Origin of the sequence: Streptomyces sp. ID05-39B, assembly GCF_033794725.1 — a bacterium.
Taxonomy (GTDB): domain Bacteria; phylum Actinomycetota; class Actinomycetes; order Streptomycetales; family Streptomycetaceae; genus Streptomyces; species Streptomyces bobili.
Genome location: NZ_JARGEF010000013.1, coordinates 1 through 54,844, shown reverse-complemented (window position 1 = coordinate 54,844; position 54,844 = coordinate 1). Strand labels below are relative to the sequence as shown.

58 protein-coding genes and 2 pseudogenes (1 of these 60 cut by a window edge) are annotated in these 54,844 nt (G+C 70.0%); 32 read left to right on the top strand and 28 right to left on the bottom strand.

Features of this window, described 5'->3' with window-relative positions; all coding sequences use genetic code 11:
• Both P1P75_RS05695 and P1P75_RS05690 read left to right on the top strand, forming a co-directional pair.
• Window positions 1-209 carry the final stretch of a ThiF family adenylyltransferase gene (locus P1P75_RS05695; RefSeq protein WP_319252300.1) on the top strand. 973 nt of this gene lie to the left of the window's left edge, so 209 of the gene's 1,182 nt are visible here — the last part of the coding sequence; its start codon lies beyond the left edge, outside the window; it ends in the stop codon at window positions 207-209.
• Window positions 206-607 (top strand): DUF6527 family protein, encoded by a 402-nt coding sequence (locus P1P75_RS05690; protein WP_319252299.1) that lies wholly within the window; start codon window positions 206-208, stop codon window positions 605-607. Before P1P75_RS05695 ends, P1P75_RS05690 begins: the two co-directional genes overlap by 4 nt.
• A gap of 45 nt (window positions 608-652) precedes the next feature.
• On the opposite strand, the gene P1P75_RS05685 is transcribed toward P1P75_RS05690, so the two are convergent.
• The 3 genes from P1P75_RS05685 to P1P75_RS05675 all read right to left on the bottom strand — a co-directional run bounded on the left by P1P75_RS05685 (window position 653) and on the right by P1P75_RS05675 (window position 3,584).
• Complete coding sequence (locus tag P1P75_RS05685; RefSeq protein ID WP_285511749.1) at window positions 653-934, bottom strand: metal-sensitive transcriptional regulator; 282 nt, start codon at window positions 932-934, stop codon at window positions 653-655.
• 30 nt (window positions 935-964) lie between these two features.
• Window positions 965-3,229 (bottom strand): heavy metal translocating P-type ATPase, encoded by a 2,265-nt coding sequence (locus tag P1P75_RS05680; RefSeq protein ID WP_319252298.1) that lies wholly within the window; start codon window positions 3,227-3,229, stop codon window positions 965-967.
• 82 nt (window positions 3,230-3,311) lie between these two features.
• Complete coding sequence (locus P1P75_RS05675; RefSeq protein ID WP_285511751.1) at window positions 3,312-3,584, bottom strand: heavy-metal-associated domain-containing protein; 273 nt, start codon at window positions 3,582-3,584, stop codon at window positions 3,312-3,314.
• A gap of 180 nt (window positions 3,585-3,764) precedes the next feature.
• Here P1P75_RS05675 and P1P75_RS05670 point away from each other — a divergent pair.
• The 4 genes and pseudogenes from P1P75_RS05670 (at window position 3,765) to P1P75_RS05655 (ending at window position 8,530) form a co-directional block, all read left to right on the top strand.
• Window positions 3,765-4,720: pseudogene (locus tag P1P75_RS05670) on the top strand (hypothetical protein).
• A 1,052-nt stretch (window positions 4,721-5,772) separates the two neighbouring features.
• Complete coding sequence (locus P1P75_RS05665; protein ID WP_285511753.1) at window positions 5,773-5,955, top strand: hypothetical protein; 183 nt, start codon at window positions 5,773-5,775, stop codon at window positions 5,953-5,955.
• A gap of 140 nt (window positions 5,956-6,095) precedes the next feature.
• Window positions 6,096-7,232: a PLP-dependent cysteine synthase family protein gene (locus P1P75_RS05660; RefSeq protein WP_319252297.1), complete on the top strand. Its 1,137-nt coding sequence runs from the start codon at window positions 6,096-6,098 to the stop codon at window positions 7,230-7,232.
• Window positions 7,229-8,530 carry an MFS transporter gene (locus tag P1P75_RS05655; protein ID WP_319252296.1) on the top strand — a complete coding sequence of 434 codons (1,302 nt, stop codon included), beginning with the start codon at window positions 7,229-7,231 and terminating at the stop codon, window positions 8,528-8,530. The genes P1P75_RS05660 and P1P75_RS05655 overlap by 4 nt, the downstream gene beginning before the upstream one ends.
• A gap of 87 nt (window positions 8,531-8,617) precedes the next feature.
• Here the strand turns inward: P1P75_RS05655 and P1P75_RS05650 are convergent, their stop codons facing one another.
• Together P1P75_RS05650 and P1P75_RS05645 are read right to left on the bottom strand one after the other, a co-directional pair.
• Window positions 8,618-9,268 (bottom strand): methyltransferase domain-containing protein, encoded by a 651-nt coding sequence (locus tag P1P75_RS05650; RefSeq protein ID WP_285511756.1) that lies wholly within the window; start codon window positions 9,266-9,268, stop codon window positions 8,618-8,620.
• A 111-nt stretch (window positions 9,269-9,379) separates the two neighbouring features.
• Window positions 9,380-10,027 carry a TetR/AcrR family transcriptional regulator gene (locus tag P1P75_RS05645; protein WP_285511757.1) on the bottom strand — a complete coding sequence of 216 codons (648 nt, stop codon included), beginning with the start codon at window positions 10,025-10,027 and terminating at the stop codon, window positions 9,380-9,382.
• A gap of 189 nt (window positions 10,028-10,216) precedes the next feature.
• Between P1P75_RS05645 and P1P75_RS05640 the strand changes: the two genes are divergently transcribed.
• The gene (locus tag P1P75_RS05640) at window positions 10,217-11,710 is read left to right on the top strand and encodes a DHA2 family efflux MFS transporter permease subunit (protein WP_319252295.1); all 1,494 of its coding nucleotides are present in this window, start codon (window positions 10,217-10,219) and stop codon (window positions 11,708-11,710) included.
• Window positions 11,707-13,143, top strand: coding sequence for an MFS transporter (locus P1P75_RS05635; protein WP_319252294.1), 1,437 nt, complete (start codon window positions 11,707-11,709; stop codon window positions 13,141-13,143). The genes P1P75_RS05640 and P1P75_RS05635 overlap by 4 nt, the downstream gene beginning before the upstream one ends.
• 101 nt (window positions 13,144-13,244) lie before the next feature.
• Here the strand turns inward: P1P75_RS05635 and P1P75_RS05630 are convergent, their stop codons facing one another.
• Window positions 13,245-14,195, bottom strand: coding sequence for a hypothetical protein (locus P1P75_RS05630; protein ID WP_319252293.1), 951 nt, complete (start codon window positions 14,193-14,195; stop codon window positions 13,245-13,247).
• Window positions 14,196-14,624: 429 nt separating this feature from the next.
• Between P1P75_RS05630 and P1P75_RS05625 the strand changes: the two genes are divergently transcribed.
• Window positions 14,625-14,879 (top strand): hypothetical protein, encoded by a 255-nt coding sequence (locus tag P1P75_RS05625; RefSeq protein ID WP_319252292.1) that lies wholly within the window; start codon window positions 14,625-14,627, stop codon window positions 14,877-14,879.
• 267 nt (window positions 14,880-15,146) lie between these two features.
• Here the strand turns inward: P1P75_RS05625 and P1P75_RS05620 are convergent, their stop codons facing one another.
• Window positions 15,147-15,365, bottom strand: a complete 219-nt coding sequence (locus P1P75_RS05620; RefSeq protein ID WP_285511762.1) for a heavy-metal-associated domain-containing protein — start codon at window positions 15,363-15,365, stop codon at window positions 15,147-15,149.
• Window positions 15,366-15,593: 228 nt separating this feature from the next.
• On the opposite strand from P1P75_RS05620, the gene P1P75_RS05615 reads away from it, so the two are divergent.
• The 13 genes from P1P75_RS05615 to P1P75_RS05555 all read left to right on the top strand — a co-directional run bounded on the left by P1P75_RS05615 (window position 15,594) and on the right by P1P75_RS05555 (window position 27,865).
• Entirely contained in the window at window positions 15,594-15,944 is a 351-nt protein-coding gene (locus P1P75_RS05615; protein ID WP_319252291.1) for an NADH-quinone oxidoreductase subunit A, read from the top strand.
• On the top strand, window positions 15,935-17,350 hold the full coding sequence (locus P1P75_RS05610; protein ID WP_319252290.1) for a hypothetical protein: 1,416 nt from the start codon (window positions 15,935-15,937) through the stop codon (window positions 17,348-17,350). The genes P1P75_RS05615 and P1P75_RS05610 overlap by 10 nt, the downstream gene beginning before the upstream one ends.
• Window positions 17,343-18,287 (top strand): NADH-quinone oxidoreductase subunit H, encoded by a 945-nt coding sequence (locus tag P1P75_RS05605; protein ID WP_319252289.1) that lies wholly within the window; start codon window positions 17,343-17,345, stop codon window positions 18,285-18,287. The genes P1P75_RS05610 and P1P75_RS05605 overlap by 8 nt, the downstream gene beginning before the upstream one ends.
• A gap of 13 nt (window positions 18,288-18,300) precedes the next feature.
• Window positions 18,301-18,864: an NADH-quinone oxidoreductase subunit J gene (locus P1P75_RS05600; RefSeq protein ID WP_319252288.1), complete on the top strand. Its 564-nt coding sequence runs from the start codon at window positions 18,301-18,303 to the stop codon at window positions 18,862-18,864.
• Complete coding sequence (nuoK, locus tag P1P75_RS05595) at window positions 18,861-19,166, top strand: NADH-quinone oxidoreductase subunit NuoK (RefSeq protein WP_319252287.1); 306 nt, start codon at window positions 18,861-18,863, stop codon at window positions 19,164-19,166. The genes P1P75_RS05600 and nuoK overlap by 4 nt, the downstream gene beginning before the upstream one ends.
• Window positions 19,163-21,013, top strand: a complete 1,851-nt coding sequence (locus P1P75_RS05590; protein ID WP_319252286.1) for a proton-conducting transporter membrane subunit — start codon at window positions 19,163-19,165, stop codon at window positions 21,011-21,013. Before nuoK ends, P1P75_RS05590 begins: the two co-directional genes overlap by 4 nt.
• A gap of 5 nt (window positions 21,014-21,018) precedes the next feature.
• Window positions 21,019-22,527: an NADH-quinone oxidoreductase subunit M gene (locus P1P75_RS05585; protein ID WP_319252285.1), complete on the top strand. Its 1,509-nt coding sequence runs from the start codon at window positions 21,019-21,021 to the stop codon at window positions 22,525-22,527.
• A 5-nt stretch (window positions 22,528-22,532) separates the two neighbouring features.
• Complete coding sequence (locus P1P75_RS05580; RefSeq protein ID WP_319252312.1) at window positions 22,533-23,954, top strand: NADH-quinone oxidoreductase subunit N; 1,422 nt, start codon at window positions 22,533-22,535, stop codon at window positions 23,952-23,954.
• Between the two features lie 70 nt (window positions 23,955-24,024).
• Window positions 24,025-24,288 (top strand): hypothetical protein, encoded by a 264-nt coding sequence (locus P1P75_RS05575; RefSeq protein ID WP_319252284.1) that lies wholly within the window; start codon window positions 24,025-24,027, stop codon window positions 24,286-24,288.
• A gap of 105 nt (window positions 24,289-24,393) precedes the next feature.
• A complete protein-coding gene (locus tag P1P75_RS05570; RefSeq protein ID WP_319252283.1) occupies window positions 24,394-24,858 on the top strand; it encodes a hypothetical protein in 465 nt (154 codons plus the stop codon).
• Between the two features lie 91 nt (window positions 24,859-24,949).
• On the top strand, window positions 24,950-25,627 hold the full coding sequence (locus tag P1P75_RS05565; protein ID WP_319252282.1) for a DUF305 domain-containing protein: 678 nt from the start codon (window positions 24,950-24,952) through the stop codon (window positions 25,625-25,627).
• 127 nt (window positions 25,628-25,754) lie between these two features.
• Window positions 25,755-26,621, top strand: a complete 867-nt coding sequence (locus P1P75_RS05560) for a F510_1955 family glycosylhydrolase (protein WP_319252281.1) — start codon at window positions 25,755-25,757, stop codon at window positions 26,619-26,621.
• A 116-nt stretch (window positions 26,622-26,737) separates the two neighbouring features.
• Entirely contained in the window at window positions 26,738-27,865 is a 1,128-nt protein-coding gene (locus P1P75_RS05555) for a HoxN/HupN/NixA family nickel/cobalt transporter (protein WP_319252280.1), read from the top strand.
• A gap of 51 nt (window positions 27,866-27,916) precedes the next feature.
• On the opposite strand, the gene P1P75_RS05550 is transcribed toward P1P75_RS05555, so the two are convergent.
• The 3 genes from P1P75_RS05550 to P1P75_RS05540 form a co-directional block, all read right to left on the bottom strand.
• Window positions 27,917-28,225, bottom strand: coding sequence for a thioredoxin family protein (locus P1P75_RS05550; RefSeq protein WP_319252279.1), 309 nt, complete (start codon window positions 28,223-28,225; stop codon window positions 27,917-27,919).
• 38 nt (window positions 28,226-28,263) lie between these two features.
• A complete protein-coding gene (locus tag P1P75_RS05545; protein WP_319252311.1) occupies window positions 28,264-29,115 on the bottom strand; it encodes a DUF5134 domain-containing protein in 852 nt (283 codons plus the stop codon).
• A gap of 206 nt (window positions 29,116-29,321) precedes the next feature.
• The gene (locus P1P75_RS05540; protein WP_285511777.1) at window positions 29,322-29,900 is read right to left on the bottom strand and encodes a TetR/AcrR family transcriptional regulator; all 579 of its coding nucleotides are present in this window, start codon (window positions 29,898-29,900) and stop codon (window positions 29,322-29,324) included.
• 114 nt (window positions 29,901-30,014) lie between these two features.
• On the opposite strand from P1P75_RS05540, the gene P1P75_RS05535 reads away from it, so the two are divergent.
• From P1P75_RS05535 to P1P75_RS05515, 5 genes are all read left to right on the top strand, one after another.
• Window positions 30,015-30,182 carry a hypothetical protein gene (locus tag P1P75_RS05535; RefSeq protein ID WP_319252278.1) on the top strand — a complete coding sequence of 56 codons (168 nt, stop codon included), beginning with the start codon at window positions 30,015-30,017 and terminating at the stop codon, window positions 30,180-30,182.
• Complete coding sequence (locus tag P1P75_RS05530; RefSeq protein ID WP_319252277.1) at window positions 30,182-30,730, top strand: hypothetical protein; 549 nt, start codon at window positions 30,182-30,184, stop codon at window positions 30,728-30,730. Before P1P75_RS05535 ends, P1P75_RS05530 begins: the two co-directional genes overlap by 1 nt.
• Window positions 30,731-31,129: 399 nt before the next feature.
• The gene (locus P1P75_RS05525; RefSeq protein WP_319252276.1) at window positions 31,130-31,303 is read left to right on the top strand and encodes a hypothetical protein; all 174 of its coding nucleotides are present in this window, start codon (window positions 31,130-31,132) and stop codon (window positions 31,301-31,303) included.
• 95 nt (window positions 31,304-31,398) lie between these two features.
• The gene (locus P1P75_RS05520) at window positions 31,399-33,009 is read left to right on the top strand and encodes a multicopper oxidase family protein (RefSeq protein ID WP_319252275.1); all 1,611 of its coding nucleotides are present in this window, start codon (window positions 31,399-31,401) and stop codon (window positions 33,007-33,009) included.
• 200 nt (window positions 33,010-33,209) lie between these two features.
• Window positions 33,210-34,151: a hypothetical protein gene (locus P1P75_RS05515; RefSeq protein ID WP_319252274.1), complete on the top strand. Its 942-nt coding sequence runs from the start codon at window positions 33,210-33,212 to the stop codon at window positions 34,149-34,151.
• A 147-nt stretch (window positions 34,152-34,298) separates the two neighbouring features.
• On the opposite strand, the gene P1P75_RS05510 is transcribed toward P1P75_RS05515, so the two are convergent.
• On the bottom strand, window positions 34,299-34,727 hold the full coding sequence (locus P1P75_RS05510) for a heavy metal-responsive transcriptional regulator (RefSeq protein ID WP_319252273.1): 429 nt from the start codon (window positions 34,725-34,727) through the stop codon (window positions 34,299-34,301).
• Window positions 34,728-34,796: 69 nt separating this feature from the next.
• On the opposite strand from P1P75_RS05510, the gene P1P75_RS05505 reads away from it, so the two are divergent.
• Window positions 34,797-35,489: a tRNA-dependent cyclodipeptide synthase gene (locus tag P1P75_RS05505; protein ID WP_285511784.1), complete on the top strand. Its 693-nt coding sequence runs from the start codon at window positions 34,797-34,799 to the stop codon at window positions 35,487-35,489.
• A gap of 19 nt (window positions 35,490-35,508) precedes the next feature.
• Here the strand turns inward: P1P75_RS05505 and P1P75_RS05500 are convergent, their stop codons facing one another.
• Both P1P75_RS05500 and P1P75_RS05495 read right to left on the bottom strand, forming a co-directional pair.
• The gene (locus P1P75_RS05500) at window positions 35,509-36,372 is read right to left on the bottom strand and encodes a F510_1955 family glycosylhydrolase (protein ID WP_319252272.1); all 864 of its coding nucleotides are present in this window, start codon (window positions 36,370-36,372) and stop codon (window positions 35,509-35,511) included.
• Window positions 36,373-36,404: 32 nt separating this feature from the next.
• Entirely contained in the window at window positions 36,405-37,169 is a 765-nt protein-coding gene (locus tag P1P75_RS05495; RefSeq protein ID WP_319252271.1) for a cytochrome c biogenesis CcdA family protein, read from the bottom strand.
• Window positions 37,170-37,355: 186 nt separating this feature from the next.
• On the opposite strand from P1P75_RS05495, the gene P1P75_RS05490 reads away from it, so the two are divergent.
• The 3 genes from P1P75_RS05490 (at window position 37,356) to P1P75_RS05480 (ending at window position 38,612) form a co-directional block, all read left to right on the top strand.
• Window positions 37,356-37,598 carry a hypothetical protein gene (locus P1P75_RS05490; RefSeq protein WP_319252270.1) on the top strand — a complete coding sequence of 81 codons (243 nt, stop codon included), beginning with the start codon at window positions 37,356-37,358 and terminating at the stop codon, window positions 37,596-37,598.
• Window positions 37,595-37,822, top strand: coding sequence for a hypothetical protein (locus tag P1P75_RS05485; RefSeq protein ID WP_285511788.1), 228 nt, complete (start codon window positions 37,595-37,597; stop codon window positions 37,820-37,822). Before P1P75_RS05490 ends, P1P75_RS05485 begins: the two co-directional genes overlap by 4 nt.
• Before the next feature lie 145 nt (window positions 37,823-37,967).
• Complete coding sequence (locus tag P1P75_RS05480) at window positions 37,968-38,612, top strand: class I SAM-dependent methyltransferase (RefSeq protein WP_319252269.1); 645 nt, start codon at window positions 37,968-37,970, stop codon at window positions 38,610-38,612.
• 7 nt (window positions 38,613-38,619) lie between these two features.
• On the opposite strand, the gene P1P75_RS05475 is transcribed toward P1P75_RS05480, so the two are convergent.
• The 5 genes from P1P75_RS05475 to P1P75_RS05455 form a co-directional block, all read right to left on the bottom strand.
• Window positions 38,620-39,291 carry a DUF3105 domain-containing protein gene (locus P1P75_RS05475; RefSeq protein ID WP_319252268.1) on the bottom strand — a complete coding sequence of 224 codons (672 nt, stop codon included), beginning with the start codon at window positions 39,289-39,291 and terminating at the stop codon, window positions 38,620-38,622.
• Window positions 39,292-39,355: 64 nt separating this feature from the next.
• On the bottom strand, window positions 39,356-39,628 hold the full coding sequence (locus P1P75_RS05470; protein ID WP_285511791.1) for a hypothetical protein: 273 nt from the start codon (window positions 39,626-39,628) through the stop codon (window positions 39,356-39,358).
• A 95-nt stretch (window positions 39,629-39,723) separates the two neighbouring features.
• Window positions 39,724-41,694, bottom strand: coding sequence for a copper resistance protein CopC (locus P1P75_RS05465; RefSeq protein ID WP_319252267.1), 1,971 nt, complete (start codon window positions 41,692-41,694; stop codon window positions 39,724-39,726).
• A 42-nt stretch (window positions 41,695-41,736) separates the two neighbouring features.
• A complete protein-coding gene (locus P1P75_RS05460; RefSeq protein ID WP_319252266.1) occupies window positions 41,737-42,714 on the bottom strand; it encodes a M56 family metallopeptidase in 978 nt (325 codons plus the stop codon).
• Window positions 42,711-43,085 carry a BlaI/MecI/CopY family transcriptional regulator gene (locus P1P75_RS05455; RefSeq protein WP_319252265.1) on the bottom strand — a complete coding sequence of 125 codons (375 nt, stop codon included), beginning with the start codon at window positions 43,083-43,085 and terminating at the stop codon, window positions 42,711-42,713. Before P1P75_RS05455 ends, P1P75_RS05460 begins: the two co-directional genes overlap by 4 nt.
• A gap of 328 nt (window positions 43,086-43,413) precedes the next feature.
• On the opposite strand from P1P75_RS05455, the gene P1P75_RS05450 reads away from it, so the two are divergent.
• The gene (locus P1P75_RS05450; RefSeq protein WP_319252264.1) at window positions 43,414-44,304 is read left to right on the top strand and encodes a DUF5655 domain-containing protein; all 891 of its coding nucleotides are present in this window, start codon (window positions 43,414-43,416) and stop codon (window positions 44,302-44,304) included.
• 179 nt (window positions 44,305-44,483) lie between these two features.
• Here the strand turns inward: P1P75_RS05450 and P1P75_RS05445 are convergent, their stop codons facing one another.
• The 10 genes and pseudogenes from P1P75_RS05445 to P1P75_RS05400 form a co-directional block, all read right to left on the bottom strand.
• Window positions 44,484-45,665 (bottom strand): DnaB-like helicase N-terminal domain-containing protein, encoded by a 1,182-nt coding sequence (locus tag P1P75_RS05445; RefSeq protein WP_319252263.1) that lies wholly within the window; start codon window positions 45,663-45,665, stop codon window positions 44,484-44,486.
• Window positions 45,665-46,907 (bottom strand): annotated as a pseudogene (locus P1P75_RS05440) (DNA cytosine methyltransferase). Before P1P75_RS05440 ends, P1P75_RS05445 begins: the two are co-directional and overlap by 1 nt.
• Before the next feature lie 5 nt (window positions 46,908-46,912).
• Window positions 46,913-47,785, bottom strand: coding sequence for a hypothetical protein (locus P1P75_RS05435; protein ID WP_319252262.1), 873 nt, complete (start codon window positions 47,783-47,785; stop codon window positions 46,913-46,915).
• A gap of 118 nt (window positions 47,786-47,903) precedes the next feature.
• Window positions 47,904-48,743 carry a hypothetical protein gene (locus P1P75_RS05430; RefSeq protein ID WP_319252261.1) on the bottom strand — a complete coding sequence of 280 codons (840 nt, stop codon included), beginning with the start codon at window positions 48,741-48,743 and terminating at the stop codon, window positions 47,904-47,906.
• A 170-nt stretch (window positions 48,744-48,913) separates the two neighbouring features.
• The gene (locus P1P75_RS05425; RefSeq protein WP_319252260.1) at window positions 48,914-50,704 is read right to left on the bottom strand and encodes a TraM recognition domain-containing protein; all 1,791 of its coding nucleotides are present in this window, start codon (window positions 50,702-50,704) and stop codon (window positions 48,914-48,916) included.
• Between the two features lie 33 nt (window positions 50,705-50,737).
• Window positions 50,738-51,436, bottom strand: a complete 699-nt coding sequence (locus P1P75_RS05420; RefSeq protein WP_319252259.1) for a DUF317 domain-containing protein — start codon at window positions 51,434-51,436, stop codon at window positions 50,738-50,740.
• Between the two features lie 676 nt (window positions 51,437-52,112).
• Entirely contained in the window at window positions 52,113-52,922 is an 810-nt protein-coding gene (locus P1P75_RS05415; protein ID WP_319252258.1) for a DUF317 domain-containing protein, read from the bottom strand.
• Entirely contained in the window at window positions 52,913-53,275 is a 363-nt protein-coding gene (locus tag P1P75_RS05410) for a hypothetical protein (RefSeq protein WP_319252257.1), read from the bottom strand. The genes P1P75_RS05415 and P1P75_RS05410 overlap by 10 nt, the downstream gene beginning before the upstream one ends.
• 21 nt (window positions 53,276-53,296) lie before the next feature.
• Window positions 53,297-54,100 (bottom strand): DUF317 domain-containing protein, encoded by an 804-nt coding sequence (locus tag P1P75_RS05405; RefSeq protein ID WP_319252256.1) that lies wholly within the window; start codon window positions 54,098-54,100, stop codon window positions 53,297-53,299.
• Entirely contained in the window at window positions 54,097-54,480 is a 384-nt protein-coding gene (locus tag P1P75_RS05400) for a hypothetical protein (RefSeq protein WP_319252255.1), read from the bottom strand. The genes P1P75_RS05405 and P1P75_RS05400 overlap by 4 nt, the downstream gene beginning before the upstream one ends.
• Between the last annotated feature and the right edge of the window lie 364 nt (window positions 54,481-54,844).

The window sequence follows — 54,844 nt, the reverse complement described above, 5'->3', positions numbered from 1 at the left end:
ACGACCACCAGCGCATCCCCGTGGCAGACGGTGCCGGCCCCAACGACTACCAGCGGAACATCCAGATCGCCGATCTCAACGCGCTCAACGCAACGCTGGCCGTCATCAGGTGGAAGAAGCTGTGCGGGTTCTACCTGGACCTCGAGCAGGAGTTCCACAGTGTGTACCAGATCGATGGCAACGTCCTGACCAACGAGGACACTCCGTGAGAGCGGTACGGCTCACCCACGAGTTCGTCCACTACATTCCCGAACAGCTCGAACCCGGCGTCCTCTACGTGTCCCTGCCCTTCACGACGGTGGTCCACCTGTGCTGCTGCGGGTGCGGCAACAAGGTCGTCACGCCGCTCAGCCCGGCAGACTGGAGCCTCACCTTCGACGGTGCATCCATCAGCCTCAGCCCCTCCATCGGAAACTGGAGCTACCCCTGCCAATCCCACTACTGGATCCGCGGTAACACCGCCCAGTGGGCCGAACGGTGGACGCCGAGACAGATCGAAGCTGCACGCACCGGCACCGGCCAGTCCGGCCAAGGACATTCCGAACCAAGGCGCCGGTCCCTCGCCGCTCGCTTCCGGCAGCGCGTGCGGCGGTGGCTACGGCAATAATCCGGGCGCCGGCGGTTGATCCGCCGGCGCCCGGTCCCTCGGTGGTCAGGCCCGTACGAGCCGGGCGATGGCCTGGGACGCCTCGCTGACCTTTGCCTGGGCTTGCTCGCCGCCCTCCACGATCGCCTCTGTGACGCAGCCGTTGAGGTGTTCCTCGAGGAGGGCCAGAGCGCAGGACTGGAGCGCGGCGTTGACGGCGGCGACCTGGGTGAGGACGTTGATGCAGTAGGCGTCCTCCTCGACCATGCGCTGAAGCCCGCGCACCTGGCCCTCGATCCGGCGCAACCGTCGGACGATGTCTTCCTTCTGGCCTGCGTATCCAGCCACGGTGGTCTCCCTCACTCCGTCGGTGGCGGGTCAGCGGTCGGCGGGCTGGAAGCCGCGCAGGCGCAGGCTGTTGCCGACCACGAAGACCGAGGAGAAGGCCATCGCCGCGCCCGCGATCATAGGGTTGAGCAGGCCGGCGGCGGCCAGCGGGAGAGCGGCGACGTTGTAGGCGAAGGCCCAGAACAGGTTGGACCTGATGGTGCCCAGCGTCTTGCGGGACAGCCGGATGGCGTCCGCCGCGACCCGCAGGTCGCCCCGCACCAGCGTGAGGTCACCGGCCTCGATCGCGGCGTCCGTGCCCGTGCCCATCGCCAGCCCCAGGTCGGCCTGGGCCAGGGCGGCGGCGTCGTTGACGCCGTCGCCGACCATGGCGACCGACCGGCCCTCGCTCTGCAGGCGCTTGACGACGTCGACCTTCTCCTGCGGCATGACCTCGGCGATCACGTGCTCGGGAGCGATGCCGACCTCCGCGGCGACGGCTTCGGCGACCGCCTTGTTGTCGCCGGTCAGCAGGATGGGCGTCAGGCCCAGGGCGCGCAGCCGCTTGATCGCCTCCGGGCTGGTCTCCTTGATCGCATCGGCGACCTCAAGGACCGCGCGGGCCTCGCCGTCCCACGCGACCGCGATCGCCGTGCGACCGGCAGCCTCGGCCTCCGCCTTGGCGCGCTCCAACTCCACCGACAGGCTCATCGCCCACTCGGCCAGCAACTTCTCGCGGCCGACGAGGACCGCGTGACCCTCCACGATGCCCTGGACGCCGAGCCCGGCGATGTTCGCGAAGTCCTCCGGGGCGGGCAGCGTGCCGACACGGGCGGCGGCGCCGGAAGCGACGGCCTGGGCGATGGGGTGCTCGGAGGAGTGCTCCAAGGCTCCCGCTAGGCGCAGGACCTGGTCCTCGTCGGTGCCGTCGGCGGTGTGCACGGCGAGCAGGGTCATCTTGCCGGTGGTGACGGTGCCGGTCTTGTCCAGGACGATGGTGTCGACCTTGCGGGTGGTCTCCAGGACCTCGGGGCCCTTGATGAGGATGCCGAGCTGGGCGCCGCGTCCGGTGCCGACCATCAGCGCGGTCGGGGTGGCCAGTCCGAGGGCACAGGGGCAGGCGATGATCAGGACGGCGACGGCGGCGGTGAAGGCGGCGGTCAGGCCCGCGCCGTTGCCGAGCCAGAAACCGAGCGTGCCGAAGGCCAGGGCGATCACGACCGGGACGAAGACGGCGGAGATCTTGTCGGCGAGCCGCTGGGCGGCGGCCTTGCCGTTCTGCGCGTCCTCCACCAGCTTGGCCATCCGGGCGAGCTGGGTGTCGGCGCCAACCCGCGTGGCCTGCACCACCAGGCGCCCGCCGGCGTTCAGCGTGGCACCGGTGACCGCGTCGCCGACGCCGACCTCGACCGGTACGGACTCGCCGGTGAGCATGGAGGCGTCCACAGCGGACGAGCCCTCCACGACCACACCGTCGGTGGCGATCTTCTCGCCGGGCCGCACCAGGAACCGGTCGCCGACCCTCAACTCGCCGACGGGGACAAGTTCCTCCCGGTCGCCGCGCAGGACAGTGACCTCCTTGGCGCCCAGCTCCAGCAATGCCTTGAGCGCCGCCCCCGCCTTCCGCTTGGAGCGGGCCTCGAAGTACCGGCCGGCCAGGATGAACGCCGTCACACCGGCCGCGGCCTCCAGGTAGATGTTCCCGGCGCCGTCAGAGCGGGCGATGGTCAGCTCGAAGGGGTGAGTCATGCCGGGCATGCCGGCAGTGCCGAAGAACAGCGCCCACAGCGACCACAGGAACGCCGCCGAAGTGCCGACGGAGATGAGCGTGTCCATGGTCGCCGCGCCGTGCTTGGCGTTGGTCCAAGCGGCCTTGTGGAAAGGCCAGGCGGCGTACGTCACCACCGGCGCCGCCAGCGTCAGCGAAAGCCACTGCCAGTAATCGAACTGAAGTGCTGGGACCATGGCCATCGCTATCACGGGGACGGCGAGGACCACGGCTGCCGTCAACCGCTGCCGCAGCGGCCGCAGTTCATCGCCCTCGGCCGAGTTGGTGCCGCTGCCGGCCTCTGGTTCGGTGCGCGCGGGCTCGGGCTCTCGGGCCGTGTAGCCGGTGGCCTCCACCGTGGCGATCAGCTCCCCGACGGTGATGTCCTCGCGGAAGGTGACCTTGGCCTTCTCCGTGGCGTAGTTGACGGTGGCCTCGACCCCGTCCATGCGGTTCAGCTTCTTCTCGATCCGGGCAGCGCACGAGGCGCAGGTCATGCCGCCGATGGCGAGTTCGACCTCGGCGGCGCCGGGCGTGGTGGTGGTCATGTCTGCTCCTCGCAGCTCACGGACGCGATCTTGGATAGGGGCGGGGCCGGCCGGGCATGCCGGCCCCGCCGAGGTCGGTGGATCAGGCGGCCACGCGGCCGGCGAAGTCGTATCCGGCCTCGTCGACGGTCTTGGCGATCAGCGCGTCGAGCGACTCGTCAGGCTCGGCGGCGGTCGTCACCGTGACCAGGCCGGTACCGATCTCGACCTCGACCGCGGCGACCTCCTCCAGGGCACCCACCGCCCTGGCGACAACGCCCTGGCAGTGGGCACTGCCGACACCGTCGACCTTGTAAGTGGTCTTGATCTCCGAGCTGGTGTGGCAGCTTCCGTCGGGGGTGCAGCAGTTCGACATGGGATCGTCCTCTTCAGATGGTGGCGGTGATACCCCCCAGGGGTACCGGCGACGGCTCCATGTATACCCCCCACCCGTATCGAGCGCAAGAGTCTATGCCTGCTTGACTTTATACCCCCTGGGGGTATCTTGAGGTGCACGGTCGCACCTATGAGCGGCCAGGGAGATGAGGAGTGGGTCATGAACACCGGACTACGGATCACTGTCTTCGCCGCCGCGCTCGCCGCGACCTTCGGCACCGCCTACGGCGTGGGAGGGTCCGTCGGCGAGCTCTCGCCCGCGCCAAGAAGCGCTGCCCACGACGGCCACGCGGCTGCCGGCCACGAGGAGACGGGCGGTGGGCGCGAAGCGGCGGCGTCGCCAGGAGGGCTGCAGGTCTCACAGGCTGGCTACACGCTCGACCTCAAGACCCGCTCCTGAAGGCCGGCGAGAAATCCGAGTTGCGCTTCGCCGTCGTACACGACGGGACCGGCCACAGCCTCACGGCGTACCAGCGCGAACACGGCAAGGAACTGCATCTGATCCTGGCCTCGCGCGACCTGACCGTTTACCGCCACCTACATCCCACCCGTGCGTCGGACGGCACTTGGTCCACGCCGGTGGAGCTGCCCAAGGCTGGCAGCTACCGCGTCTTCGCCGATTTCAAGCCCGAGGGCGGCGCGGCCGTCACACTCGGTACCGACCTCGCGGCAGCCGGGACGTACAAGCCCGCTGCCCTGCCGGAGCACAACGCGACCGCCGATGTCGACGGCTACGAGGTGAAGCTCAAAGGCGACCTGATTCCCGGCAGGGCCCGCGAGCTGACGCTCACGGTGACGAAGGACGGCAAGCCGGTCCAAGACCTTCAGCCGTACCTGGGCGCCTACGGTCACTTGGTCGCCCTGCGCTCCGGTGACCTCGCCTACCTGCACGTCCACCCCAACGGTGAGCCCGGCGACGGCAAGACCCAGCCCGGCCCCGAGGTCTCCTTCACGGCCACGGCGCCCAGCGCCGGCGCGTACCGCCTCTTCCTGGACTTCCAGCACCAGGGCAAGGTGCGAACGGCAGCCTTCACGGTGCATGCGGGCGGCATGGGCGAGTCCGGCAAGCCTTCGCATGCCCAGTCCGACTCGGCAGAGGCCGGGCACGCGCACTGAGGCGTGCGGTCCTCACCGACCACCGGCTGACGTCGCGCCGCCATCCGCGCCCGGGCGCACACTCGCCGGTGCAAACGAGCCATTCCCCGGCGAGTTAACCCTGAGTTTCAGGAGTGGTGGTGGATCACTGGCGGCAAGCCGCTAGGATCACGGCATGGTTACGGCTTGGTCGCCCCAGCGTATGCTCCGGGCCCGCTCCGATGCGGGTCCGCTGCTGCGCGTGCTGGCCGTGGCAGTACTTCTGTTCGGCGTCCTCCTGACCCATGGCGTGCACGTCGAGACCGTCGCGGGACACCTCTCCACCAGCGCAACGACCTCGCCGGTGCCGCCGGCCGATGACATTCGCCATGTAGCCGCAGAGTCTTCTCCGCTGTTCGCAGGGGTGTCTGGTGATCACCGTGGTGGTCACGAGCCGTCGCATCCCGGGCAGGAGTGTGTGTCAGGGCAGCCGCAGCAGGGTTCTGTCTTGGCCTCGCCGTGCTTTGCAGCGTCGGTTCGCGAATCAACCGGCGCCGAGGACGCCTCGGCCCTTCGCGTGTCTGCCGCTGATCTGCGTGCGGGTGGGATGTCTCCTATGGCTCCAAGAGCCGCCTCCTTGGTTCAGCAGGTCTAGAAGTACAGAGTCCGCCAACCGGCCTGCCGGTCGTCACCGGTTCGGCTGAGAGCGCGCGACGAGCTACGCGCCCTGTGCTCATGATGGGTCGTCACGTTCGTCGATGCCGTCCTGCACCCCCCACCCATGTCTGTGTCTTCCTGCGTACTCGTAGGAGGGGTCGCAGCAGCGCGGAGGACCTGTGCCGACACACTCCCGTACGCCCGGGCGTGCCTTGTGGACCCCAAGCGGCTTGTCGTGGTGGCGCCCACTCGTCTCGGTGATCTTCGGCGTCGTGGTGATGGCACTGATGTTGTGCGCCGTTGTCCATGGAATGCCTGAGGAGACACACCGATCGGTGTCCCTCCCTGCCGCTGCCTCGGTGCTCCCGGCGGACGGAGATCCTCACGGGCCTCACGGCCCTCACGGCCCTCACGGAGGTGAGGACTGTGCGTCGGACATGATCGTCCGCACGACGGCCCAGTCGGCGGAGGAGCTTCCTCTCGTCGCGATGGCCGTCGTCGTCCTCGTCGCCGTGACACTGGTGGTGGGCAGCCCCCTCGCACGGCGTGAAGTCCGCAGACGTCACGGCACCCGAACCGGCCGAATGGCGCTCGTCCATACCTCGCGGTGGCGGATCTAGACCACTCGCTCGCAGCCGACCGACCTCGCCGGCTGCCGCGCGCCCATGGCCTGACCGTGGACCCACGGTCCGCCCTGTCGCCATGGGGCGCGAGATGAATCCGCACCCTGCACTCATCGAGCGAGAGCGACAACACAGACATGCAGTCATTGACCAAGACCGCGGTCGGCCCCGGCCAGTCCGCCCTGTCCGGACTGGTCGGCAACACCCCGCTGCTGCGGGTGTCGGAACCCCTGGCTCCGGCCGGGCGCGGCTTCTGGGCGAAGCTTGAGGGATTCAACCCTGGGGGTATCAAGGACCGGCCGGCGCTGCACATGGTGGAGCGGGCCAGGGCCCGCGGCGACCTCCGGCCCGGTGGACGGATCATCGAGTCCACCAGCGGCACCCTGGGCCTCGGGCTGGCCCTGGCCGGGATGGTCTACGGCCACCCGGTCACCCTGGTCACCGATCCAGGGCTGGAGCTGTCCATGACCCGGCTGCTGACCGCGTACGGCGCCCAGGTCAACGTCGTCTCCGAGCCACACCCCACGGGCGGCTGGCAGCAGGCCCGCCGAGAACGCGTTCAGCGGCTACTGGAGCAGCACCCCGACTCCTGGTGCCCGGACCAGTACAACAACCCGGACAACGTCGCCGCCTACACCCCGCTGGCCCTCGAACTCGCGTCCGAGATCGGCCACATCGACGTGCTGGTGTGCAGCGTCGGCACCGGCGGCCACTCGGCGGGTGTCTCGCGAGTCCTGCGGCAGCTCTACCCGGAGCTGACCGTCGTCGGTGTGGACACCACCGGTTCGACGATCTTCGGACAGCCCGCCCGACCCCGTCTGATGCGCGGACTCGGTTCCAGCATCTACCCCCGCAACGTCGCCTACGAGCAGTTCTCCGAGGTGCACTGGGTCGCCCCGCACGAGGCCGTGTGGACGTGCCGCCAGCTGGCCGCCTCGCACTACGCCACCGGGGGATGGAGCGTGGGCGCGGTCGCGCTGGTGGCCGGCTGGCTGGCCCGGACGATGCCGGCGGACGCACGGATCGTCGCAGTTTTTCCCGACGGCCCGCAGCGTTACCTGGGGACTGTCTACGACGACGACTACTGCGCCGCCCACGGCCTGCTGGACACTCCGCCCGCGCCCGAACCGGAAGTGATCGGCCGCTTGGACGAGAAGGAGGTCACCCGCTGGACCCGGTGCACCAGCGTGGTCGATCCCCTCACCCTGCAAGGCGCACACCACGACGTCACCGAGGTCGTACCGGGTGCCGACTCCGCGGAGGAGGGCCGGTGAAGGGGATGCTCACCCAGGTACGGTCGTACGAGCGCAGTGTCCAGCTGTTGATGGTGAACCAGTTCACCATCAACCTCGGCTTCTACATGCTGATGCCGTATCTGGCCGCCCACCTGTCCGGGACGCTCGGGCTGGCCGGCTGGCTCGTCGGGCTCGTCCTGGGCGTACGGAACTTCAGCCAGCAGGGCATGTTCCTGGTCGGGGGCACGCTCGCCGACCGGATCGGCTACAAGCCGATGATCATCGCCGGGTGCGTGCTGCGCACCCTCGGCTTCGCGACGCTCGGTCTGGTGGACTCGCTGCCCGCGCTGCTCGCCGCCTCGGCAGCCACGGGCCTGGCGGGGGCGTTGTTCAACCCGGCCGTACGGGCGTACCTCGCGGCCGACGCCGGCGAGCGCAGGGTCGAGGCGTTCGCACTGTTCAACGTCTTCTATCAGGCCGGAATCCTGCTGGGCCCCCTGGTCGGCATGGTGCTGACCGGGGTGGACTTCCGCATCACCTGCCTGGTCGCCGCAGGGATCTTCGCCCTGCTGAGCGTCGTACAGATCCGCGCACTGCCCGCCCGGCGAGCCGACGACACCAAGAAACAGGACAGCGACGACGCTCAGGGTGTGCTCGCCCAGTGGCGCGGCATCCTCGCGAACCGGCCCTTTCTGCTCTTCTCCGTCGCCATGATCGGTTCGTACGTCCTGTCCTTCCAGGTCTATCTGGCCCTGCCTCTGGAGGTGCGCCGACTTGGCGGCGACGGGGAGTTCGGCACGGCCGCGGTGGCGGTCCTCTTCGCGGTCTCCGGTCTGAGCACGATCGTCGGGCAGACGCGGGTGACAGCGTGGTGCAAGGCGCGATACGAGCCCGGGCAGGCGCTCGTGCGCGGGCTGGCGGCGATGGGCCTGGCCTTCGTGCCCCTGCTGCTGGCCACCGCCGTGCCCGTGCCGGAGTCCGGGATCCGACTGTGGCTCCTCGCGGCGGTTCCGCCGACGCTCGCCGCACTGCTGCTGGCCATCGGCACGATGATCGCCTACCCGTTCGAGATGGACACCATCGTCCGTCTCTCCGGTGATCGCCTCGTCGCCACCCACTACGGGCTGTACAACACGATCTGCGGTATCGGCATCACTGTCGGGAACCTCGGCACGGGCGCCGCGCTCGACGCCGCCCGCGCGGCCGGGATGCCGGCGCTGCCGTGGGTCACGCTGTTCGCCCTCGGCCTGGCGTGCGCGGTCGCCCTGTACGGCCTGCACCGCTCAGGCCGACTGGCGGCGCCGTCCGCTGCCGAGCCGTTGCCCGCGACCGTCTGACCCACCGGCTCTCCGGCCCAAGGGCGGGGCACCGCCAGGTGTCCCGCCCCCACCGAGCGGCAGCTGAACGAAGCCCGCTGAGCTGGTTCAACAGGCGCGGCGCAGTACGGCCCAGCTGCCCCAGCCGGCTTCGGCCTCGATGGCCTGCCACTGCCCTGGCAGAGCCGCGGCGACTTCATCGGCGGGCAGGTACAGCGGCCCGTCCTCACCGAGCTGGTTGATCCACAGCAGCACACCGTCCGGGGCTAGGACGCGGGCGGTCTCGGCGGGGAAGAGGAGCATGTCGATGGCTGCGATGGCCGCGACCCGGGCATCGGCCACCGGAAGAATGCTGGCGTCGCCACGCACACGCAGCGGTGAGCGCCCCGCGGCCTGGCGCAGCATCTGCTCCGACAGATCCACGCTGATCACCTGCGGAAAGAAACGGCCGAGCAATGGGGTGAATAGGCCGGTGCCGGAACCTACCTCCAGACAGGGGCCGTTGGGGAGCGGCCCGCCACGCTCCAGGGCATCGCGCAGCGGATCGTCACGACCGGTGGCTTGGGAGGTGTCCCACTCGGCTGCCAGTCGGTCGAACAGCTCGGCGATGAAGCGCGCGGTCTCGGCATCCCAATGTCGACGGCCTGCGGCCAGATCACGGGCGAAGGTACGGAAGACCTCGGCCGCCTCGGCGGGCGGAAGTGGTTTGCCGTCAGGGCTGGGCCATACGCGGGGCAGCGCGGTAGTTACAGCGGTCACACCGTCTATCTCACCAAAGTGGTCGCGAGGATGGATCGGCCCTGGGGTGGATACATCTTGCCCACCCCTGGGTGGAGTTCCGGCGCAAGCGCCGACGCCGATGGCGGATCGCTACCGACTGCGTGGGCCGTAGTGATCGAGGAACATGTCGACGCCGCTGGTGACGAGGCGGTCCGTCAGGTCCTCGTCGATGTGCGTGCCGTAGGAGCTGAAGACCATGTGGGGGAAGACCAGAAGCCCGTAGAACTGGATGATCGCCACCTGCAGGTCGGAAATCTCCAGCCGGCCTTGCTCGGCGAGGGCGCGCAGAGCGTTCGCGACGGCGGGGTGGTGGCTCTCCGTGCCGCGGTGTCTCCAGGCTTCGCCCAGCTCGGGGAAGCGGTGTAGTTCGGCGGCGACGAGGTTGCGCAGAGCGGTCACCTCGTGGTTGGTGCGCACGGCGTGGACCCAGGTTCGGGCCGCCTCGACGAGGGCGGCCCGCAGGTCCTCGGCCTCAGTCAGACCCTCAAGCGCGGCCGACGACTCCCCGGCCAGCGGTTCGTCGAGTGCGTCCGTGATGACCGCTGTGAAGAGGGCTTCCTTGCTGCCGAAGTGGTTGTAGACGGTCACCTTCGACACACCTGCCTCGGCGGCGATGGTGTCCATTCCCACCCCGAAGCCGTCGCGCAGGAACAGCTCGCGGGCGGCCCGCACGATGGCCTGCCGCTTCAGCTCCGCGCGGGGTCCGCTCGGAGGCCGCCTGACGCTGTCCACGCTCATGGCACCGACCATAGCACCCACCTGAACTGTACGGTTGAGTACATGTGAACTGAACAGTATGGTTCAGTGGCGTGGTCGAGCGAGACCGTGCAGGAGAGAGGGGACCTCGTGCCTTCCGTGACTCATCCGATAACCGCCGCACGGCCTATCGCGGCCCCGCCGGCCCGGCGGTGGCTCACCCTCGCCGTCGTGAGCGTGAGCCTGCTGGTCGTCGGGCTGGACACCACCGTGCTGAACGTCGCCCTGCCGACTCTCGTCGGTGAACTCGGCGCATCCACACGCCAGTTGCAATGGATTGTCGACAGTTACGCCTTGATGTCGGGCAGCTTGGTGCTGTTCTGCGGCAGTCTCGCGGACCGGCTCGGCCGCAAGTGGGTCTTCATGGCGGGCCTGGCGCTGTTCACGGGTGCCTCGGTGGCTGCCGCGTACGCCGGTTCCGTGACCGCCCTCGTCTTGGCGCGCGGGGTCATGGGCCTGGGTGAGGCGTTGATCATGCCGGCCACGCTCGCGGTCATCGGGAACATCTTCCCGCGCGGTGCCGAACGCACGAGGGCGATCGGCGTCTGGTCGGCGGCCGTCGGCGTCGGGACGGTGATCGGGCCGATGGTCGGCGGCTGGCTGCTCAGCCACTACTGGTGGGGATCGGTGTTCCTGATCAACCTCCCCATAGGTGTCGCGGGGCTCGTCGCCGCCGCCCTGTTCGTGCCCGACTCCCGGGCCCCCGAGACCGGGCGGCCGGACCCGGCCGGAGCCCTGCTCTCCGTCCTGGCCGTGGCGAGCGTGCTGTGGGCGGTCATCGAAGGACCCGACCGCGGTTGGACCAGTGCCGCCGTGCTGGTCGCCTTCGCGGCGGGTGTCCTGCTGCTCGCCGCCTTCGTCGGTTGGCAGCGCCGGGCCGCGTCCCCGATGCTGCCGCTGCGGATCTTCCGGCACCGCGCTCTCGCGGCCGGTGACCTGCTGGTTCTGCTGGGTGCCTTCGCGCTGATCGGCACGCTCTTCGTGGTCGTGCAGTACTTCCAGTTCGTTCTCGGCTACAGCGCCGGGCAGACCGGACTTCGGCTCGGCCCCGCCGCCCTGGCCCTGCTGGTCGCGGGACCGCTGGCGGGCGTCCTCGTGCCCCGTCTCGGCATGCGCGCGGTATCAGCCGCCGGGCTCGCGCTGCTGGGCGCATGCTCGGCGGTGCTCGCCACCACCGAGACCGCGGACGGCTACGGCCGGGCTTTGGTGGCGATGCTGCTGCTGGGCGCGGGCGCCGGGTTCGTCATCACCGCGACCAGCGACGCCATCGTCGGTTCGCTGCCCGAAACGGACCTCGGCGTCGGCTCGGCCACCAACAGCGCCGCCATCCAGCTCGGCGCGGCGACCGGAGTCGCCGTCATGGGCAGCCTGCTCTCCGACCGTTACCGCAGCGGCCTCGACGCCATCCCCGCTCCTGTTCCCGGGAGTCTTCTCGACTCCGCCAAGGAATCCCTGGGTACGGCGCTCGCCCTCGCCGAGCGACTGCCCGGTGAGGCCGGAACCACCTTCGCCAAGGCCGCCCGCCACGCGTTCGTCGACGGCATGGGCCCGGCGATGTTCGCTGGGGCCGGTGTGACCGTGACGGGCGTGGTCCTCGCTCTCCTCCTCGCGCCCACCCGCGGCGCGGATCCGACCGGAACGACGCACCCGAAGGACCCGTCATGACCCACTCAGCGGCCGATGCACCCCACACCGCCGAACACGCCCACCACCCGCCCGCAGACCCGCGCCGCTGGGCAGCACTGGCACTGATCTGTCTCGCCCAGTTCATGCTGATCCTCGACGTCACTGTCGTGAACGTCGCCCTGCCCGACATGGCGGCCGACCTCGACCTCGACCGGGAGACGTTGACCTGGGTGGTCACCGCCTACACCCTCTGCTTCGGCGGGCTGATGCTGCTCGGCGGCCGACTCGCAGACGCACTCGGCGCACGCCGCACCCTGCTCGCCGGACTCGTCCTCTTCACCACCGCGTCACTGGTCACCGGGCTGGCCGAGAACGCCCCGACGCTGCTCGGCGGGCGCATCGGCCAGGGCGTAGGCGCCGCTCTGATGTCCCCCGCCGCGCTCTCCATCGTCACCACCACCTTCCACGGAACCGAACGCAACAAGGCGCTCGGCGTCTGGGCGGCGATCGGCGGCACCGGCTCGGCAGCGGGTGTACTGCTCGGTGGAGCCCTGACCGGTGGACCCGGCTGGCAGTGGGTGTTCTACATCAACGTCCCCGTCGGGCTGCTCCTGCTGATCGCCCTGCCCGCCGTCGTGCCGAGCCGCGCTCCACAGCCCGCGCGCCTCGACGCCCCTGGCGCGCTGCTCGTAACGGCAGGCACCGCCGCTCTCATCTACGGCCTGGTCAAGGCCGGGGACGCCGGCTGGGCGGACGCCTCGACCCTGCTGCCGCTGGCCGGTGGGGTGCTCGCCTACGCGGCCTTCGCGGCGGTCGAACGAGCCAGCCGGGCCCCGCTGATGGACTTGCGGATGTTCACCCGGCGGCCGGTGCTCGCCGGGGCCTTCCTGATGCTGATCGCCACGGCATTGCTGATCGCGTTCTTTTTTCTGGGGTCCGTGTATCTGCAGCATGTCCGGGGGTTCAGCCCGCTGCGGACCGGACTGGTGTTCCTGCCCGTCGCCGTTGCCACCGGTGCCGGTGCCCATCTCGGATCCCGGCTCGTCGGCCGGATCGGCAGCCGGCCGACGGCTGTCGCCGGCATGATCGTCGCGGCCGCCGGAACCATCCCGCTGACCCAGCTCTCGGAGAACGGCAGCGTGTACGGACGTCTCCTGCCGGGCTTCGTGATCGCCTCCCTCGGCATCGGCGCCGTGTTCGTCACCGCTACGACGACCGCGCTGGCCATGGTGGAGCACCAGGAGGCAGGACTCGCCTCCGGGGTCGTCAACACCTTCCACGAGGTGGGCGGCTCGATAGGCGTCGCCGTCGTCTCGACCGTCGCCGCGTCCGGCTTCGAGCGAGGTTCTGCGAGTGGCTTCGCCGATGCGTTCACGGTGTGTGCGGTGGCGGCGGCGGCCACCGCGCTGGTGGCCTTGGCGCTCGTGCCGCGTGGCAAACCGCAGTCGAGCGGGGGCCCGCACGTGCACTGACCGAGGATGACCGCCGAACCCAGGAGCAACGAGCCCGAACGCACAGCTGGGTGCCGGGAGCCGCAGCAACTCCAGCGCGCCGCGGCTCCCGGTGCCGCGACTCAGTGGGTGTGCCCGTCCTCTGCGTGGCCGGCTTCTTCCTTGCCCGCACCCGTCTCGGTGCTTTCGGCGCTCGGCGAGGCATCAGGTGCCTTCGTTCCGGCGTCCTCGGAGTGGCCCTCGTGCGTCTCCGCTTCGCCGGTGCTCTCCCCGGTGTTGTCCTCGTGAGTCTCAGCCTCGCCGGTGCTCTCCTCGCCGTGGCTGTGGCCGCCTCCGCCGGACTCCGCAGCCATGTCGGCGGCGATACCGCGCAGCCCGACGAACGCGACCGCCGCGGTGACCAGCACCAGCAGCCCGGTCGGACCGATGATGCTGCGCCAGCGCGCGGCGTCGTAACGCAGCACATAGGCCACGAAGGACAGAGCCAGACCGAACGGAATCAGCATCGCCGCTCGCTCGGGGAAGTCCTCGAAGTGCTGGAGTCCGCCGCTCAGCATGCCGATGCCGAACGACAACGCCAGCGAGGCCAGCACGATCGCGACCACCTTGGAGGCACTGGGCCGCTGCCGCTTGAGGATGAACTCGTTCAGCACGGTCGCACAGAGGAAGACGCCCGCTCCGACCAGCGCGATCACCGTGTACCGGTCCGGGTCCAGCGGATGGTGCACTACCGCGCCGCTGATCAGGCCCGCACCGACGAACGTCGTGGCGTATCCCAGGTAGTCGCCGATCACCGGCGTCCGCTTCTGCGCCCGTCGGCGGGCCCGGCGCCCACCGGTCCGGGGAGGAGCGTCCGGATCAGGAGTCTGGCGGGGAGCTTGCCCCAATTCCGGAACCCCGGCGGCCGGGTCCTGGGCCGGCCGGACATCCGGGTCGGCGTGGAGAGGCGGCTGCTGCTGACGTGGCGGGCGGGGCGGCTGTGCGGGATGACGCTGGTACTGCTGCGGGAACGGGGCGTGTGCCTGCGGCTGGGTGGGCACACCGGCACGGGGGGCGAGGTAGGGCTGAGTCACGAATATGACCTTTCGCGGGTGGGCCGGCACGCGGGAAAGGCGTGTCCGGTCCGCCGGGGCGTACGTGGCAGGGATGCGTCGGATCGGCGACAGCGGTGCAGGCGTTTTCCGCCCCGGTCGGGCCGCGATGGTCCCGCACTCTGGGGCTGCCAAATCTCGTCGTACGAGGTCGCACGGCGAGGACTACTGCCTGCGCGCCGTGGCGACGACCTAAATCCGCAGAACTGCCAGCTGCGCGATATCTACGCCCTGCAAACGAGTCGGACCCGATGGTCGGCACAGGCCGGGCCACGCTGGCCGCTTGTGCCTCCTGAGCAGGAGGAGCAAGGCGGCGCGGCGCCCGCGAAGTCGCCAACTGCCGGCCGCCAGGAGAGCGCAGCAGCCGATGACGGCGGCACACACACCGAACTCCGTCGCACCCTCGGTGCCATGATGATCGTGCTGGTCGGATGCCGTTGCGACAGCCTTGGCTGCCTCACCCGCTGGTGTCGGCTCATGCTGAACGGCGTGGGCATGAGCGGCGGTCTCGGGTGCGCGGCTCCTGCCGGCGTCACCCGTGTGGGCGAGGAGATGCATCAGGCCGAGGGCGAGGAGCAGCAGGAGCATCAGACGCCCCACCGCGCCTCGCCCTGTCCCGGCCCTGTAGCTCATTCGCTCCGTCATCTCGCCGTGGCGTCGACATGACGCCCCTGCAACCCATCGCGGCGCATCAGCGTACCGGTCGTGGATGACCGGGCGGCAAGCGGCGTGTGTCTCACGGTGGAGGACGGTCCGCAAAGTGCGACGCGGCTCAGCCCTGTGGGGAGCGAGTGGGGCCGCACGCGCAGGACTTCCGCGCCGGTGCCGCGGCGGGATCCGTCAGCCGGGAGGCCGCGGCTTGGAGCAGCGCCGCCGCAGTCAGCCTGACGACAGGGTGACCGGCAGCCCGGCGCAGCAGTTCCACCCGCCGGTTCACTGTCCCTCGCCGCCCACGAGCTCGTAGCCGGCCTCGTCGACCGCGGCCGCGACGGCGGCCGTGTCCAGCGGCTCCTCGCTGATCACCGTGACCTTGCCCGAAGGCAGATCCACCTGGACGTCCTTCACGCCGGGGAGACCGCTGATTTCGGAGCTGACGGCCTGCACGCAGTGCGCGCAGGTCATGCCCTTGACGTCGTACACCTTCTGAGCCATGTGCTTGCTCCTTCCCAAGAGAGGTAGCCCAGCATACCCCCTGGGGGTAATGTTCGCTGAGGGTTGGCTCTGTGCCTCAGGCCGCGCCTGCTGGGTCCGAAGGGGCTGACGGCGCACCATGGTTTTTCGCGATGGAGCAGGCGCTGCGTCATCGAATCCACGCCCTCGGGTACGAGGAGTGGGCTGTGACCCTGGGCAGGCGGGTGGGCAGAACGGAGGCCGGGCGCGATGGACGCATGGAAGCCGATGCTGGTCCTTCTCGGTGTGGTCGGGGCCGGTCTGGCTGGCCTTTACGGACTGGGCCTGTGGCTGGCGGCAGCGCGGACTCCCCTGGAAGCGGGCCCGTTCGCCGGGGGCCTCAAGCCGGGCGAGCATGCCGTGTCCAGATTCCATGTGCGGTGGTACGCGGTCACCATGACCTTTCTGGCCTTCGACATGGAGATGCTGTTCATGTACCCGTGGGTGAAGGTCGTCTCAAAGGTGGGCGCCACGGCCGTCGTGGAGATGTTCCTCTTCCTGGGCATTCTGTTCGCGGCCGTGGCGTACGCCTGGCGTGAGGGGGCCCTGCGATGGACCTGAGGGGCTTTCTGCGCCGTACGGCGATGCAGCGCCCGGCGGTGCTGACGGTCGCGTTGCCGGGCGCCACGCAGCTCCGGCTGGCGGTGGAGGCGGAAGTGCGTGGGCGGGAGTGGCCCACCGCGAGCGCACCGGCGGCGGCCGACCTGCTGGTTGTCTGCGGTGCCCCCGAGCCGGAGGACCGAGAGTGGCTCGACGGCATCAAGCGGTCGATGCCCGAGCCGGCCGTGCGGATCATGGTGGAGGAGACCGGCCACGTCGCGCACGCGCTCGACCGGGCGCGGAGGGAGCTGACCGGCAGGGCTGCGACTCCGCGCGAGCATGAGGCAGACCGTCAGTGGGACCCCACAGCGGGCGGCTCTGGCGCTCATGCGCACGGCGACGATCACGACCACCGCGCACACCACGGCAGCTCGCCGTCCCAAGCGCCCGACGACCACGGCCGTCGCCACCAGTCCGCGGACCAAGGCCACGACGGTCATGCGACTCACCTTGGACAGGAGGGCCATGAGCGCCATGACCCTGACGACCATGACGGGCACATGGACCACATGGATCAGGAAGGCCATGCCGGCCATATGGATCACATGGGCCACGACATGCACGCCATGGGAGAGGTCGCGGGGCTGGCGATGGCGGAACGGGGCGACGACCGGGACGAGCTGAGGCTGGATCAGCTGCATGTGCCGATCGGGCCCGGTCTGCCCGACTGGCCGACGGGGCTCATCCTCCGCCTCACCCTGCAAGGGGACGTCGTGCAGGGCGTGGAGGTGGACCATCTCCCGGCGCCGCCCGGACATCGGATGCCCTTCTGGGACGAGCCGTGGCTGCGGGCCGCGCAGGGCGAGGAGGTCAGCAGCGGCAGCGCGGCACGCCAGCGCTGCGCCGCCCATCTGGACAGTGTGGGGCGACTTCTTGCCGTCGTGGGCTGGCACGACGTCGCCGCGCGATGCCGTCGCTTGCGGGACGAGGTGCTGTCGGGGGCGTCACGCCTGGGGATCAGCCGCGAACTGGGCGGTGTACTGCGCGGGGTGGAACGGTCGCGCGTCCTGCGGTGGTCGATCGCCGGGCTGGGGGAGTTGCCGTCCTCCAGAGCGGGCGAGTCCGGAGTGACCGGGCCGGCCCTCGCCGCGAACGGGGACTCCTACGACCGACTGCGAATGTGGGTTGACGAGATCGAGCGCGCCCTGGAAGTGCTCGACGACGAACGACCGTTGACGCCGGGCGAGCTCACCGGCCCGCGCGGACGCCTGGACGGAGAGCAGCCGCCGTCGCGGGCGCTCCTCGACATCCTTCCGGAGTTGCTGACCGGCGCGGAGTTCGCCTGCGCGCGGATCATCGTGGCCAGCCTGGACCCCGACATCGACGAACTCGCGCTCACGCCCGTGTCAGGAGCGGCCCATGCCTGATGCCGCGCCACTGTGGGCGACCGTCATCCTTCCCGTCGCCCTGGCGGTGGCCGCCGTGATCACGGCCGGGCTCGACGCGGTGGTGTCCGGGGTGGCCGAGCGGGGTCACGCCGGGAGCGTCGGGGAGGCCGGGCGTCGCGCGATGGCTCCGTTACGCGAAGCCCTACGGCTGCTCGTCCAGCAGCCGCGCCGTACGACAGCCGCCGACAGGCTGCTCGAAAGGCTGGGCGTGGTGCTGGTCCCGGTGGCCGCGGTGCTCGCGGGTGCCGTACTGCCGTGGGGCTTCCGTTCCGTGAGCGATCCGTCCGTCGGCGTCGTGTGGTTCAACGCGATGGAGGCGCTGGCCTGGGCGGCGGTGTGGCTGGCGGGCTGGGGGCCGAACTCGGCGCTGTCGTTGATCGGCGGATACCGATTCCTGGCGCAGGGCCTGGCGTACGAACTGCCGCACATGTTCGCGATCACCACGGCCGCGCTGGGGGCCGAGTCCCTGCGGGTCGGGGACGTGGTCGCGGCCCAGGACGGTCTGTGGTTCGTGGTGTGGATGCCGGTCGCGTTCGTGGTCTATCTGCTGAGTGCGCTCGCGATGGCGTTCTGGGGGCCCTTCGAGTACCCGCTCGCACGGGATGCGGCTGGGGGCGCCGCCGTCGAACTGACCGGCGTGGACCGGCTGGTGTTGCTGGGCGGCCGGTGGATGCTGCTCGTGGTGACCGCCGGCTTCAGCGTGCCGCTGTTCCTCGGCGGCGGGCAGGGCCCACTGCTGCCTGGCTGGGCGTGGACGCTGCTCAAGACGGCAGTCGTGCTGGCGCTGCTGGTGGCCGGGCGTCGGCTGCTGCCCACGCTGCGGATGGAGCGGTACATGGAGCTGGCGTGGATGGTGCTCGTGCCGCTGACCCTGCTTCAGGCCCTGGTCGTGGCCGTAGTCGTCCTGAACCGATGAGGAGAGGGTGGCCGTGCTCGATGACGTGATCTTCTGGGTGCTGGCCCTGCTGGCTGTGGCCAGTGGGGTCATGGTGTTCCGGTTCGACTCCATGGCCCGGGCCACCTACGCGCTGCTGACCTCGCTGCTGTGCGTGGGCGGCGAGGTGCTGCTCCTCGGGCTGGACTACCTCGGGGTCGTGATCGTGCTGATGATGACCATCGAGATGGCCATCATGGCCGTGTTCATGGTGATGTACATGATGAACCCGGCCGGGCTCATGCCCATGACCATGGTCCACAACAAGAAGGGCGCGGCCGTGATCTGCGCGGCGGTCTTCGCCGTACTCGCCGCCGGGATCCTGCTCGCCCCGTGGCCGTCCCGGCGCGGCAGGCCGTCGGCCGATCCGACCATGGACCTGGGCCTGTCGCTGATGGGTCCTCAGATGCTCACCATGATGACCTTGGGCCTCGCCCTCTTCGCCACCATCGTCGCGACCGTGGTCCTGGCCACGCGGAGGGGTCGCTACGACCGCTTCGGCGACGACCTCAAGGCGCGTAGGGCTGACGACCCGGTGCGGGGAGGGATGGGCCGATGAGCCTGGAGCTCTTTCTGCTGCTCGCAGCGGCCCTGTTCAGCATCGGCCTGTTCGGCACGCTCACTCAGCAGTCGATCGTGATGCTGATGATGGGGCTGGAACTGATGCTGGGCGGCATCATCGTCGGCGCGGCGGCCGTCTGGCAGTACATCGCCCCGGAGACGGCCGACGGACAGGTACTGGTCGTCCTGGCGGTCACGGTCATGGCGGTGGAGATGGCCATCGGATTCGCCGTCGTGACCGCACTGTTCCGATCCCGCGAGGTCGACATGACCGACATGGCGGCGGAGCTGAAGGAGTGAGCGCCCTGCTGTGGGCACTCGTCGCGCTGCCGCTGACCATGGGGACGCTGCTCGCGGTCGTCGGGCGCCCGGCGGACCGGTACGCCCCCACGGTCGCGGTCGGGACAGCCGTCGCCGCTCTCGGCCTCGCCGTCGCGGTGGCGTTCGAGCACCCTAGGGTCGAGGCGCCGCTGCTCGAAGGGCTTCCCGCCGGGCTCGCGGTCGACGGGCTCTCCGGCCTCATGGTCGTGACCGTTACGGCGGTTACCGCGGCCGTCCTCCTCTTCAGCGTGGCGGACACCGGACCGGGCGAGGCACGTGCCCGCTTCTTCGGGCTGATGCTGCTGTTCGGCGGCGCGATGCTGACGATGGTCACCGCGACCACGTTGCCGGTCCTGATGATGGCATGGGAGGCGATGGGCGCCACCTCGTGGGCATTGATCGGCTACTGGTGGCGGGACCCCGAGCGCGGTGATGCCGCCAACACGGCCTTCCTCACCACCCGGGCCGCCGACCTCGGCCTCTACCTCGCCGCCGGGGCCGCACTGGCGAGCGGGCAGGTCGGCTCCCTTGCCCTCGACGAGCTCGCGGACGCGACCGGCGCGTGGTCGGCGGTCATCACCGCCGGCGTCATCGTGGCCGCGTTCGGCAAGTCGGCCCAGCTGCCGTTTAGCTTCTGGCTGTCCCGGGCCATGCAGGGCCCGAGTTCGGTCTCCGCTTTGCTGCATTCGGCGACCATGGTGGTGGCGGGGGCGTATCTGCTGCTGCGACTGGAGCCGCTGCTCGCGCAGTCCGGCTGGGGCGGGCCCGTCGTGGCGTGGACGGGTGCGGTGACGGCGGTGGTGCTCGGCCTGGTCGCCGTGGCGCAGACCGACCTCAAGCAGCTGCTCGCTGCTTCGACCTGCGCACAGATCGGTTTTATGGTGCTCGCCGCCGGGGCCGGTGCGGTGACTGGCGGAACTCTGCAGCTCATGGCCCATGCCGCCGCGAAGAGCCTGGCCTTTCTGGTCGCGGGGGCCTGGCTGACCACCCTGGGCACCAAGTCGCTGCCCGCCTTGCGCGGTGCGGCCCGGAGGCACCGTACGGCCGGGATCACCTTCAGCGTCGCAGCCCTGGCTCTGGCTGGGGTCCCGCCCTTGGCGCTGTGGGCGGCCAAGGACGTCCTTCTCGCCGGCGCCTTGGAGGACAACACGGCGTTGTATCTCGTCGGGCTGGCCGGCGCGGTGGTCTCCGCGGTCTACAGCGCCAAGGCCCTCTGGTTCGTCTGGCAACCCGCTCCCGTACCGGAGGAGCGTGAGGAGCCGCTGGCGTACGCGACGCGGCTGCCGTTGGTGACCCTGGCCGTCGCCTGCGCCGCCCTGACTGTCATGTCATTCCCACCCGTACGGGACGCGGTCGAGCGGGTGCTCGGCGGCGGAGGACAAACGGAACCCCATGCCTGGGAACTGATTTTGTCCGGTTCGCTCGCCATAGCCGTCTCCGCTTTCGTCTGGATGCGCGGACCCCAACTCCTCGCTCTTCCGGGTCGGATCACTGCCTGGGCGTCCGACTGGTTGCGCCTGGAGAGCGCCGCGCGCTCCCTCCTCGTAGACCCGGTCATGCGCCTCGCCGGCGCCCTCGCCGCCTTCGACGACCGGGTGCTGGACCGGGCTGTCGAGGGCACGGCCCGCAGCTCGGTCCGACTGGCGCGGTGGGCCGATGCCCGAGCGGAACAGCTGGTCGACGGCGCGGTGGAGGGCGTGGCGGGCGGTGCGCGGGCGCTCGGACGCTGGGCGCGCAGACCGCAGACCGGGCAGCTGCACCAGTACCTCGCGCAGGCGGTCGCCGCCTTCACCGTCCTCGCCGTCGTCCTCGTCCTCGTGAGGTGACCGCCGTGCTCACGGCCATCGTCCTGCTTCCAACCGCCGTGGCGGCCCTACTGCTGTGTGTGCCGCGCAGCGCACCCCGTGTCCTCTTCTTGTCGGCCTGGGTGGCGACCACCGCCGCCGAACTGCTCCTGACAGTGATCGTCTGGGCGGGATACCGGGCCGACGGCGGCATTCAGTACGAGACCCGGGCCCGGTGGATCCCCAGCGCCGGCATCAGTTACCACGTCGGAGTCGACGGCCTGTCGCTTCCGCTGGTCGCCGTGACCTGCGTGCTGTTCCTCGCCTGCGCGCTGTACGCCTGGCGCCAGTCCCGGCGGGTCCGGGAGTTCGCGGCTCTGTTCCTCTTCCTGCAGACCACGTGCCTCGGCCTGTTCGCCGCCCTCGATTTGATCCTTTTCTTCGTCTTCTTCGACCTGTCCATCGTGGCGATGTACTTCATCATCGCGGGATGGGGACACGGGGGCGCCGCCCGCGCCGCGCTGAAGTTCTTCCTCTACACCTTCATCGGCTCACTCGCCCTGCTCCTCGGCTTCATCGGCCTGTACCTTGCGGCCGACCCGCACACCTTCGACATCGTCGAGCTGACGCGCGCGGACCCGCTGGCGGGGCGTGCGGCGTACGGTGCTCTCGTCCTCCTCGCCATCGGCATCGGCCTGGCGGTCAAGACTCCGACCGTGCCCTTCCACACGTGGCTGCCGCCCGCCCACACCGACGCCCCGGCCGCAGGATCGGCGATCCTCGCCGGCGTGCTGCTGAAGATGGGTACCTACGGCTTCCTGCGCATCGCCATGCCCGTCCTGCCCGACGCCTGGCGGGACTACGCCCTCGTCTTCGTCATTGTCGGAGTGGTCTCGGTGCTGTACGGCGCGCTGGTCGCGCTCGCCCAGACCAACTTCAAACGGATGGTCGCCTACACCTCCGTCAACCACATGGGCTACATCATCCTGGCGGTCGGCGCGGCCGGGGCTGTCGGCACCGGCCAGGAAGAGGCCCGCCGACTCGCCGTCACCGGGGCCGTCTTCCAGATGGTGAGCCACGGGCTGCTGACCGGGGCGCTGTTCCTGCTGTCCGGTGTGCTGTACGAGCGGGGGCGCACCTACGAGATGTCCGCGTACTCCGGCGTCGCCGGGCGGGCGCCGGTCTTCGCCGCGCTGACCGGCGTCGCCGCCTTCGCCTCCCTCGGGCTGCCCGGCTTCTCCGGCTTCATCGCCGAGTTCCAGATCCTCACCGGGAGTCTGGGCCCGGAGCCGGTGGCCACCGGACTGGCCGTGCTCGGGATCCTGCTCACCGCGGGCCTGTTCCTGCGCGCTCTGCAGCAGGTGTTCCTCGGTCCGCTGCGGCTGCCCGTCGCCGCGCCGGGCACCGACTGGCCGTTCCCCGACATCCGCCTCCACGAAGGACTCGCGATCGTCCCGCTCCTGGCCCTGGGCGTCGTCCTCGGCCTCGCTCCCCGGTTCGTCCTCGACGTCATCGAACCCGCCTCGCGCACCGTGCTGGAGCTGCTCGCGCGATGAACGAGATGACCGGGATGAACGAGAACCCCCTCGACCTCCTGCCCGAGGTCCTGCTCGCCGCCTCCGCCGTGCTCGGTCTGCTGCTTGGAGCGTGGCTGCCGCGTCGCCGCCAGTGGCTGATCGGCGCCATGGCGGGAGCGGCCTGCACCGGAGGAATCGCCGCCGCAGCGATCACCGCGGCCGACCCCGCCAAGACGGCCTTCGGCGAGTCCTTCGCCATCGACCCGGTCACGGCCACCAGCAGGATCGTCATCCTCGGCGCCACCCTGCTCGTCCTCGCCCTCGCCATGCCCCGCCGGTACGCCGACCCGCGCGAGACCGAGTTCTACGTCCTGCTCCAGCTCGCCTCCGCGGGAGCCCTGATGCTGGCCGGCGCCCAGGACCTCCTGCTCCTCGCCGCCGGCTACCTGCTGGCCAGCGTGCCCGCCTACGCGCTCGCCGGATTCCGCAAGGACGGCCCCGGCACCGAGGCGGCACTGAAGTTCTACGTCGTCGGCGCGCTCCTCGGCGTCCTGATGCTCACCGGCATCACGGTCCTGCTCGCCGCCGGCCGCACGACCGCGTACCCCATGCTGCGCACCGAGCTCGCCGGGGCACCGCCCGGACTGGTGGCGGTCGGCACGCTCGCCCTCCTCGCCGGCGTCCTGTTCAAGGCCGGAGGAGTGCCCGGCCACTTCTGGGTTCCCGACGCGATCCAGGGCAGCTCGCCTCCCGTGGCCGCCTTCCTCACCACCATCCCCAAGATGGGCGCCCTGGCGGCCTTCTACCGGCTCGCCGCCGTCCCGCTCGCGGACGCCGACCTGCCCTGGGCCGACCTGGTGGCCGTGCTCTCGGTCGCCTCGATGACGTTGGGAAACCTTGCGGCCTTCTTCCAGCAGGACGTCAAACGGCTGCTTGCCTACTCCACCATCAGCCAGGTCGGCTACCTCCTGCTCCCGGTGGCCGTCGCCGGACGCAGCGACCTCGACCAGCAGGCGCTGCTGTACTACCTGGCCGGATACGCACTGACCAATCTCGGGGCCTTCGCCGTCGTCTGCGCCCTCCCCGAAGCCCACACCATCGACGACTACCGGGGGCTGGCACGGACGCACCCGGCCCTGCTGGCCTCTCTCGTCGTCTGCCTGCTGGGCCTGGTCGGCACGCCCCCGACCGCCGTCTTCCTCGGCAAGCTGGAAGCCTTCAGCGCGGCCTTCGACGGCGGCTACGCGTGGCTCGCGGTTGTGGCGGCCGTCAACACGGTGGCCTCCCTCTTCTACTACCTGCGCTGGATCGCCCCGGCGTTCCTGGCACGCCGAGCCACGCGTGAGCCGGGCGAGGCGTCAAGATCAGCCGCCGTGGTCGCCTACGGAGCAGCCGCCGGGTCCGTCGCACTCGGGCTGCTCGGCGGCACGGTCCTCGACGTGCTCGACGGTCCGCTCGTGCGGTGACTCACCGGTCCGCGTCATCGCTTCTGGGCACGGGTACTCGAACGTTGTCCCTCCTGGCCGGTGATGCGACATGGCTGCGGTGGTGGCGATTCTGATCGTCGTGCTTCTCCTCTTGGCTGTGCTCTACGACGCGGCTCGGCTGGTGACGCCCCGGGAGCCGCGGTGTCCGCCGTTGGCGCGGCTGCGGGGGCGGAAGGCCGCGCTGGATGCCGCGGAGCAGTGGCTTGTCGGCCTGCGGATGCACGGCCGCGTCGACGCTGCGGAGTACGAGCGGAGGATGGAAGCACTGGCTCATGGCGAGCGCGTCCCGGGCAAGGAAGGCCGATGGGCATGACGACTCCAGAGGCACACCTCCTGTCTCTCGCAGCCCGGTAGGCGTGTGTGCCGAACCTCAGTCGGCCGGCCGCCGTTCTGTGAACCGGCTCAGTACCATGTCGGCATGTCGATCGTGAGCAGGCGATTGCGTGTGGGCGGGGCCTTCGGGCACCTCCTGCTGATCGTCGTGCTTGCGTTCGGCGTGCTTGCCATGCACACGATGGGCCATCCGGAGCACACCTCCGGCCGGGGGACAGACGCCTTGATGCATGCCGTGGTCGGCACGCACCAAGGCGGCATGAGCGTGGGAGCAGCCGACACCAGGACATCCGCCGAGCCTGCAGAGATCACGGACCATGTGACCGTGGCATCGGCCGCTCCATCGGTGGACGAGCCCATGATCAGCATGGATGTGCTGTCCGTGTGCGTGGCCGTGCTCACGGGATGGCTGCTCTGGTTGTTCCTGTGCGCGGCGGCTCGCCGGAAAGAACAGCTGACGGAGCTGCTCGCCCGAGTGATGGCCGTCCTCCGCCCCAGCCCGCCGCCCCCCAGACCTCTCCTCGCTCAGCTGTCGGTGCTGCGGATATAGGCCGGACCACAGCGCGGGCTCCGTCATGCCCGCGACGCCGTGCCTATCCCAGGACTCACTGACAGAACTGATCAAGCGAGGTACATCGCACATGACTGCCTACAAACACGCCCCGAACCGCCGTCTCCGCCGCCGTCTCGCGGTGGTGGGCGTCGTCGCGGCGGGTGGACTGCTGCTCGCCGCCTGCGGCGGGAACGACATGGGGGGCATGGACCACGGCAGCGGCAGCTCCGCGTCCGCCACGGCCACCCAGAATGCCGGCGACAACCCGGCACCGGGCGCGTTCAACGACGCGGACGTCAGCTTCGCGCAGATGATGATCCCGCACCACGAGCAGGCCGTGGACATGGCCAAGCTCGCGGAGGGCCGGGCATCCGACGCGGAGATCAAGACCCTGGCCGCGGACATCGAGAAGGCCCAGGACCCCGAGATCCAGACTATGAAGTCCTGGCTGAAGGCTTGGGGCAAGCCGGAGTCCGCCGACGAGAGCATGCCCGGCATGGACCACGGATCCAGTGGCATGGATCACTCCGGTATGTCCGGAATGATGTCCGACGAGGACATGAAGAAGCTCGAAGCCGCCAAGGGCACCGAGTTCGACCGGATGTTCGCGGAAATGATGATCGAGCACCACAAGGGCGCGATCGCCATGGCGAAGGACGAGCAGAACAACGGTCGCAACGCGACGGCCAAGAAGCTCGCCGCCGACGTGGTGAAGAACCAGTCCGCCGAGGTCGAGCAGTTCGAGAAGATCCTCGACCGGATCTGATCCGCATCACACTGACCGTCCCCGGCTCCGAGGCGTGCGTCCGAGGAGCCGGGGCGGTCATCTCCCCATGCCGGCATGACCAGAACAGGCGGTCGCCGCGCAGGTCCCCCTATGTTCCCGAGGAATCATGAACAAGCGCCCTGCCGCCGTGGCGGCAACTGCCCTGGGCCTCGCCCTCACCCTGGCCGCCTGCTCCGACAACGGGGACAGGGCGGACTCCACCGGCTCGTCCGCCGCTTCCGGGACAACCGTGAGCCACATCCATGGTCTCGGCCTGGACCCCGCCGATCAGCGCCTCTACGTCGCCACGCACGAAGGCGTCTACACCACCGGTGCCAAGGGAGAGCCCGAGCTGGTGGGTGACAGCAAGGACGACTTCATGGGCTTCACCGTGGCAGACGGCAACACGTTCTATGCCAGCGGCCACCCGACCTCAGGTGGGAACAAGGGGCTCATCAAGAGCACCGATGCCGGGAAGACCTGGAAGTCCCTGTCGTTGTCCGGGGAGTCCGACTTCCACGCTCTGGACTACGCCCACGGCACGATCTACGGATACGACGCCACCAACGGCCTGCTGCGCACCACCAAGGACGGCACCGCCTGGAAGGACGGGGCCCGGTTGGATGCCCTGGACATCGCGGTCAGCCCGCAGGACCCCAGCCTCGTCCTCGCCACCACCGCCGAGGGAGTCGCCCGCAGCACGAACGCCGGCAAGACCTTCGCGAAGGGACAGGAGCCGGTGATGGCCTTCCTCTCCTGGGCGGCGAAGGACGCCCTGTACGGCATCGACACCTCCGGCGGCTTGAACCGCAGCACGGACGGCGGTGCCACATGGCAGAAGCTCTCCAGCGTCCCCGGCGGCCAGCCGCAGGCCCTCACCGCGGTTGACGCCGAGCATGTCCTGGCTGCCACCCAGACGGGGGTCTACGAGTCCAAGGACGGCGGCAGAACGTTCACGAAGCGCCTCACCGTCGCATCCACCGGCGGCCACTGATTGGCGGCCCGATGGTGCCCCGGTAGTCAGACGAGGGGGCTACTTGCGTACTCTTTGTATGTAGCTGAGCAGCGCATCAAGAGGGTGCGCGAGATCGTTCCCAGGGAAAGCCGCCTATGAGCTCCACCATCGCGTCCGCCCGGCGCACCCGCAGGTTCGATCGGAGCGAGATACGCCGCTTGGCCGCGATGTACGGCTTCGTCGCGGCCCTGCACATCGCGGGCTTCGGACTCTTCGCCTACTACAACGCGCGCTACAACGGCCTCACCGACAGCCACGGCAAGCTGCTGTACGCGGGAGCGGCCGGGCTGGCGTACACCCTCGGCATGCGGCATGCGTTCGACGCCGATCACATCTCGGCCATCGACGACACCACCCGCTATCTGCTGCAAAAGGGCAAGCGCCCGCTGGGCCTCGGCCTCGCCTTCTCGCTGGGGCACTCGACGATCGTGTTCGGGCTCTCCCTCGGCATCGCCTTCGCCGCGCAGGCCGCCAACCGCTTCCAGGCGGGCTTCGCCGACATCGGCGGAGTGATCGGCACGCTGGTCTCCGGCATCTTCCTGTACGCGATCGCCGCGCTGAACTTCGCCGTCCTGCGCGGCATCGTCCGGACCTGGCGCGAGGCGAAGGCGGGCCGGCACGAACCGGAGGAACTGGAGCAGCTACTTGCCGCTCGCGGCCTGATGAACCGGGTCTTCAAGGGCCGCTACAACAAGTTCATCGAGCACTCCTGGCAGCTCTATTTCGTGGGTCTGCTCTTCGGGCTCGGCTTCGACACCGCCACCCAGGTCGGTGCGCTGGGCCTGGCCGCCGGCTCGGCCGCGGACGGCACACTGCCGCCGCTCGCCATCATCGCGCTGCCGCTGATCTTCGCGGCCGGCATGAGCCTGATGGACACCACCGACGGCGTCTTCATGGCGAAGGCGTACGAGTGGTCGTTCACCAACCCGGTCCGCAAGATCTACTACAACCTCACCATGACCGGTCTGTCGATCTTCGTGGCCTTCGTCGTCGGCACGGTGGAGCTGATCTCCCTGCTGGCGGAGCAGCTGGGCGCGGACGGTCAGCGGCCTTGGTCATGGTTCGCGGCCGTCGACCTCAACGCCATCGGTATCGGCATCGTGATCACGTTCCTGGTGACCTGGATTGGGGCCGTCGCGCTGTGGAAGCTTCGCCGCCTCGACGAGCGGTATCCCGCCCGCCCCACGGCTCCTGAACCGGCGCCCGACTCGGCGTCCGCTTGATCCCTGCGTGCCTGGAGGCTCCGCGTCTCCGGAATGCGGCGGCCGATGATCCTATGTGGCTGCGGCGAGGGCCTGGACGAGCTGGTCAACGGTCGGGCTGCCCGCGAGACCATCGGGGGTCGAGTACACGCGGCAGGTCAGGCCATAGGTCTGGGCTGCGGCGGGAAACGGGTCATGGCCGTCGATCCGGATCGTGGGTGATCCGGGGAACCGGAGGGCTTGGGCCTCCTCGTCCGTCTTGACGGTGCGGAGGGTGACGTCGATGTCGTGCTCTCCGGTGGACGTGAGGGCTTCGTCGAGGCGCTGGTGAGCAACGTGCCAGTTCGGGCAGCCGTCGAAGTAGAGCAGTTCGATGTGCACGTCTTCATCGTGCCCTGGTACCGGGTGGGAGCGGACGATCAGGCGGCCATCATGACGAGCATGGTGCACATCGTGCCGCCCATGCCGATGTGGGCCGTCAGGGCTGCGCCCGGTGACGTACCCGGCGGACGACGACGGCGCCCGTTGCCGGCTGCAGTGTCTGACCGGCGCCTGTCGCCTCCCAGGCGGGCCTTGTCCCAGACGGAGATGGCCAGGGAGGCGACGAACACGACGATTGCGTCGGGCAGGGCGAGCAGCCTGCGTGACCAGCGGCCCCTGTCTGCGCCGCGGCCCCCAGCCGCCCTCCGGTCGGTGCCGCTCAGCCGCGCCCACACGGACGCGACGATGGAAAGCAGGAAGTACGCGGCGAGCGCGACCAGAACGACTCGCCACACGGAAGCGGAGCCCGTAGTCGCGGCGCTATGGGCGGCGCCGGTCGTCACTCCGTGACCGGTCATCCCCGAGGCATGGCCCATGCCCTCCATTCCGGACATCCCCGCCATCTCCATGGCGTCGCCCGATTCGGCGGAGCCGTGCCCATGTCCGTGACCCGTGCCGGACATCGAGTGTCCGCCCAGGGCCAGGACCGGTTGAGAATCGGTACCGGGCATGGCGAGCGTCATGATCACCATGGCGGCGCTGCCGATGATGTGGTGTGCCCAATGGCGACCGTGCCGCCAGCCGTTCCGCTGGGTGTTGTGCACGGACAAGGCGACGCCGGCCAGACCGACGGCGGCGAACGCAGTTACCCACCACAGGCTGTGATCCCCGAAGCTGGCCGCGGTTGCGGGCAGGAACATCGCGGTCATCCCGCCGGCCATGATGAGGTCGCCTGCGGCAGCGAACCTGGTCTCATTGCTCTCCGCCGCAGCCAGTCGGGCAGCGCTCACGACACTCACGAGGGCGGCGACCGCCGCCAGCGTCCAGTTCAGAGCCGGACTCCCCATCGCTGCCCTCCGCGTGGTCTTCCGTCGTCCCCAGGCTGTTGTCTACGGACGCTCTTAGTACGGAGTCGCGTCGAAGAACGCTCAATGGAGGGGGAGGGCCGCGGCGATGGACTCCGCACAACCGGTGCGGTACGGCATTGGGGCAGGGGTCAGTGCGGCGACCGCAGTCCGGCCAGCGTGACCGTGACGAGTCGGCGAACTGCGGGTTCCGACGGCAGGTTGCCCGCAGCTGACAGGGCATGGAGGCAGTAACTCGCCAGTTCCTCGGGGGCCACGTCGTCCCGGAGCGCGCCAGCCGCAGCGGCCTCCGCCAGCAGCTCCCTGAAGAGGTCGACGAGTTGTTGCTCGGCGTGAGCGACGTGTTCGGGGCGATGCAGAAGAGCCGCGAGTTCCTCGGAGCCGTGGCGTCCGCGGTGATAGCAGATGTACGCGTAGCGTTCGAGCACTGCTTCCAGCCGCTGGACGGCGTCGCCCGTCCCGTTACGGAGCTCGGTGAGGTGTTCCAGATGGCTCGTGACGTGTCGTTCATGGTGAGCGACCAGGATCGCCTCGACGTCCGGGAAGTACTTGTACAGGGTCGCTCGGCCGATGCCGGCCTTCTCGGCGATCTGGGACATCGTCACCGACAGCGCTCCGTGCTCGGTCACCAGCTCCCACGCGGTGTCCAGGATCGCCTCGCGCACCGTACGGCGGTGCTCCTCGATCGTCTCGCTCCACAGCTTCGGCACCACCTCACTATACGCCGCGACGGGTAGCCGTCACTCCGTCTTGACATAGACAGTCTGTCTCGAAAAGTATGGCGGCGTAAAACCTGCACCACTGCACAGTCAGAGGAGGCGACGATGGCTGACTCCCGCCCTTCCGACGGGTCCATGGGTGAGCGAGCCGACCGCGAGGCGCCCCCCGGCGCACCGCGCTGGGCGAAGGTGTTCGGGATTGTCGCCGTCGCCACCCTGGTTCTGGCGTTCATCCTGATGCACGCCGTCGGCGGCGGGATGCGTGGCCACTGATGGCGATGCCGCCGCCCCTGCGCAAGGTCGCGCTGACCGCCCATGTCGCGTTCTCGGTCGGCTGGCTCGGTGCGGTCGCCGGTTTTCTAGCCCTGGCCATTGCGGGGCTGACCAGCAGTGATGCCCAGGTCGTCCGTGGCGCCTATGTCGCCATGGAGGTCATCGGCTGGTTCGTCCTGGTGCCCTTCAGTCTCGCCTCGCTGCTCACCGGGCTCATTCAGGCGCTGGGAACCACCTGGGGCCTGGTCCGGCACTACTGGGTTCTCTTCAAGTTCCTGATCTCCGTCGTTGCCACGGTCCTGCTGCTGGTGCACATGGAGGTGGCCGGTCACGTGGCAGACGCTGCGGCCGCCTCAAGCCTGTCCGGCGGGGACCTCAAGGGGATGCGGATCCAGCTCTTGGCTGATGCCGGCGCCGCCCTGCTGGTACTCCTCGTCGCCGTGGCTCTGTCGGTGTACAAGCCGCGGGGCCTGACCCGGTACGGGTGGCATCGACAGCGGGAGCAAGCCCAGCAGCGGGGCGGTACCCAGCCGACGCCTGTGTCGTAGTGGTGCGGCCGCTCCGCGGGCGACGGTTACCCCGCCCGGGTATATTGAGGCAGTCGTTCCACCGGAACTCAGAGGGAAGCGATGACAGCACGGGCAGTCTGGGTCCTGCGGACCCGCGCATCGCGCGGCGCCGTCCGCTGGGCGGGTGCTGCCGTCATCGCTCTGCTCGCTGCCCTCGCCGTACTGATTCACCACGAGACGGCAGTTGCGGCGACCAGCTCAACACCTTCTTCTGCCACCCACGTGATGCCACCCGGCATGGCGATGGCGGACAGCCGATCCGCACCTGAGCCGATGCCCGGGCACGCACACGAAAGTGGCCCCGAGCAGACCGCAGAGCCGATCGTCACCGCACCTCCGATGAGCGGTGCTCACGGGCAAGCGTGTTCCGGTATGGCCATGCAGCACTGTGCGACCGCGAGCTTCGAGATCGTGAAGCTCGTGCCACCGACACAGTCCCGGGAATCCTCCGGTCTCGCCTCGTACGGCGCGGTCACAGCAGCACCCAAGATCGCCGGGGCGGCGGACCGGGCGCCGCCGGACCTGTCTGTCCTCTCCCAGCTGCGCATTTAGGCCGTGTCCAACGGCTCCGGCATGCCTTTGTCATGTCGAGGAGCCGTCCCCGCACGCCAGCTCACGTATGCGCACACTGAGATCGAGGACAACCCATGAACAGCATCAACCGTCGCTCCGTCCTGCTCGCCGGGCTCGGCGTAGCGGGCGCCGGCGCGCTCGCCGCCTGCAGCAGCGGCTCCAGCACGACACCCGCCCTGGTCAACCCGTCCGGCTCGACTGTCGCCGCAGCCGAGAAGAAGCGGAAGGGTACCGGCAGGACGCAGCAGGTGACCCTGACCGCCGCGCCCGCCATGCTCGACCTCGGCGGGGGAGTCATGGCCAGGAGCTGGGCCTTCAGTGGCCAGGCACCGGGCAAGGAGATCCGCCTGTCCGCCGGCGACACCCTGGCCGCCGAACTCTCCAATCAGCTGCCGAACAAGACGTCGACGTCCGTCCACTGGCACGGCATCGCCATGCGCAACGACATGGACGGCGTTCCCCCGGTCACCCAGCAGGCAGTACGGGCGGGCACCAACTTCACCTACCGCTTCGTCGCCGACGCGCCCGGCACGTACTTCTTCCACCCCCACGTCGGTGTCCAGCTCGACCGGGCCCTGTACGCGCCGCTGATCGTCGAGGATCCCAAGGAGCCGCTGTCGTACGACGACGAGTGGGTCGTCGTCCTGGACGACTGGGTCGACGGTGTCACCGGCACCCCCGACGAGGTCCTCACCGAGCTGCGGCAGGGCATGGGCGGCATGGACATGGGCGGCCACTCCAGTACCAGCGGCCATGAGGGCCACGACATGGGTGACATGGGCGGGATGGACATGGGGGAGGACTCCTCCTCCCCTTCGGCCTCGACCTCGTCCGGCGGGATGTCGATGCGGTTCATGCTGATGGGCGCCGAGAGCGAACTGCTCGGAGGCGACGCCGGCGACGTGAAGTATCCCTACCACCTCGTCAACGGCCGTGTCGCGGCCGCCCCCGACGTCTACGAGGGCAAGCCCGGCAAGCGCATCCGGCTTCGCATCATCAACGCGGGCGGTGACACGGCGTACCGGGTGGCGCTCGCCGGCCACAAGCTGACCATCACCCACACCGACGGGTTCCCCGTCGAGCACCAGCAGGTCGATGCCCTGCTGATCGGCATGGGGGAGCGGTACGACGTTCTGGTCACCCTGGGCGATGGCGTCTTCCCGCTCGTCGCCCTGGCCGAGGGCAAGAACGCCACCGGCATGGCCCTGGTGCGTACGGCATCCGGCAGCGCGCCGAAGTCGACCGTCCGCCCGAAGGAACTGAACGGCAGGATCCTGACGGCGTCCGAACTTCGCGCCGCTGCCGACGTCCGCCTGTCGCCCAAGAAGGTGGACCGCGTGCACCGTGTCGAGCTGACCGGCGGCATGGACAAGTACAACTGGGCCATCAACGGCAAGGCGTTCGACATGCACGACCCGGCAGCGAGTCCCCTCACGATCGAGGAAGGGCAGCGGGTCCGCCTGGACTTCGTCAACACCACGGAGATGTGGCACCCGATGCACCTGCACGGCCACACCTACCAGCTCGGGGACAGCGGCCCGCGCAAGGACACCTCCATCGTGCTGCCGAAGAAGAAGCTGTCCGTCATCTTCGACGCCGACAACCCTGGCCAGTGGATGCTGCACTGCCACAACGCGTACCACGGAGAGGTCGGCATGATGGCACTGGTCGCGTACCAGAGCTGATCGCTCCCGCTGCATCCGGTACCGGGGCCGGCTTCGTCCGTCGGCCTCGGCACCCGGGTGGCTGGGGGACACTCTCGCCCCCCAACTCGCGGGCTCGCGCTCGTAGACTCTGGACGCATGGCCGCCGACAGCCCTGCCCACCTCATCTCCCAGCTCACCAGGCAGCAGCCCCAGGAGATCCTTGGCACGCCGGAGAGTGAGTGGGTCGACTTCAAGAGCATCGGACCCAACGCCTGAAGGCGAAGCAGCGGCCCACCGAGCTCTACGAGGTCGCGGAGAAGCTGACGCCCTTCGCCAAGTCGTTGGTCAACATCACGTCGTACAAGGACGTCATCAAGGAATACGTGCGCCTGTTGCTCAAGGTGAACTACCTGTGGTTCGACCACCCTGCTGACGATGCTGACGCATCCGGGCACTACCTCGTGATCGAGGTGGCGGCGCTTCCCGAGTCCGACCGGTGGGCGCTCGTCACCCGGGGGCTGACCGAGGACGGAAGATTTGTCAAAGGCAGCTGGACCGCCCCCATCCGCAACGGCGACACCACGGCCTATCTCTCGCCGGACGAGGCTTACCGGCTTCTGAACGACGGCCTGCGCGTGCGAAGGGAACCCGGCGCCACCGCCCCGGCACCGGCACCGCCCGCGGGCCGGGCGAAGACGCGGGCCGCCCTGCCATCCCGCCTGGACATGGACGACGTACCGGTCCTGTTCCTCCAGAGCGCCCCTGACCACCCCAAGGGACTCCTCGCAGGCATGTACGCCACCGGCGGCCTGCGTGATCTCCTGCGTAACCAGGACACACTGCGCGACGCTCGCGCTTTCACTTCGCCTTCCGTCTACCACCAGCCCGAAGCCCACGAAGGTGGCCTGCTCCTCATGAATCCGCCGCGGCAAGGGCTGAGCGTCGAGTCCGACGGAGCGGTCACGGCGGCCCTGGCCGCGACAGCGGACACGTTCTGCCACTGGTTGACGGTTCGTGGAGACACCGGATCGTTGCTTCCGACTTCGCGCGCCCGCCGGCCGGCACCCTCGCGGCCGGGGACGACCCCACTTTCCCGCTCCGCGGCGCTCCGCAGGCGGCGACCAGCGATGAGTGGAACCCTAGTTGGCATGCCCTGGGGGACACGAACGAGATGCCTATGAGGCCCTGCGGCACCTCTACGCACTCTTCGGCCTCGACGTCACGGACAATCCCTTCACCGACGGCGACCGGGTGAGCACAACACTGCTGATGACCAAGCAGCCCTGACGGTCTTCTCTCCGGAAGCTGCTTCTCGGCTCGGCGACGTCTCAACAAGGCAGGCCAAGGTCGCGGCTGACCGCCTCGATGGCGGGGCAGATCGCCTCGCCCGTGCCGGACACAGCGCGAGCGGAGCTGTCGGCCAGCGTACGGGCCGTGCGCAGTACGCCACTGAGCTCCTGGAGTTCGGCGATTCGGCGCTGTGCCTCCGCGAGGTGTTTGTCGAGTGATTGGGCGACCAGGGCGCAGGGTGATCCGCCGTCGCGTTGCACATCGAGGATGGTCTTGATCTCCTTGAGTGTCAGCCCGAGTGCCTGGGCCCGGCGGATGAAGCGGAGGACGCGCAGATCCTCCGGTCGGTATGTGCGGTAACCGGCGGCGGTGCGGGCGGGAGGGGCAATCAGTCCGTGGGCTTCGTACAGGCGCAGGGCCTTGGGGGTGAGTCCAGTCTGCTGGGCGACGCGGCCGATGGTGAGCATGCGGGTGCTTCCTTCGCGAGGCGTGCTGGTTTGACCTTGTCCCAGGGGCAGGGTTCTAACGTCCGGATCATGAGTGAGCGGATCGGCGAGCAGATCGTGGCGAGCCCGTTGAGCAGTGCGTGTGCCGATGTGCTGGTGCGAGCTGAGCACGCGTGTCTGGGGATCAGTCCCTTCAACAGCTATTTCTCGGTCGGGCGGATTCGTGCGCTGGCTGCTTGGGCGTACGAGCGTTTCGCGCGGGTGGACTTCTTCGTGCCGGACGCGCCGAGTGCGTACACCTTCGAGGCTCTCGGCTATCCGGCGGAGAAGGCGGCGTGGAAGGCGCGGCGGCAGGGGCAGTACACGCGGAACAAGATCCGTACCGCACTCGACGCCCTCGGAGTCGACCACGCCGCAGGGCGGGTGTGGGGCTGGGCCGAGCTGGAGGGCAGCCCTGCCTTCGCGCGCCTGCATGCGGAAGGGCGCCGGCTGTACGAGCAGGAGGCGGAGTTCCGTGATGCCTGCCAGGACGCGAGCGAGTGGGTACTGGCCGGGAAGCTCCCGGCCGGCGCTGTGCCGGACGAGCGACAGGTCGAGTGCGCCGTGCGGTACTTCCTTGCGGAACTGCCCCTGTTCGTCGACACTCCCGCGGTCGTGGGCACCGAGGCGTCCGTCTTCTGCTATCACCGGCCGCCGGAGGTCCTGCGCCGCTTGTACAGGCGGGAGTTGGCCTGGCAACCCGCGCCGGGCCAGGGCTTCGCGGTGGTCTCCTCGCTGAACTGAGCCTGCTGATGGGGATGGTTCAGTGTCCCTGCCCTGCGGATATCGGCAGTCGTTCGGTGAAGGTCTTTCCGCCGTCGCGGGATTCGTACACGCCGTCCTGGGTGGCGGCCAGGATGCGGTTCGCATCGAGGGCGGTCAACGCCTGGGGTTGTCCGCCGGGGACAGTGCCGGTCTTCTTCCAGGTGGTGCCGTTGTCGGTGCTGCGATGCAGACCGCCCGCGAGGTCGATGCCGTACAGGGCGTCGGCGGTGGGCCAGGAGAGGAAGGCCAGGACCTGGCCGGAGCCCTTGCCGAACTTCCGCCCGCCGTCTGTGCTCTTGGCCACGCCCGACTCGGTGGTGGCAAGCAGCAGGCCCGGGTCATTCGGGCTGACGGCGATGTCCAGGGCGGCCAGTTCGGCGCGGCTGTCCCAGGTGGTGCGGTTGGTGCTGACACGCAGCACGCCGTTCGTGCTGTCGTACCCGTAGACGGTGCCGTGCGCGTACCTCAGTGCGTGGAAGTCGGTGGTGCCACCGAGGGACAGAGTCTTCCAGGTCTTGCCGGAGTCCGTGGACTGGATCAGGCCGCGGTTGGCGTGATCGCTGCTGCCTTCGGCAGGGTGGCCGCTGCCGAGGAAGGTCTTCGGGCCGATGACGGTGAAGCCCATGTAGTCGGCCGTGTCGCCAACTCGCTCGGATGAGCCGTTCGCGGATACGGCGATGACGCCCTGGTGAGTGGCGACGTACAGGCGTCCGTCGGCCGGGTCGACGCCCAGGCCGCGGACGTGGCTGACAGCGAGGTCATCACCCGTCTTGCCGGTGCCGGAGTCGGCGGAGCAGGCGGTCAGGACGGCCGCGAGGAGCACCGCGGTGAGAGCGGCGATCGGGCGGATGCGGGTCTTCATACGGGCTTCTCTCGGTAGGCAGGTGGTGGGGGTTACAGGGGGAGCTGGTACGCGCCGACCCAGTAGCGGAGTTCGCCGATCATCCAGTTCCAGGCGCCTGAGACCTGGAGCACGCCGACCAGAACCAGCAGGCCGCCGCCGATGACCGTCACCGTGCGGGCCTGTCGGCGGGTGAAGGACAGCACCCGCAGCGACCTGCCGAGCGCGAGGGTCAGCAGCAGGAAGGGGATACCGATGCCCATCGCGCACAGGAAGGACAGGAGGGCGCCCCTGGCAGCCGAGCCGGTGCCCATGGACAGCGAGACCACGGCGCCCAGGGTGGGACCGATACAGGGGGTCCAGCCCAGGCCGAACATCACACCCAAGAGAGGGGCGCTGGCCAGGCCGGCGGGCGGGGTGAACTGCGGCTTGAAAGTGCGGGACAGCAGTGGCACCCGGTTCAGGACACCCATGAACATCAGCCCGAGCACGATCGTCAGCAGGCCCAGGACCCGCGTGATGGTCTCCTGGTGGGCCAGCAGCACGTTGCCGAGCGAGCCGAAGAGCGCCCCGTACGCGGTGAACAGGGCCGCGAAGCCGGACACGAACAGTGCGGTGCCGACCAGGGCGTGGCGCCGTATCCGCCCGTCGGCCTGGCTCGCCTGGACGTCGGCGCCGGTCATGCCCGTGGCGTACGAGAGGTAGCCGGGCACCAGCGGCAGGCAGCACGGGGAGGCGACGGTGATGGCTCCTGCAGTCAGCGCGATCGGGGCGGCCAGCAGCAGGGAGCCGGAGCTGACGGTGTCGGCGATGGACAAGGCGGCGCCTTCCTCGGCGTACGGCCTCCCGAGGGAGGGCAGTGACGGGGCGGGTCGACAGGACTCTATCTCCTATGTAGCTTAGGTCCTAAGTTGCATAGGTGATCGGCGGGGCACGCCTCCTGACCCGTGGTCCAGAGCCGTCACATCCTCCGTCACCTCGCCTCGTATCCGAGGAGTCCTGCCATGCGAGACCTGCTCTACCTCCTTCCCGCCCTCGCCTGCCCGGTCGGCATGGGCGTCATGATGTGGCTGATGATGCGGCCGAACCGCAGCAAGACGGTCGAGCCGTCGCCGGATGCAGCAGGCTCCGCGAACCAGGTCACGCCGGACCCGGAGGTTGCCTCCCTGCGCAAGGAGATAGCCGGTCTGCGGGCCGAGCTGGAGGGGCGCTCGGTGCCGTCGCGGACCCCGGAGCGCACTCCGTGACCGCTTTCGTCCTGCCGCTGCTGGCCACCGGGGCGGTCTTCGGGCTGACCTACGTCTTCTGCATCCGCCCCATACGCGCCGGCCGGGGCTGCCACGCCCCGGTCACCGGTGAGCCGAAGGCTGCCAGCCTGGAGATCAGCGCCCTGCGCAAGGAGGTGCGCCGCCTGCGCCGTCAGGTCGAGATGCGGTGCGACGGGCCCGCTCTTGACCGCGAGGCGCGCTGAGCATTCCCCTCGACAGCCGCGACGGTCCCCGTCAATCCCCCGCAACGCGGGGCCGTCGCGGCACCGCATGGGACAGCGGGGGCGCCGCCGGCGTGCCGGAGCGGCACCATGAAACCGACTGCCGAGCTGCCGTGAAGGAGGGCACATGACCACCACCGGCCGCAAGGAACTGCAACACCCGCGCTTCGCCCGCCAGTATCTGAAGATCGCTGACCAGTCCGACCGGCGTGGCGGTACCGCTCACCGTCAGAGGCTGCTCGCCGGGCTGGCCGGGCGCGTGCTGGAGGTGGGCGCGGGGCAGGGCCGCAACTTCCCGCACTACCCCGACACCGTGAGCGAGGTGGTCGCGCTCGAACCAGACGACACCTTGCGGGCCGCCGCCGAGAGGGCTGCCGCCACGTCGTCGGTGCCGGTCAGGGTCGTATCCGGTGAGGCTGCTGAACTACCTGGCGGGGATGCGGTGTTCGATGCGGTGGTCGCCTCGCTGGTGCTGTGCTCGGTCGACGACGTGCCCGGCGCACTCGCGGAGATGAGCCGCGTCCTCAAGCCGGGAGGCGAACTGCGCTTCTACGAGCACGTTCGCTCGCCCCACCGCTGGATGGGCTGGCTGGAGGACGCGATCACCCCGCTGTGGAGCCGGGCCGGAGGCGGCTGCCATCCCAACCGGGACACCGAGGCCGCCATCCGCGCCGCAGGATTCACCATCACCGCCATCAACCGGTTCGGATTCTCTTTCTCCCCTTACGTCCCGAAGACGCTGCACATCGTGGGCAGCGCCGTACGGCCCTGAGGGCCGATCACGCGGACTTACCGCCGGTGCAGGCGGCACCGGGTTCGGGGGTCTGCGCGCCCTGGACGTACTTGTCGAGGAATTGGGCCACGCGTGGGTCGGACTGCTTCGTCACGTTGAGCTGGTGGCCCCAGGCGGTCAGGGTGATGGGGGAGACCTGGCCAAGATCCGGGCTCATCAGCGTGTATGGCGTCTTGGCGACCTTCGCGGCGAGTGCCTTGACGTCTGCATCTGCGGCTTTGTCGTTGTAGGTGACCCACACCGCGCCGTGCTCCATGGAGTGCACCGCGTTCTCGTTCTGGATCGGCCGTGTGTAGACGTTGCCGTTGCAGTTCTGCCAGACGGGGGAGTGGTTGCCGCCCGCAGGCGGGGTCATGGGGTAGTCGACCTTCTTGTCGACATGGTTGCGGCTCAGCTTCGACCACGTCTTCTCGCCGGCGACCGGAGCGGCCTTGGCCTGTTCCTTGTCGTTGGCGGCGTCGATCAGGTACCAGCCGCCGCCCACCAGACCGGCGAGGATCGCGGTGGACGCGGCGATGGTCATGATCCGGTTGCGACGCTCGCGGGCCCGCTCGGCGCGCCGCTGTTCTGCTATTCGGGCGCGGCGAGCCTCGGCCTTGAACCCGCTGGTGTTCTTGCCCTTGTTCTTGCCCGCATTCCTGGAATTGGCGGAAGCCATGGTGAAGTCCTCTGTGTGCAGGGTGAGTCGACGGATGCCGTGTGATCGGGGGGGAGCATCCGGTCTAGATCCGCAGCACCTGCAGGAGGTGAAGATCCGGGGCCCGGGGGCCCGCGGTGTACGGGGTGGTCGCCGGGGAGGCGACGGCCGGCCGCGTGTCCGGCCGGGCCGGCAGGACCAGCGGTTGCGGGTGCGGTCCGGGACCGGTCGTCGGCGTGTCGACGGCGGACTCCGAGCCGCACTGGTCGTGTGCACGAGACGGGCACGCGTGCTCGCGCACCTGGTCGTCCGCGCGGTCATGGGCGACGGAGGCGATGCCGGCGGGCTCGGGTGGCATCGCCGCCCCTTGGGCGCACAGGCATGACACACCGAAGAGCGTGGCCAGGGCCACGAGCAGGCCCAACACCACGGCTCTGGTCCGCCGCCGCATGGTCATGGTCGGTCGCCCGCCTCCGCTGTTCCAGCGTAGGTGAAGGAGCGCCGGATGAGGTGGTTGGGAGCGACGAGGGTTTCCCGCACGACGCGGTAGTGGTCGTCCAGCGTCAGCTCCAGGGCGAGCCGCTCGCCGGGGTAGCCGAGGGCGAGCACAGTGTGGCCCTCGGCGTCCGTGAACCGTGAGGTCTGGGCGGCCTGGCCGGTCGCGTACGGCTCAGAGTCCACGAAGCGGTTTCCGGTCAGCTCCAGTCGGGTCGGGGCGACGGCCGCGCCCGCGGTGTCGCTGGCGACCTGCTCGTGCAGGGTGAACGTCTTCACCGCTCGCATGGCCCTCACCGTGCGCGCCAGCAGATCGGCGTCCGGGCGGACAGGCCACATCACACGAAGCGTCTCCTTGCCGCCGCCCCAGCCTTTCGCGGCGGCCCGCACGGTGAGCAGGTTGGGACCGTCCTTCCAGGCCACCGGGGCGTAGAAGCAGCCGTCACCGCACCCCCGCAAGGGAACGGTCCGGGAGCGGCCGGCCGCGTCGGCCAGCCGCAGTGACGCCTCGTACGCCCGCGAGTCGCCGCGTTCCAGGTCCGTGGTGGGGGCGGTCAGCCGCAGCACGACCTGCCCGGCCGAGGCGGTGGCCGCGATCCCGATCTGGTCCGCACGGCCACCGACGGTGATCGCGGCGCCGGTGGCCGGGGGAGCGAAGGGCAGCGCGCCGCTCGCGTCCCGCGGCGGCTGCGTCACCGACAGCCAGGCTGTCACCGCCAGCACCGCGACCAGTGCCGACGCCTCGACTCGTACGAGTGAGTGCGGCGCCGTACGCGCCATCCGCCACCGGGCTGCCAGTGCCAGCGCGCACACCACCAGGACGAGGACCAGCTTGACGGCGAGGACCTTGCCGAACGAAGTGCCAAAGAGGTCGGCGGGGGAGACGAGCAGCAGCCCGGACAGCGTCCCGGTCAGCAGTACGACGATCACGAGGGCCAGGGCGAGCCGGGCGTACCGGCCCAGCGTGGCCCGGAACGGAGCGTCCCAGCGGTGGGCGACGCCGACACGAACGAGGTGGATGAGCGCGCCGATCCATACCGCGGCGGCGGCCAGATGCACGGTGGTCAGCACCGGGCCCCACGCGGCAGAGGCACCGGCCGGATGGGCGCGTAGCCCTTCCGCCACCAGAGCAGCCGCGAGTCCGGCCAACGCCACCACCGGCTGCCGTGCGCGACCCAAGGCCACCGCGGCCACCACCCACCCCGCCGTTTCGACCACCGCCAGCACCCCGGCCCGACCGCCGAACAGCGCCGAACCGGACGGGGAGGAGAGCCCCTCGGCCAGGCTCCCGCCGCCCGCGATCAGTACAGCGAGCCCGAGCGAGGCCACCAGCCCGCAGACCGCACCTGTCCGCGCCCACGAGCCAGGCGTGCGGATCCGGTGCCGAGCGGCCAGCCGCTCCCCGACCAGCCCGCCCAGGGCCAAGGCGAAGGCGGCGAACAACACCCAACGCAGTACTGCGGTCACACCGGCGCCGCTCACCTGCTGCTGGCCTCCGGCTTCCCCGGCGGAGAGCCCGGCGGCGGCGGAGCCCACGGCGAAGCGGTAGCTGCCGCCCATCACGTCACCGTCGGCAGCGGTGGCCTGCCAGGCGACTGTGTACACGCCCGCTGTCAGCGTGTCTCGCAGGGGAACCGTGAGCTGGCGGCCGCCCTGACTGCGCTCGGCGGGGCCGACGGCCACAGTCTTCCCGGCGGAGGTCGTCAGGCGCACGGTGCGCGATCCGGCGGGTTGCACCGGCTCGTCGAACACCAGCGAGACAGCTTTCGGCGCGGTGGGCACCGCGCCCTCGATCGCTGGGGACGCGAACAGCAGCACCGCATGAGCCTGCGAGGCCGGGGCGGCGACGAGCAGTCCCGCCATGGCCAGCATCAGTGCGACGATCAGCCGCACGCTCCGGCGGACACGGCCGCCACACACCTTGAACACCTAGGCATCATAGGAGTAGGGGTGCGGGGGTCAGTCGCCGGGTCAGGCGGCTTTGGCATTCACTGCCGCGGGGGCGTCCATGAGCGGGCAGGCCGTCATGTCGATCGACGCCACGGCCGGCTCGACGGCCAGCACCACTGGCAGTGCCAGGACGGCGGAGGCTGCCAGTGCCCCGGCCCAGACCACCGCGCGGCGCAGCGGGCGATGCGGTGCCATCAGTCGCCGTACCCGCCGGGCTACGTCCCCTCCAGCCGCCAATGCAGCAGCCGGAGCACCCGCTCCGGCCAGTTCCACCAAGGCGCCGGCCAGCGTCAGCCTGCCGGCCTCCGTGGTGGCCTCGTCGTCGGCGGCCATCTCCACCAGCCGTCGGGTTTCGGCTGCCGCCGCGCGGAACAGTGCCACCCGGGGGAAGGCACGCGCCAGCGCCTCGGCGTACGCCAGCACCAGGTGGTGCCGCCCCCGGATGTGGGCCCTCTCGTGTGCGATCACGGCGTCCAAGGCACGCGGTTCCAGCGCGGCCAGTGCCGCCGACGTCAGCACGATGCGATGCCCGTAGCCGGGCAGGCAGTAGGCGGCCGGGCGCTCGTCATCCAGGACGGTAACGCCGAGGTCGGCGCGATGGGTCCCGACCAGTGCCAGCACCTCGACGTGGCGGGATCGCTCCCGCCGCGCACGCACCAGTCCGACGGTCAGGCACCAGCCGGCCCGGGCCAGGACGGCGACGGCCAATACCGTACCGCTGGCTGCGACCGCCGCCCCGCCCGGCGTCGCGTACTGCACGCGCAGCGCCAGTACACACGCCTCCAGCATGTCGGCAAGGCTCCCGCTGAACGCCCGCGTCGGCACGGCGACCGCCAAGCCTGCCAGTGCGACGGAGACCACCACGGTCGCGCTCAGCGCCTGCCACGCCCAGATACCCAGGCGCGGAGATCGAGAGGTCCACCCGGTCCGGCTGAGCCATAGAGGGGCGAGTGCCCCGAGGGTGAGGGCGTAGCCGAGCAGCAGGAGGGCGATCTTCATCCCTGCTCTCCCTCTGCCCGCTCGGCGAGCGCGGCCCGCAGCTCGGCGAGCTCGCCCGGGCCCAACCCGTCGAAGAGCCTCACGAGCGTCGCCGTACGGTCCGCACCCGTCGCCCACACCTGGTCGATCAGGGAGGCGGCGTACTCCTCCCGGCTCTTGGTCGCCTTGTAGCGGAAGGCCCGCCCGTCCTTGGCGCGGGTCAGCCAGTCCTTGCGGTGCAGGACTTCCATCACCGTCTGCACGGTGTTGTAGGCCAGCGGCTGCGGCCGGGTGTCGTTCAGCCGCCCGAGCACATCGCGCACGCTCAGCGGCGCGTCGGCGACCCAGACGACATCCATGATCGCCTGCTCCAGCTCACCGAAACCCCGCACCCCACGCCCTCTCCGCCGACCAATCTCCTGAAAACCTAAACGCCATAGTAGGTCGTTCGCGTCGACTCCACTCTCGTCGGTCGCTTCGTGGAGCCGCAGGCTGATCTCGGTAGTGATGCGTTGTGCGGTCACGGTTGAGCGGCCTTCTCGGCCTTGCAGGGCTCCTTTGATTCGGGCCGGGAACAAGGCGTGGGGCGTGTTCGTGAGTGGGACGCTGCGCCCCGGCCCGGACGTGGCGTCTCACACCATCTTCACCGGGTCGAAGCCCCTTGCGGAAACAATCCTGGGACCTCCTAGCGTTGACGATCTTCGAGCAGAGGAGGGGGAGGTGTCGGGCCTGAAGCTGTTCCACACGACGACGAGCGGCGCGACCGAGGTCGCGCCGCGTCTCGCTGAGAGCGAGGCAGATGTGCAGGGCATGGTCGAGGCGCACATGGAGACGCTGCTTGGTGTCCGGTTCCTGGCGAGCGAGTACAGCACGGGACCTGTCCACGGGGGCAGGATCGATTCGCTCGGCCTGGACGAGAACGGATCACCCGTCGTCGTGGAGTACAAGCGCGGCGTCGACGCCGGCGTCATCAACCAGGGGCTGTTCTACCTGAGCTGGCTCGTGGACCACCGGGCGGAGTTCGAGCACCTGGTCCGCGACCGGCTCGGGGCCACGGCCGCGGCCCAGGTGCTCTGGAGCAGCCCGAGGCTGATCTGCATCGCCGGGGACTTCACCCGCTACGACGTGCACGCCGTGCGCGAGCATCGGCGCAGCATCGACCTGGTCCGCTACCGACTCTTCGGCAGGGACCTGCTCGGCCTTGAGACCGTGGCCTCCGTCCGCGGCAGGCCGCCGGCTGTACGAGGATCCCGCAGGCAGTCGACCGTACTGGCGGTGAAGGGTGGCCAGAGTGCAGCGCTGGCCGAGCTGGCGCAGGCGCTGGACGAGACACTGCTCGGCCTCGGGGACGGAGTGAACCGCATTCAGCGCAAGACGTACCGGGCGTATCAGCGTCTGCGGAACTTCGCCTGCGCTTGCCCTCCGCAGAAGACCAAGCTCCTCGTCTACCTCAAGGTCGATCCGAAGGAGGTCGACCTCGTACCCGGCTTCACCCGGGACGTGACGGGGCTCGGCCATCACGGGACGGGTGACCTGGAGGTGCAACTGCGCACGCTTCAGGACCTGGATCGAGCGCAAAACCTGTTCCGTGCCAGCTACGCGGCTGCCTGACACGCTCACGGGTAGCGCCGGCATCAGCGACCGGCGCTCGGATTGTGATCGTTCTGTGGTGCCTTCCGGCGTAACGGACATGCAGTGGCGGTGGATCATCAAATGATGCGGGGGATCGCCGGTTTGTAACCCGCGATCCCCCGCTATGTTGCCCCCGCTCTGCCCAGTGTGCCGCGCGGTTAGCGTGCGATGCGGCTGGTGGGTGGGGCTGTGGCGGGCGGCGGGCCGGCGCGGGGCGCCCTCCTGGCCGTGCGGCGCGGGGACCATGTTGTTGGCGTGAGCGTGGCGGCGTGATGCCACCGGGCGCGAATGGCGGTCAGCTCGGCGAGTGCTCGGCGGCTGCCGACGACGAGTTGGCAGGGCGTGTTGGCCGGGTCGTCGGTGAACGCCATGATGCGGCGGCCGACGTGGTGGGCCGAGATGAGGGCAGCCCGGTGCAGTATGCGCTCGCCCAGGTAGGGCGCGGACACGTCCGGTTCGGCGAGGAAGGTGAGCAGGTCCCGAGGGTCGTCCGCGGCGCTCAGGACGCCGCGCTGCTGGGCCTCCCATATGACGGTCACGGGGTCGACTGGCACGTCACGGCGTAGAAGCGCGGTGAGGCACTGCCAGAGCCCTGCGTGCAGGGGGTGGGTGAAGTCCTCGGGGATCAGCCAGCGCATCTGCTCGACTTCGGCCGGGCGCGCCGTGCAGGTGGCGAGCAGCAGCCGCTCCTCCTGGGCGGCTTCGTCGCTGTCGTGCAGGGGTGTCGGCGGTGGTGCGGGAGTGCGGGGCAGGGGCCCGGAGTGCGGTGGGAAGGTGGCGGCGATTTCGTCCACGACGGAGGCGAGGGTGTCGGCCTCGGCCAGTGCGGCCGGCACGGGGTGTGGGAGCGAGGCGTCCCGTGCCGTGTGCACCAGGCGTGCGGCGGCCTTGCGTAGGCGGCGGCGGGCGGATTCGACCGCGATGATCCGGGCGTACGCGGGCGTGTGCCGGGGGTTGGGACATGCGCTGATGAGTGCGTGCAAGTGTGCGGCGGTCAGTCCGCGTGCCTGCTGGCGGGCAGTGGTGAGCACCTTGCCGAGCCAGGCGATGTGCTCGGTGCGCTCGGCCAGGCCAGAGGGTGATTGCGCACGCAGTGCAGCGAACGCGGCGGCGTAGTCAGTGGTCTCGGCCAGGGCGGGGGCGGGCACGGCGCGGATCGCTGCGAACACCGCGGCGTGCGCGGCGGTGGAGAACGCTTCTGGGGCGATCCCTGTTACGTCAGCGAGGTGCTGCGGGTCGGACAGGAGGGCGCCGAGTAGGGCCTGCTCGGCGTAGTAGACCGGTGGCAACGGCGTGATGGTGGCGGGATCGTCCTCGTCGGGTTGAGGGGTGCGGGGCATCAGGCGGCCAGAGTGAAGTCGTCGGTGTTGAGCGGGACGTTCAGGTGTGGAGCGAGAAGGTGGGCGGCCAGCCGGGGCGGGACTGCGTTGCCGATCTGGGAGAACTGCTGGCCCTTGTTGCCCTGCCAGGGGTAGTCCGCCGGGAAGGACTGCAGGACCCCCGCCTCCCGGGCGGTGATCCGGATCGGCTCCGGCACCGCCACGGTCTGTCCTTCAGGGACGTTCAGGGGTACGGGCGCGGCGGGTTCGGCGACCCAGGTGCATTCGTTCGCGCGGTGTCCGAAGAAGAGTGCCGGCCGGCTCGTCTGCCCGTCGCACGGTGGCGTTGGCCTGGTTGTTGCTCCGCAAGGACCACGCCCAGCGGTGCGCTTCAGCGGTGTTCGTCTGCGTTGAGCGGTCGACCGGCTGGTCGGCTCGGCTGCCGTGTCTGGCGGCCCCGCCCGGGTGTGGGGTCCAGGTGCCGCGAGCACGGGCGTCGGTGAGGGTCTTGCGGGCCCCGGAGGGGAAGGGTTCGGGGCCGCCTTCTGGTCCGCCCCCGGCGCACACGGTGGGCACCGGGCCGTCGGTTCGGCCCCAGCCCAGGGCTTCGGCCATCGACACCCACCGTGCGCGGCCGGGACCGAACAGCGATTCGGGCTCGGTGATCTGGGCGTGTGTGGGCGGCGGGGGCTCGGCGGTACGGACGCGGGAGGCGAGGAAGATCGCACGGCGGCGGGTCTGGGGGACGCCGTAGTCGGCGGCGTTGAGGATCCCGGTCCACACGGAGAAGCCCCAGGTACGCAGCACGGCGGCGTACTGCTTCCACAGGGGCAGGACGTCGGGGACCTCCTCCATGGCCACCCACTCCGGCTCGCCCACCACATTCAGGGCGTGCAGGTAGCGCATGGGCTCGGCCGCGAGCAGGGAGCGCGGGTCGGCGCACGCGGCGAGCAGCTGCTGGCGGGTGTCGCGGCCGGCGGCGAGGTCGGTGACGGCCTGGTGGACGAGGGGCTGGTCGACCAGGCCGAGGCGTTTGCCGGCCATCGACCATGCCTGGCACGGCGGGGAGGCGATCAGCCCGAGCACGCGGCCGGAGAAGATCCATACCGGATAGCGGGCGACGTCAGTCTGGATGGTCAACTGTCCAGCGCGGGCACGGGTTTTGCAGGCCCATGTGTCCCATTCCAGGCCGATGTCGCGGGCTCCGAGGACGGTGAGGGCGTGGCTCCACCCGCCGGGGCCGGCGAACAGGTCGAGGATGATCCGTCTCACGAGGCCAGGCCGAAGTCGTCCTGCACCCGGTCGGCCTCTCCGCGGCAGGCCCAGGGAGAGCAGCCGTCGACCACCCCGTTCTCCAGCTCCTCGTCCGTGGGGGTGCGGTCGTCGAGTTGTTGCTGGCGGGCGGCCCACTCGGCAGCCGTGACGTGGTCGATCGGGGCCTCGCTGAGCGGTACCCGGGAGCGGTGCAGGAACGCCTGCCCGAGCAGTTGGTTGCCGCTGGCGTTCGCGCGGGCGTTGCCCTGGCGGATGGCGGCGTCGAATTTCACGACGTCCTGCCACTCGTCCGGGCTCGTGTCCCGGATGTGCCGCCACTGCGCGTTGCCGTGGAACGGGCAGCCCAGGCAGCTGGACTTCGGGGTGTGGGCAAGACCGAGTGAGGAGAGGTAGCGGACGCAGTCGGTGCGCGACCAGCCCAGGTCGATCAGCGGGTGGCGGTTGCGCATGTAGCGCACGTCGGCGTCCTTGGCGCGGTGGAACTCGTCGGTCGAGATGCCGACCCACTGCTCGACGAAGATGTCCTTCGGGATGCGCTGCGGGTAGGGATAGCCGAGGAGTTCCCGGACTTGTCGTTTGATCGGCTTGATCTTGTATTCGCCGGTGCACTGGCGCCGGGTCATGCCCTGCTTGCCGTCCTGGTTGAGGATGTACAGGGGCATGGAGGCGAAGCGGTGCCCCGGGTCGAGGGCGTCGCGTCGGATGTTGCCAGAGGAGACGCGCAGGATCGGTATCCCGGCGGGAGCTGCGATCTCCTTCTCCAGCCGGTCGAGGTGCCGGTAGACCGCGCGTGGCTCCCAGCCGGTGTCGGCGAAGATCGCGTAATCGGCCTTGGGGAGACGGCCGTTGGCGGAGAGGGCGAGCATGGCGCTGGACTGGACGCCGGCGCCGAGCGATATACAGACGAGCCTGGGCGAGGCGGGAATCGGGACTTCCTTGCGTGAACGAGCTGCGGCAGGCAGGCGCTGCGCGCGTGTGGCGCTGTCAGCGGCGTGCGCGGGCGGTGGTGGCCGTAGCCGGAGCGGAGACGGGGCGGGCCGCGGACAGGCGGATGTGCAGGCGGGAATCGATGACCGTGCTGAGGACGGAAAGACCGAGAGATGTCAGGCGGACGCGGTCGCGTAGCGGCCCGCCGGGGAAGAAGGGGGGTGCGGAGGCGGGCTCGCGGGTCACCAGTTCCTGGGTTTCCAGGTGGCGCAGCACGTCGACGTCCACCGGCACGGTGTGGCCGTAGCCGCGTTGCCCGTACTGCCCGGTGACCATGACGTGGCCACGGGCGACTTCAAGCAAGGCGTCGCGATGGCCGGCGTCCATGCCGGGAACAGTGGTGCTGCTGCGCGCCCGGTCGGGAAGTCTGGCGGCAATATGCGTGGCGGACTCGACGATGGCGGCGGGAGCGAGGGCGGTGAGTTCGCGGGCCAGTCGCAGGTACTGACCGAGCCCCCGACGGGAATCGGGAGGTGCGTGCGCCGCATCGCCCTCGGGCAGAGCTTGCTGGGCGGCGGTGAGGTAGCGGGTGGCCCCGCTGGTCAGGTAAGCGATCTGCTTGAGCCGTACGACGGCGCTGGACACCGGTTCGATGACAGGCAGGCGCTGCTGCCGGACCGCTGTGATGGAGGCAAGGGCCTCGCGTTCCAGACGCCGGGCGGATGACACGGAAGCACCCGGATCATGAGGGGCGCGGCCGGCGAACAGCAGGTCGATCCGGTCGTTGTGCTCGGTGTACAGGTCGGCGAGCGCCAGCAGCCGCTCCACGGGCATCAGCGGCACGGGCGCGTCCACGTCGAACAGGGGCGTGTGGTTGTGGTCGGGTGGTGTCGTCATCACAGGTTGCGGAGGTAGGCGGGGTCAGCGCAGACGGGCGGCGTGCTGGTCGGGGAGTCGGCTCCGACGGTGAAGATCTGTCCTGGCGGGGGCGCGTGGCGCCGGTGCCAGGTCCGGACGAAGTCCTTGGCCTCGCGGGACCGGCCGGCACCAGGTGTGCCCGGACTCGCTCATGCGGCCGCCCGGTAATCCGACTGGAGCGGGGCGTGCTTGGCGACGGCACGCTCGGTGATCGCCTTCGAGGCGCGGGCCGAGGCGGCGGCCAGTTCGCCGGCTCCGGGCTCCAGGTACCAGGGGCGCAGGTCGAGCATCGCGGCGCGCATGCCGGTGGCGAAGACGAGGGCGGTGCCCTTGGGCAGGGCGCGGATCGCATCGGCGGGCAGGATCCGCTCCTGCCGCATCGACACGGACGTCGACTTCCCGGACTCGGAAGTGGAGGTGGAGGTGGTCTCGACGTCGTGGTCACCGATCAGCCGGGACAGCTTGTCCGCGAAGTCCGGGTCATCGATACCGGAGCCGATGACCTTGACTGTCGCGGCCGACCACATGGCGTCCATGCCGGCGTCACCCCAGACCTTCTGGCCCTGGCGGTAGGACTGCAGGATCGTGATCGGGATGATCCCGCGCGAGCCGAGGTGGGAGTACAGGTCCGGCAGATCGCTGATCTTGCAGACGTTGGCGGCCTCGTCGAGGATCGCGAGCATAGGCGGGTCGAGCCGGCCGCCGGCGCGCTCGGCCTGGGTGGTCGCGGCGCGCATCACGGAGTCCGCGCACGCGGCGATCAGCGCCGACGCGCCTCCGCCGCCGTCCTTCGACAGCAGGTACAGGGTGTCGGTGGAGGTGACGAACTCGGCGGGCCGGAACTCGGGGACGTCCTTCTGCGGGGTGACCCAGGCGGCGATCTCGCTGTTGAGGAGGGCGGCGGCGTACTGGCGGGCGGTCTCGTAGATGCCGTCGCGGGTCTCCGGCGGGCCTTCCACGGTGCCCTTGAGCTGGGCGGCGACCGCGGTGAAGTCGTGGTCGCGCAGGATGTCGAGCGGGGTGCGGTCGGCGGGGAAGGCCAGCCACTGCATGACGTCCCTGATCGGCCGGTCATCGAGCGCGGCGGCGAGGAAGAGCTGGCTGAGGATGTTGGATCCGGCCTTGGACCAGAAGTCGCCCTGCTGGGAGGCGTCCACGGAGGCGGCGAGGAAGTGACCGGCCAGGCGGCCGGCGCCGTCGAGAGTCTTGGCGTCGGCGAGGGGGTTCCACCACATCTCGCGGGCGGCATGCGCGATCTGCTGCGGGTCCATCGACCACACCCGGCCCACCGCTGCGCGGGCGTCGAGGGTGGCGGTGTAGGCGTCGCCGGCCGCCTTGTTCGAGGTCAGCAGGACCGGGCCCGGCGCGTTGAGGATCGACGGGATCGCCAGCGAGGTGGTCTTGCCCGACCGCGGCGCCATGATGGCGACGGCCACGTCCTCGTACCCCATGCGGACCTCGTGCCTGGTGCCCTGGAGATTGCCGAGGAGGATGCCGGTATCGCGGGCGTCGATGTGCTTAGCGGTCTTCAGGCTCGGGCGCAGCGAGCGCGCCTTGTCGGTGATCGCCTTGGCCATCAGAGGCTCGATGTCCTTCGGTTTGGCCATCCCGGCGATCTTCTTCTTCCGGCTGCCGCCGTTGTTCTTGTGCCGGGCCCACAGCAGTCCGGCCATTGCGCCGAGTGCGAGGAGAACGGTGACGGGGATGATGCGGGCACCGATCAGCAGGGACGTTTTCCCGGCCGTCGGCCAGAGCTGGTCGGGGTGGAGCAGGGCGGTGGTCGGCTGGTACGACGCCCAGGTGTGCCCGGTGAGGTAGGCGGTGATGTTGCCGGACAGCCAGGCGAGGTGGGACAGGGGGACGGTGACGGCGAGGACGCCCATCAGGAGACGGAAGGCGATGTCGTAACCGTCGGAGTTGTTGGCGGAGGCAGGAGGCAAAGGGCTACGTGCTTCGGTGCGGGGACAGGGGAATCAGCGGGTGCGGCCCGGACCGGCGGAGGCCCGTCGGGGAACGCCGGTCGGCGGCGCCGAGGCCGCGTGGCGGGCGGCGAGCTGGCGGACGCGGTCCTCTAGCGCGGAGGCGACCTGCGCGGCAGGTATTTCCTGGCGGGTGTGGGTCACGAGGTCCGGGTTGCGGGTCGGGAGGCTGAGCACTGTGCCGGTGCGCGCTACTGGGTGCGGGTCGGTGAGCGCGGTGGTGAACGCGGTAATCAGGTGCGCGGGTGTGCGCTCGCCGAAGTGGGCCTGCCAGACCGGACGCTGGGATGGCCCCAGGGCGGTGGTCACCCACCAGGTGCCGCTCGACTGGTGCAGGTCGACGCGTACCGTGCCGTCGGGTGAGGCGAGCCGGTTGTGATGGAACATCGGCGACCAGCCCGCCTCGTGGAGGGGTGCCAGCGGGTCACAGGCGTCTGCTACATCGGCGGCAGATGCGGTGAGGGCATCGGTGAAAGCCGCGATGATCTCGACGGGGGTGCGGGCGCCGAAGCTCGCGTACCAGGCGGGCCGGTCCTCGGTGGGCGCGTGCTGGAGTGTCCACCACTGGCCGTCGGGGTCCGGTTCCAGCCGGAGGAGGGCCTTTTGGCCGGGGCTGGAGAGATGACGCGCGGCATTAGGGGGTCGTGGCCGTGGCTCCAGCCGCAGGCGCGGTGCAGGGGGACGGTGATCCATGCGGGATCACCGCCGCCGGCCAGGTGACGTGGAGCAATGAAGTCGACGTCGACCGTCTGGGAAGGGCCGTCGTGCACCGTCACCTCCGTGCCGCCGCGGTTCGGCCAGTTGCCCGGGCTGGTCGCGTGGTGGGCGGGGGAGCCAGCGGGGACGGCGCGTGCCGGGCAGCGGTGTTGATCTCACTGATGACGTGACCGTGGGTAGCCCAGTCGTCGAGGTAGCTCCAGCACTCGGCGTGGTGCTCGGCAAGGGCGGCGTCGAAGACGTTCGTCCCGGCTCTGGCGTCGGCCGGGAGACTTTCGCGGGCACGGAGCCATTCCTCGTGCAGCGTGTTGAGGCGGTCCAGCGCGTCGCGCAGGACGCCGAGTTGGTAGATCCAGCGGGTCTGCGCGGTGCCTGCGGGAACCAGGGGCAGTTGCGCGTCGGCGGTGTCCAGCAGGTGCTGGGCTCCTGCGCGCAGGTTCTCGAACGCTGCGGCGGTGTCGGCATCGCGCTGTTGCTGGCGCAGCCCGTAGGCGTGGTCGTCGTACGGCCAGCCGTCGAGGTCGGTGTGCTCGTCGGAGTAGACGTTCCAGGCGTCGAGGATCTTCTTGGCCGCGTGGATGTAGCCGTCGAGGTGGTCCAGGAACTCGCGGTGAGCGTGCGGGTGGGAGATAGGGGTTGTCCTTTCGAGGGGTCAGCGGCGGGCGGCCGGCCGCGCGGCGGCGGGTGCCGCCGGGGAGGTGCTGGGTTTGCTGTTCTGCCGGCGGGCGGCACGGACCTTGGCACGGATGCTGTTGAGACGGTCCGTGTGTGCCTCGACGATCTGCTCCGGCCGAAGCGGGCTGGGCCTCTGAACGGCGCTGTGATGGGCGGTGCGGTCGCCCATCCCGCGCTGGAGCGGGGCGGGGTCAACGAGCGCGGTGAGGAAGGCGTTGACCAGGTGGCCGGGCGTGCGGTCGTCGAAGGAGGCGTGCCACAGCCGGGGGCCGTGGCGCCCGCGGTCGGGATCGTGGACCTCCACCTGCCAGGACAGGAGGGAGTCGGAGCGCCGTTCGAGACGGCAGGCAGCGTCCGTTGAGCTGGCCGCGCCGCGTGTGTCCAGGAGCCATCCCGCAGCGTCCACCACATCCAGCGGGCTGCTGTGTTCGGTGGGTGCGGGGGCGACGAGGGCGTCGGTGAAGCCGGCGAGGACCTCGGCGGGCACGAGTTCGCCGAAGGTGGCGGTCCAGCCCGGCTCGGTGTCGGTGGATCCGGCCCACAGCCGCCACCAGGCGAACGTGCCGGACTCCGGGACGAAGTCGAGGCGGTAGCGGTGATCCGGGCTGCTCAGGACGATCTCGGGGCTGAGCGGGTCAGAGGTGCGTTTCCATCCGGCGGCGGCCAGGCCGTGGGTGACATGGCGGGCGTCGCCGGGGCCGGCGAGGTGACGGGGACTGGTGTCGAACGGGATGCGCCAGGCGTGCCTCCTGGCGAATTCTTCGAGCTGCTGTCCGCTTACCGGCACGAGCCGCACCCCACCGTGCGCGTCGGCTCGGAGGAGGCGTACAAGGCGCGCAGGTCGTCGATGACGTAGTGGAGAGTGTGCTGGTCGGTCTGTTCCCAGGCGGCACTGCGCAGTTCCTGGACCAGAAGGTCGACCTTGTGGTCCAGCGGGGTGTCCGGGCGGTGGGTCTGCATGGTGCGGGCGAGGGCACGCAGGGCGTCGGCGAGGCGGGCGGGAAGGCCGGTGTACTCGTCCAGCAACGGCTCGATCAGGGCGAGGGCTTCGGCGGGGTCCGGGTCCTGGCGTAGGTATTCGGTGAGGCGGGAGAGGGTCTCGGTGGCGGCGTGGATGCTGTCCGGGGTGAGGTCGGGCACAGAATTCCTTGGTGGTGCGGGTCAGCGGCGGGCGCCGAAGGCGCCGGCACCGGCGTGGGGTCGGGGAGTGGCGCGGGGGCGTGGGCTGCGGACGGAGTTGCGGGCCCAGGTTGCGGCGCGGGCGGCGGCGATGCGGGCCTGCTGCCAGGCGCCGAGCTGGGAGGGAAGGACGGACACGGAGGTGGTCCGGATCTTCGTGCTGTGCGGGACGCGTCCGCGGGGGCGCATCACCGGCTCGGGAGAGGCCAGCGCGGTGGAGAAGGCTTGGACGAGGTGCATGGGGGTGCTGGGAGCGAACTGGGCGGTCCAGCCGTTGCCGCGCTCGTCCCTGGCACCCGACCACCACAGGGCGTTGCCGTCACCGTCCTGGCGGAAGTGCATCCACGCCGTACCGTCGGGGCTGGCCGCCGTGTAGTTCCGGCCCTCGAACTGCGTGTGCCAGTGCTGCTCTTGCAGGGGCGCCCACACGTTGGGGGCGTGCGCGGAGCGGGAGCGGGTGAGAGCGTCGGTCAGTCCAGCGACGATCTCCACCGGCGCCTGCCGGCCGATCACCGCCCACCACTCGGCCTGATTGCCGTGTGCCGTGCTGCGGATGGTCCAGCCGCCGGGCTGGGTGTAGGGGTCGTAGGAGAGACGGACCGCACGGTCGGGGCTCTCCATGACCAGAGGGCCGCCCTTCTTGGACTTGTCCTGCCAGCCGGAGGCACGCAGGAACTCCGAGACGTGACGGATGTCGCCTCCGCCGGCCAGCGCCCGGGGCTCGAGGAGGTAGTGCTGCTCGGCCTGCTCGCCCGGCCCCCAGCCCTGCCACTGTGTCTTCCTCAACGGCGCCGCCGGGCGACCAGCGGGGCCGGGGCAGGGGGCTTGCTCGCTGCCAGGCCCGTCCGTGTGCCGAACTGGACGAGGGTGTCCTTGTGGTCATCCAGGTCCAGGCCGATGCTGTACAGCTCGTTCGCGGCCCGGCCCAGGGACAGCCACACTTCTGCCGGCAGCGCACCGCGTTCGGCTTGGTGCTGGGCAAGGCGTGAGCCGGCTTCTACGAGCTGGGTGAAAGCGCCGAGGATGCCGTCATCCGGGTTGAGGATGCGTGCGATGACCTGGACGGCTTCGTCGGCAGGCAGCTGGTGCAGATCGGTGGAAAGGTACGCGAGCCGCTGGGTGATCTCGGCGGTCAGTCGGGCGGTGTTCTGGGTCGGGTGCGGCATGCTCCTCCAGGCGGTAGATCGGGATTACGGGCGGGTCGTCCGGCGGGCTTCACTCAGGGCGGCCTCGGGGCGCGCACCGGCCATGAGACAGGTGGGGTCGGGACCTGCTGGGATGCAGGCGCGCAGGTAGCGGCGGAACACTGCGGTCGCCAAGCGGGGGCTGAGGCGCCGGTTCATCGGCGGGGGTGTGCGGGGAGTTACGGGTTTCTCCGAGTGGTTGTTTCGGGTTGGGGTGAGGGCGGGCCCCGGCTGGGGCCCGCAGCCGGTTACGGGGTATGTCCGGTGGGCGCGGGGTGCCAGGAGGTGGCTGCAGGGCCGCCACCTCCTGGCACCCCGCGCCCACCGGACATACCCCGTAAACGGC

Excerpts from the sequence above, each read along its gene's own strand:
- P1P75_RS05560 (WP_319252281.1), top strand. The coding sequence starts at position 25,755 with ATGAACAAGCGCCCTGCCGCCGTGGCGGCAACTGCCCTGGGCCTCGCC.
- P1P75_RS05535 (WP_319252278.1), top strand. The coding sequence starts at position 30,015 with ATGGCTGACTCCCGCCCTTCCGACGGGTCCATGGGTGAGCGAGCCGAC.
- P1P75_RS05520 (WP_319252275.1), top strand. The coding sequence starts at position 31,399 with ATGAACAGCATCAACCGTCGCTCCGTCCTGCTCGCCGGGCTCGGCGTA.
- P1P75_RS05675 (WP_285511751.1), bottom strand. The coding sequence starts at position 3,584 with ATGTCGAACTGCTGCACCCCCGACGGAAGCTGCCACACCAGCTCGGAG.
- P1P75_RS05470 (WP_285511791.1), bottom strand. The coding sequence starts at position 39,628 with ATGCCACCCGAGCCCGCCGGCATCGCCTCCGTCGCCCATGACCGCGCG.
- P1P75_RS05580 (WP_319252312.1), top strand. The coding sequence starts at position 22,533 with ATGACCGGGATGAACGAGAACCCCCTCGACCTCCTGCCCGAGGTCCTG.
- P1P75_RS05610 (WP_319252290.1), top strand. The coding sequence starts at position 15,935 with ATGGACCTGAGGGGCTTTCTGCGCCGTACGGCGATGCAGCGCCCGGCG.
- P1P75_RS05620 (WP_285511762.1), bottom strand. The coding sequence starts at position 15,365 with ATGGCTCAGAAGGTGTACGACGTCAAGGGCATGACCTGCGCGCACTGC.
- P1P75_RS05435 (WP_319252262.1), bottom strand. The coding sequence starts at position 47,785 with ATGCTCGCCCTCTCCGCCAACGGCCGTCTCCCCAAGGCCGATTACGCG.
- P1P75_RS05615 (WP_319252291.1), top strand. The coding sequence starts at position 15,594 with ATGGACGCATGGAAGCCGATGCTGGTCCTTCTCGGTGTGGTCGGGGCC.
- P1P75_RS05665 (WP_285511753.1), top strand. The coding sequence starts at position 5,773 with ATGATCGTCCGCACGACGGCCCAGTCGGCGGAGGAGCTTCCTCTCGTC.
- P1P75_RS05570 (WP_319252283.1), top strand. The coding sequence starts at position 24,394 with ATGTCGATCGTGAGCAGGCGATTGCGTGTGGGCGGGGCCTTCGGGCAC.
- P1P75_RS05575 (WP_319252284.1), top strand. The coding sequence starts at position 24,025 with ATGGCTGCGGTGGTGGCGATTCTGATCGTCGTGCTTCTCCTCTTGGCT.
- P1P75_RS05505 (WP_285511784.1), top strand. The coding sequence starts at position 34,797 with ATGAGTGAGCGGATCGGCGAGCAGATCGTGGCGAGCCCGTTGAGCAGT.
- P1P75_RS05565 (WP_319252282.1), top strand. The coding sequence starts at position 24,950 with ATGACTGCCTACAAACACGCCCCGAACCGCCGTCTCCGCCGCCGTCTC.
- P1P75_RS05445 (WP_319252263.1), bottom strand. The coding sequence starts at position 45,665 with ATGCCCCGCACCCCTCAACCCGACGAGGACGATCCCGCCACCATCACG.
- P1P75_RS05475 (WP_319252268.1), bottom strand. The coding sequence starts at position 39,291 with ATGGCTTCCGCCAATTCCAGGAATGCGGGCAAGAACAAGGGCAAGAAC.
- P1P75_RS05500 (WP_319252272.1), bottom strand. The coding sequence starts at position 36,372 with ATGAAGACCCGCATCCGCCCGATCGCCGCTCTCACCGCGGTGCTCCTC.
- P1P75_RS05635 (WP_319252294.1), top strand. The coding sequence starts at position 11,707 with ATGACCCACTCAGCGGCCGATGCACCCCACACCGCCGAACACGCCCAC.
- P1P75_RS05625 (WP_319252292.1), top strand. The coding sequence starts at position 14,625 with ATGATGATCGTGCTGGTCGGATGCCGTTGCGACAGCCTTGGCTGCCTC.
- P1P75_RS05530 (WP_319252277.1), top strand. The coding sequence starts at position 30,182 with ATGGCGATGCCGCCGCCCCTGCGCAAGGTCGCGCTGACCGCCCATGTC.
- P1P75_RS05490 (WP_319252270.1), top strand. The coding sequence starts at position 37,356 with ATGCGAGACCTGCTCTACCTCCTTCCCGCCCTCGCCTGCCCGGTCGGC.
- P1P75_RS05480 (WP_319252269.1), top strand. The coding sequence starts at position 37,968 with ATGACCACCACCGGCCGCAAGGAACTGCAACACCCGCGCTTCGCCCGC.
- P1P75_RS05680 (WP_319252298.1), bottom strand. The coding sequence starts at position 3,229 with ATGACCACCACCACGCCCGGCGCCGCCGAGGTCGAACTCGCCATCGGC.
- P1P75_RS05460 (WP_319252266.1), bottom strand. The coding sequence starts at position 42,714 with ATGAAGATCGCCCTCCTGCTGCTCGGCTACGCCCTCACCCTCGGGGCA.
- P1P75_RS05645 (WP_285511757.1), bottom strand. The coding sequence starts at position 10,027 with ATGAGCGTGGACAGCGTCAGGCGGCCTCCGAGCGGACCCCGCGCGGAG.
- P1P75_RS05400 (WP_319252255.1), bottom strand. The coding sequence starts at position 54,480 with ATGCCGCACCCGACCCAGAACACCGCCCGACTGACCGCCGAGATCACC.
- P1P75_RS05420 (WP_319252259.1), bottom strand. The coding sequence starts at position 51,436 with ATGGATCACCGTCCCCCTGCACCGCGCCTGCGGCTGGAGCCACGGCCA.
- P1P75_RS05510 (WP_319252273.1), bottom strand. The coding sequence starts at position 34,727 with ATGCTCACCATCGGCCGCGTCGCCCAGCAGACTGGACTCACCCCCAAG.
- P1P75_RS05430 (WP_319252261.1), bottom strand. The coding sequence starts at position 48,743 with ATGACGACACCACCCGACCACAACCACACGCCCCTGTTCGACGTGGAC.
- nuoK (WP_319252287.1), top strand. The coding sequence starts at position 18,861 with ATGAGCCTGGAGCTCTTTCTGCTGCTCGCAGCGGCCCTGTTCAGCATC.
- P1P75_RS05660 (WP_319252297.1), top strand. The coding sequence starts at position 6,096 with ATGCAGTCATTGACCAAGACCGCGGTCGGCCCCGGCCAGTCCGCCCTG.
- P1P75_RS05525 (WP_319252276.1), top strand. The coding sequence starts at position 31,130 with ATGCAGCACTGTGCGACCGCGAGCTTCGAGATCGTGAAGCTCGTGCCA.
- P1P75_RS05605 (WP_319252289.1), top strand. The coding sequence starts at position 17,343 with ATGCCTGATGCCGCGCCACTGTGGGCGACCGTCATCCTTCCCGTCGCC.
- P1P75_RS05555 (WP_319252280.1), top strand. The coding sequence starts at position 26,738 with ATGAGCTCCACCATCGCGTCCGCCCGGCGCACCCGCAGGTTCGATCGG.